Below are 57,671 nucleotides of genomic sequence, written 5' to 3' on the forward strand. Positions count from 1 at the left end.
ATATACTCGAAAATCGAGATGAGGATGAAGCTTTCTATGCCTACATGGATAAAATCCAAACTGAAGGAACTTGGGTGGAGTTTCCAGCACCAAAATCAATTGATGACTTGAAACATTTCCCTGAGTTATTGGAAAAACACCGACAAAGGAAACAAGAACAAGAATAAGTAGGGGCGAAGCATTTGGGCGACAAATTTTGCAACTTACCAAAGATATTCGTAACCAAATGCTTCGCCCCTACATAAACTTCCATCATTTCTCACAAAAATGGCTAAGAATCAGAAACCCGGTTTCTCAGAGAAACCGGGTTTCTAAAATCCTGGCTAAACTACTCGCCAAATCGAAAATTGTCTGAATTAACGCAATGTTTCTTGCTTTTCTGCTTCAGGGGTGGCAATTTCGGTTTCTGTTTCCGAATCAATTGCTGTACGCTTAGAAAATCCCCAAATAAATAACAGCGCAATTACACTAATCATTACCCATTCTGGGGGAATTAAATCAGGGTTATATGCTCTTACCAATAACCGTACCCCTACTATGCCAACGGTGAAATAACCTGCATCTCCTAAATGGACGAATTCATCTAACCAGCGGATGAATAAACCTGCCATGAATCGCAATGTGATGATGCCGATCGTAGCGCCTGTTAATACTAACCAAGTTTCTTTGGAAACTGCGATCGCAGTTGTCACACTATCCAAAGAAAAAGCTAAATCAGTAAAAGCAATCATCGGAACAGCGTGCCAAACCGAAGCAAACTTTGGGCCACGATGTTGGTTTTCTTCATCCTCATTCGAGGTAAAATATTGGAACACTAGCCACAGTAAATAAGCACCGCCCAATACTTCAAACTGCCAGTATTTTGTCACCCAGGTAGCTGTTAAAATTAAAGCCATTCTAAGTACATAAGCTATCAGCAAACCTATATTGAGCGCCTGACGTTGGAGTTTGCTATCTTCGAGTCCTTGGGAAATTGCTGCTAAAGCGATCGCATTATCCGCCGATAACACCGCCTCTAAAAATACCAAAATCACCAAAATGAACAGCGTCTCAATCCCAGCATTAAAAGGAGAGTTAAAAATCTGATCCAGCATTAATTATTTCTCAAATCTGACAGTTTATAATCAACAGCTAATAGTCCACAACCTCCTGGTAAGGAGACTATCTCCATATTAACTAATCTTAACCCAAGGCATAATAAAGTTTTGAGTTTTGAGTTTTGAGCTTTGAATTTTGAATTTTGAGTCGGGAAGAAAGTTTTAAGACTGCCCCCCTGCTCCCTTGGCCCCCCTGCCCCCCTGCTCCCTTGGCCCCGATGTCCCGATTTATTGCAACTTGTTACAAAGTATTCCAAAAAGGGGGCAGTTTGACGGAAATTGGTGAACGAACAACCCTAAGTCAGGAGATGAGCAATATGTCTATATCCGATACCCAAGTGTTCGTAGCCCTTGTTGTAGCGTTGATTCCTGGAATTCTCGCTTTCCGTCTGGCAACAGAACTCTATAAGTAAACAACTCCCGTTTAGGGAATGGGGGTTTTTGGGAAGCTCCAGATGGGAGAACCAGCAAATTGCCTTTCTTGTCTGTTGTGTCTCAAAAACCCTGCCAAGGGTGGAATGTTTATTTCCTATCTCTAAGAAGGAAGTGGCAGTAAGGTATCTAAGTAATTGAATGTGGAGTTCTCAGATCGGCACAAATAGTGTAAACAGTCTGGTACTAGCTGCAATCAACTGCTAGGATATAGCGTGCTGCTAGCTTCCTACCACACTGTAAGATATAAAAGCCGCACTTTTGCTGTGGAATGTCATAATCTCAGTCAGGTATGAACAGTCAGCTTCCCATTGCCTTAGCGACTTAGCTGGTTGTAGTTTAAGAGAAAAGCCCTTCAGGATCATGAACGCAATTCAACCGTCAAAACCACACTTGGAACCTGTACAATCTCCAAAAGTTGTGCGACAAAAAGTGCGACAGTTGCGAACTCGGCAAACTGACGCACTTAGTTTAGAAACAACTGTTAAATTAGCAGTTAATGTATTTATTTCTGGAGTAGCGGTTTCTAGCTTGGTACATTTATTGCCTTATCACCAATCCATACAGACCAAGTTAAAAGAAATTAAGTTTGAAGTTAAAGAAACTGAACAGCGGGTCGATCGCCTGCAAACTGAGTACAATCGTACCACCGATCCGCAACAAGCAAAAAATATTATGCGCCAACAGAGTCACTTAGTTGATCCTGCACGTCGTCAGATTGTTTTGCTTCATAAAGATGATAAAGCTATTCAGGAAATAGATTAGGCGAGAATCTGCCAACAGGAAAAGGGGAGCAATCCGGCGACCCTTCCTGTTTAAGCCTAAAATTGAAAGGGACTGAGTATTTCGTCGATCCAAGCTTGAATTTGCTGTTTTTGGCGACCTTCGGGGAAGAAGGGAAGGGCGCGACGATAGTCGGCGATCGCATAGTTCCAGTCGCCGCGCAGGTGGTGGGTACGTCCCCGTTCTGCCCAAGCGTGCCCTTGGAGTTGTCCTAGTCTTAAGGCGAAGTCGAAGTTTTCTATGGCGCGATCGTACAATTTTAATTCTCTCAAGGTGATCCCCCGATTAATTAAAGCGCGAACGTGAAGGGGGTTGAGATCGATCGCTCGGTCATAATCTGCGATCGCTTTAGTTAATTCTTTTTTGGCAGCATAGTAATTAGCGCGGTTATTGTAAGCAGCTGCTAAGTCGGGATTAATTTCAATAGCTTTGTTATAGTCGGCTAAGGCGGCATCTAGTTCACCGCTCTGATAATAAATAAATCCGCGATTGTTGTAATCGTTGGCGTTATCGGGGTGGCGAGCGAGCAAGCAAGTTATAATCGCGATCGCTTCGCAGTAGTCGCCTTGAAGCATTTTGTTTTGAGCTAATTTCCGCAGACTACTTTCTGGTGCTACCTGAGACGATGCCAAACTCGGTGTGACTGAAGAGTTGCCCCCTCGACTCGGACAATCAATTCGGTTAGGGGAAAAAGCCGTATTTGCCGATGGAACATTCGAGCAGGCTTGTCGTTTAAAACAATCTTGGTTGTCTACAAAATACCTTGTGTTCATCTGACCCCTACAATCGCTTAGGCTAAGTTTGGTTCCACACCTTACAATTTAGAAACTTGTGACTCAAAATCTCTCTATCTCTTGTGTCACTTGTAGATGTGTCTTTAGTCATAAAGACTGTCATTGGCAGTGATTAGTTCACAGAGCAATCAAAACTGTGGTCAATTTGCCAGTTGTCTACTGAGTACAAGCTACAGATTGGACGAGCGGGATTCCTGAAATAGCAGTAGATGCTACAATTTGCCACTCAATTAGGCATCTTTACTACTGTTACTGTATGTAATCAGGAAAGTAGTGATGTTGCCCGGTCGCGGTAAGATGCAAACGGTTAGTATATCTTTGTTGCTGAATGAGAGATTACCATGAGTAGCTAACGAACCGGAGTAATAAGGGAGGGAAACGCAGAGATTCGGAGTACCCAGCTACGCCAGATGAATGCTTGTAGGTGATGACTTAATAGGATCGGGCGTGCGATTCGTTGTCACCGGCGCGACCTGTAAAAGGGTCATCTGTTTCGCAGAGCCAACTCTGCTAAGGGATTCACAGCCCTTACCCTCATGTAAAAGACTCAACAGAGTCCGACCACACCTCAGTACAGTAATGGAAAAGGTGGAATGCAGGTCACAAAAGTAGCCAAAACTGGTAGCCTAAGCTGGTTAGGAGCAAGAGGGAGTTCTCTGATGGTGAACGGACGTGAATTATCGATAAACTGCGCTATACGAAGGATGTCCAAATCAGGCTGATAGGCATAAGTGGGTAGTTTTGATGCTCGGTGATCATCAAAACCTGTGAATAACCAAACTCACCGCAGAATAGATAACACCTAAAAGAGAACAGAACAACAGATGTATCAACAGGGTAAACCCAACAAGGTCTAGGGAAAGGTCGAAAACCCTAGTAGGTCAAAGGTAACGATGACGTAAACCCTTGGAGGGTAGAGGATGGATGAAAAAGCAAATGCTGATTTGTAATGAATCAGATAGAGGTTCAAATTTTGCCTCTGACCGAAAGGAAAGCAGACTTCATCTGGGTCTTATACGAAAGACGAAATGATTAAGAAATCGAATCCAATGACAAGTTAGATACCGCCATGTTTATGACAGTAAACGGACAAAGGAAACAGCTAGAAGATTGGAGCCAAATTAATTGGCGGCAAACTCGAAAAGCTGTGAGAAATCTACGTCAAAGAATCTTTCGTGCCAGACAACTTGGTGACTATCGTAAGCTACGAAGCCTACAAAAGTTAATGCTTAAAAGCGGAGCAAACCTACTGTTAGCAGTCAGACAAATCACTCAAACCAACGACGGTAAAAAGACGGCAGGGATTGACAAAGAGGTTATAAACACCCCTGCACAAAGAGTGGAATTTGTACGTAATTGGAAAGGAACAAAACCCAGTCCCACAAGACGAGTCATGATTCCCAAGCCAAACGGCAAAAAGCGTCCTCTTGGTATCCCAACCATTAAGGATAGAGTCATGCAATCAGTAGTGAAAAACGCACTAGAACCCGAATGGGAAGCACAGTTTGAAGCCAATTCATACGGATTCAGACCGGGCAGAAGTTGTCAAGATGCCATAGAACAAGGGTTTAATCAACTATCAAGATGGCATAACTGGGTTCTAGAAGCTGATATCAAAGGCTTCTTCGACAACATTGCTCATGAAGCCATTCTCGACAGTATTAGTAATTTCCCACAAAGGGAACTAATAAGAGGATGGTTAAAAGCTGGATTCATGTTCCAAGGGAAAATTAACCCGACAGAACAAGGCACACCACAAGGAGGGGTGATATCTCCGCTTCTAGCCAACATAGGACTGCATGGGTTAGAAACATACATAAAATCCACCAATCCGAAACTTGGCGTGGTGAGATACGCTGATGATTTCATAGTTACAGCTAGGGACAAAGGAAGTCTCGAAAAAGCACAAATCCAGATTCAGCAATGGATGAGAGAAAGAGGCTTAGAACTCAGCACTGAGAAGACGCTAATAACGTCAATGGAAGATGGTTTCGACTTCCTTGGCTTCAACCTAAGACACTATAGCGGTAAACTACTAACCAAACCATCCAAAAAGAAAGTATTAGCTTTCTGTAAGCGGATAGGAAAGGAAATCAAACGTCTGAATGGTCAAGAACAAGAGACAGTTATTAGAAAACTGAATCCTATTCTCAGAGGTTTTGCTAACTATTACAAAGGTGGAGTTAGCAAAGAAACTTTCAGCTATATCTCACACCGAGTATGGCAATACCTTTGGCGTTGGGCAAAGCGTAGACACCCCAACAAAAGCAAAAAGTGGGTGAAAAACCGTTACTTTAAGACCATCCAAAATAATCAATGGACGTTCACCTGTGAAAGTGAACGCCGTAGGAAAAAGGCAGAAATCACCCTGTATCCTATCGCAAAAACACCCATTGAAAGGCACATAAAGGTTAAAGGTAGCGCATCACCAGATGACCCGTCCCTAAAAGAGTACTGGGATAAACGTCACCAAAAGAACGGAAAATCATACTGGGAGAAAGGCTCAAAATATTACGAAGTAGCCCTTCTCCAAAATTGGAAATGTCCCATCTGCGGTGAACCATTAATCAATGGGGAAGAGGTCGAAACCCACCACATAGTACCTGTAGCTAAAGGCGGTCTAGACGACACAGACAACCTACAGCACTTACACGCAGCGTGCCACAAACAGGTACATTCAAAACCCAAGTTGAAAGGCTTGAAGTAAGGCTTGAGCCGTGTGTTGGGAAACTGACAAGCACGGTTCTTAGGGGAGGTGCGGGTAGTAATACCCAAACCTTACCCGACAATCAGTGGATAAAACCACGAAATACCGTGACTCATGTCCATTAAAGGATGTGAAACTCTCAAGATGATAGGGGTGCAAGCCCCCTCCACCGGGTAAGGGTGTGACTCCCAATCTAGCCACAGCGACTAGACTCGGAACTCTAGAGACTGAAGCTGGCAGTAGGGCGCAATCAGAGCTTGTTCCGAAAGCACACTGGCGCTAGGGGAGTTCCCAAGATGAAACATAGCCTAGAAAAGCAACTTAAGGTAAAGCCGGACGGAAAAGAATAACCCCCCGGACTTCACTAGAGACAATACCCGCTAGCTTTTGCCCGAAAGACTAGCCTTACCAAGGGTATCTAGTAGTTGAATTGGCTACATCTAAAGGAACGAGACAATCACTTGAGGGAACGAAGAAAAACGAATCTAAGGTCTTGGGAAAGGTCGAACCCCAGGTAGGCGTGACGAGACGCGGAAACCCCTAGATTCGGGTAGGATGCGAAGTAACTTTCGCAAGGCAATCAGAAAACACTTAAAGGAGTAGAGCATGATTAGGCACAGTCTTAGCGCTAGTGAATTCTGGAGAAAGTTACCCTCGAAGCAATTCCGACGTAACCTATTCCGCCTACAAGTGCGAGTGTTCAAAGCTATTCGAGCCAATGACCTGCGTGCGCGACCTGAACTGGTCATCTAGTATGAGGAACCCAGTCCTCTAGGAGATTCACACCTCCTACCCTCACGTAAAAGACTCGTAAGAGTCCGGTCACGGTTCAGTAAGTAATGAAACAACCGGAATGCAGACCACGAAAGTAGCCAAAACTAGCAGCCTAAGCTGGTTAGGAGCAAGAGGGAAATTCTTGAATGGTGAACGAAAGTGAACTGTCCCAAGCTACGTGACCGTTGGAGGAACCAAATAAGGCTGATAGGTTCCTATGAGGGGGCTAAAGATTTCGCAGTTCTTTAACCGTGTGAACAACCAAACCTCATCGCAGTATAGACAGCACCTAACAAGAAAAGAAAACTAGACGATACAACAGGGTAAACCCTACAAGGTCTAGGGAGAAATCCCTAGTAGGTCAAAGGTAACAATGATGAAACCCTTGAAGGGCAAAGGATGGATGAAAAAGCGAATGCTGGTTTGTAATGAATCAGATAGAGGTACCCTTCGGGAAGCCTTCGGCTACAAAATTTGCCTCTGACCGAAAGGAAAGCAGACTTCATCTGGGTCTTATACGAAAGACAAACTGACTAAGAAATCGAATCCGATGACAAGTTAGATACCGCCATGTTTATGACAGTAAACGGACAAAGGAAACAGCTAGAGGATTGGAGCCAAACCAATTGGAGACAAGTCCGAAAAGCTGTGAGAAATCTACGTCAAAGAATCTTTCGTGCCAGACAACTTGGTGACTTTCGTAAGCTACGAAGCCTACAAAAGTTGATGCTTAGAAATTACGCAAACCTACTGTTAGCAGTCAGACAAATCACTCAAACCAATGATGGTAAAAAGACCGCAGGGATTGATAAGGAGGTAATAAACACCCCAGCACAGAGAGTGAAATTTGTACGCAACTGGAAGGAAACAAAGCCCAGTCCCACAAGACGGGTGATGATTCCAAAACCAAACGGCAAAAAGCGTCCTCTTGGTATCCCAACCATTAAGGATAGAGTCATGCAGGCAGTAGTGAAAAACGCACTCTTACCCGAATGGGAGGCCGTGTTTGAAGACAATTCCTATGGCTTCAGACCTGGTAGAAGTTGTCAAGACGCAATAGAGCAATCCTTCTTAAGGTTGCAAAAAGGCAGGGACAACTGGGTTTTAGAAGCTGATATCAAAGGCTTCTTCGACAACATTGCCCATGAAGCCATCCTCAACCAGATTAGTCACTTTCCACAGAAAGAACTGATAAGAGGATGGTTAAAAGCTGGATTCATGTTCCAAGGGAAAATCAACCCAACAGAACAAGGCACGCCACAAGGAGGAGTAATATCTCCGCTCCTAGCCAACATAGGATTGCATGGATTAGAAACATACATAAAATCCACCAACCCGAAACTTGGCGTGGTGAGATATGCTGATGATTTCATAGTCACAGCTAGGGATAAAGGAAGTCTCGAAAAAGCACAAATCCAGATTCAGCAATGGATGAATTCAAGAGGCTTAGAACTCAGTTCCCAGAAGACGGTAATTACGTCAATGTCAGATGGTTTCGACTTCCTTGGCTTTAATCTAAGACACTATAGCGGTAAACTGCTAACCAAACCATCCAAAAAGAAAGTATTAGCTTTCTGTAAACGGATAGGAGAGGAAATCAAACGTCTGAATGGTCAAGAGCAAGAGGTAGTCATTAGAAAACTGAATCCTATTCTCAGGGGTTTTGCTAACTATTACAAAGGGGGAGTTAGCAAAGAAACCTTCAGCTATATCTCATACCGAATATGGCAATACCTTTGGCGTTGGGCGAGGCGTAGACACCCCAAGAAAGGCAAAAAGTGGGTCAAGAATCGTTACTTTAAAACCATCCAAAATAATCGATGGACGTTCGCTTGCGAAAGCGAACGCCGTAGGAAAAGGGTATTACTCACCCTGTATCCTATCGCAAAGACACCCATTGAAAGACACATAAAGGTTAAAGGTAGCGCGTCACCAGATGACCCCTCCCTAAAAGAATATTGGGATAAACGACACCAAAAGAAAGGGAAATCATACTGGGAGAAAGGCTCGAAATATTATGAAGTAGCCCTTCTCCAAAATTGGAAATGTCCCATCTGCGGTGAACCATTAATCAATGGGGAAGAGGTCGAAACCCACCACATAGTACCTGGTGCTAAAGGCGGTCTAGACGACACAGACAACCTACAGCACTTACACGCAGCGTGCCACAAACAGGTACATTCAAAACCCAAGTTGAAAGGCTTGAAGTAAGGCTTGAGCCGTGTGTTGGGAAACTGACAAGCACGGTTCTTAGGGGAGGTGCGGGTAGTAATACCCAAACCTTACCCGACAAAGCTAAGTCACTACAAAAGCTAATTCTGAAGTCCCGCGCCGCAAGATTACTGGCAATCCGTCAAGTAACACAGCTTAATGCAGGAAAGAAAACCCCCGGTATTGACGGCAAAGCGTCCCTGACTCATCAGGAGCGCCTTGACTTAAGCCTAAGACTTAAATCATACGTTAATAACTGGAAGCACGCCCGGTTGAGAGAAATTCCCATACCCAAGAAGGATGGGTCAACCCGGATTCTCAAAGTGCCCACTATGGCAGACAGAGCGTGGCAATGCCTCGTTAAATACGCCCTAGAACCTGCACATGAAGCAACATTCCACGAACGAAGCTACGGATTTAGAACGGGTAGGGCGGCACACGACGCTCAGAAATTCTTATTCCAAAACCTGCGCTCCTCTAGTAATGGAATGAATAAACGAGTCATCGAATTAGACATCGAAAAATGCTTCGACCGAATAAGCCATACCACCATTATGGACAGACTCGTAGCACCCCTGTACAAAACGGCATCTACCGTTGCTTGAAATCAGGAGTAAACAGTGAGTTCCCAGAACAAGGAACCCCTCAAGGCGGAGTAGTTAGCCCACTATTGGCCAATATCGCACTTAACGGCATAGAAGCAATACATCCATCAGTCCGATACGCGGATGACATGGTGTTCATACTTAAACCCAGCGATGACGCACAAAAAATACTTGACAAAATCAGTCAGTTCCTTGCACAAAGAGGAATGAAGGTTAGTGAGAAAAAGACGAAGATAACCGCAGCGACAGATGGATTTGACTTTTTAGGATGGCACTTCAAAGTGCAAAAGAACGGGAAGTTTCGGAGTGGGCCTAGTGAGGAAAACTTCAAAACTTTTCGAGGTAAAGTCAAGGAAATCGTCAACAACTCGAATTATGGGACAAAAGCCAAAGCTGAGAAGCTGGCACCCATTGTCAGAGGTTGGAGAAACTACCACCAGTTCTGTAAGTTAGATGGCTCAAGGTTTAGTTTATGGCGCATCGAAAAAAGAACTTGGAAGGTATTCAACAAAGAAAGGAAGCTTAACCGACACCAAGTTACAAACCTGGTCAATAAAGCCTTCCCGACTGTCCCTTACCACGAAAATAAATTCGTAAATGTCAAAGGGAATAAGTCGCCTTTCGATGGAGATATCACGTACTGGTCAAAACGTAACAGCAATCTATATGACGGTACAACCTCTAAGATGCTGAAAAAGCAAAACCATAAATGTGGATACTGTGGACTTTTCTTTATTGGAGAAGAAAAGGTACATTTACACCACAAAGATGGCAACCATAACAACTGGAAAGACAATAACCTGATGGTTGTACACGAAAGTTGCCACGACTACATCCACATGAGCAAACAAGATTGTCGGGAGCCGGGTGCTGGGAAACCTGCACGCCCGGATCTAACTGAGAGGGGCGAGGGGTAATTCCCTCCCTCGACTCAACCAAGTTCTAAGCGTCGGGGAAGGAACATGGTCAAGTTCGTATGATGCAACACCATAACCCATTACAAGCCAGCAAGCAATGTCGATGCAAACTTAACCCGTAAGGAGCGCAGAAATGCAAAATTATGTGTTTGTTCTTAATGCCGATAGGATGCCATTAGACATGGTGCATCCCGGCAGAGCAAGAGAATTGCAGTCTAAAGGAAAGGCGAAACCAATACGCCAATACCCTTATGTCCTGATCCTGCAAAGTCAGATCGAAAAACCCACTACCAAGCAATACAGCCTCAAAATCGATCCAGGTTCTGAGTGGACAGGTTTTGCTATTCAGTGCGGCGAAGATATAGTATGGAGCATGGAACTCAAGCATCGAGGATTGCAAATCAAGGATGGATTGATCAACAGGGCCCGATTTCGTCGCCATCGCCGCACTCAGTTACGCTATCGCTTTGCCAGATTTGATCGCCGCAAGCCTGAAGGATGGTTAGCGCCCTCACTTAGACATCGAGTTCAAACTGTGGAAACTTGGATTAAGCGATTTATGCGATACTGCCCCATTAGCTGTATCGAACTCGAACAAGTGCGATTCGACCTGCAAAAGATGCAAAACCCTGAAATCTCAGGAGTTGAATATCAACAAGGCACCTTGGCAGGTTACGAAGTTAGACAGTATTTACTCCAGAAATGGGGCAGGAAATGTGCTTACTGTGGGGTACAAAATACGCCCCTGGAAATTGAACATATTCACCCAAAGTCAAAAGGTGGTTCTCAGAGAGTTTCAAACCTGACATTAGCTTGTCATCCTTGCAACCAAGCCAAAAGCGATCGAGATATCAGTGACTTTCTCGCCCACAAACCTAATATCTTGACTCGGATTCAAAGTCAGATGAAGCAACCGCTAAATCATGCTGCGGCGGTTAATTCAACCCGTTTTGCTATTGTCACAATGGTGAAAACTGTATGCGACACCGTGAAATGCTGGACTGGTGGCAGAACTAAGTTTAATCGAGTCCAACAAGGTTTCTTTAAATCCCACAGTATTGATGCTGCCTGTGTTGGTGAATCTGGCGCAAAAATTCAACTCCTGACTCACCAGCCGTTGATTGTGACTTGTAGGGGACATGGGAATCGCCAAGCAAGGCGAGCTAACGCATCGGGGTTTCCCGCTGTTAAAAATGCTAAGGAGGTGTTTCATCATGTAACTGCTGGCGATATTGTCAAGGTTTGTCTCGACAAGGATAGAAAAACCGTGAAAGGGGGAACCTATACCGCAAGGGTAAAAACCCCGACAAAGAAAGGATGTGAAGTGCTGATTAATGGCAACCGTGTCAGCTTCTCATCCATGCAAAATATTGATTTCATTCACCGGAGCGATGGATATGGCTATGGATTCTGAAAAACTACCTTTTACTGGGAATTACTCCAAAATTCCGCTATCTGATGTTACGACAACTGCTTTCCTAAATGCTAAAGCCCCTGATGTGTCAGCTGATGATTATGTGGTTCTGGGATTAGCAACTTGCTTTGTAAAAGCAGATGGCGAAGTACATCAGGTTTCTGTGGTGGAACCTATTCCTTCTGCGGCGCTAGAAGCGTTGCTCAAAGGCATTCCTACTTCTTATCAATTTGCTTATGCGACTACGTTGGGGGCGGTTTTACCCAGTGAGGTACCGCAGTTACCAGCTGATTTTCCTGCTGATGCTCAGTTTTGTGATGATTTTGCTCAAAGGGCGATCGCAGCTGCACGTACCTACAAGAGTCGTCCGGTTGCTCAATCCCATATTCCCCCAGGGACAACCCGCAATGATTTTAATTATTCTGTAGAACGCAAGCGAGTATTAAATTCTCAGCGAATTGTTCGTACAGAAGATAATGTCAAGCAGCACGAATACACACACAAAACCCTGTAACAAATTAACTAACTTTAACCAAGATGTTGAAACTATACGGTGGCGCTTTTAGTCGGGCGACAATTGTTAAATGGTATTTGGAAGAGTTGAGTGTTCCTTATGAGTTCGTTTTGTTGGATATGCAAAATGGGGAACACAAAAAACCTGAGTTTTTAGCGATTAACCCAATAGGAAAAGTTCCGGCAATTGTGGATGGAGATTTTCAACTTTGGGAGTCGGGTGCTATTCTGTTGTATCTGGCCCAAAAGTATGGCAATTTACCTGCTTCCCCAGAGTATAAAGCGACGCTGACTCAGTGGGTGTTGTTCGCTAATGCTACACTGGGGCCGGGGGTGTTTGTGGAGGCAAATCGCGATCGGGAAATGCCTCGCTTAATGACTGCATTAAATTCAATTTTGGAAAAACAACCTTATTTGTTAGGCGAAGAGTTTAGTGTGGCAGATGTGGCAGTGGGATCGATGTTAGCCTACATTCCTATGATGTTAAAGGAAGTCGATCTTAGTCCCTACCCAGATGTTTTAGATTATATGAAACGGGTGACAGAACGCCCTGCTTTTCAAAAGGCAATGCAGCGCTAACTAAGGGAGCAATCTAAAACCTTAAATCTGAAATCTGAAATCTGAAATTGAATGTCCCACGATGAGTAGTCGTGGGCTTCTCTATTGCCTAAATAAAAATAGAGAGATAACGTAGATTTGGAGTGTTTTGCCCCGACACTATACAAATTGCTTTTTTTGACAAACAAATCTTAAAAATATGCCAGAAATCAGACTTAACCTAATTACTAGAGATTGGGTAATCATTGCTACTGAGAGAGCGAAAAGACCCCATGAATTAGTTACTTCAAAACCCCTCAAAACAGCAGTGCCATCCTATAGCCCCAGTTGTCCATTTTGTGCGGGAAATGAGGAGCGAACACCGATTGAATGTGGTCGAATTAGTGATGCTAATGGTTGGAAAGTGCGCTCTGTTCCTAATAAGTTTCCTGCCTTAGCAACTGAAGGTGAACCTACAATGCACCTCCAAGGAATTTATCATTCTATGGAAGCTGTAGGGGTTCACGAAGTAGTAATTGAACATCCTCGTCATGATTTAACTACTGCTTTACTACCTGTGTCAGATGTAGCTAATATTATTTTCCTGTATCGCCAACGTTATCAAGAAATTAGGAAAGATAAGAGAGTCAGGTCAATTATTATTTTCAAAAATCATGGTGAAAGAGCAGGTACTTCTTTAGAACATCCCCATTCCCAAATTGCTGCTACTCCCGTTGTCCCCTCACAAATTCGGATTCGCATTGAAGAGGCGATTCGATTTTTTGATGATACCGGAGAATGTTTGTTTTGCCGAACTTTGAGAGAGGAATTAGCAGCAAACAAAAGAATCGTTTTCCAAAGTGAATATTTTGTTGCTTTTATTCCTTATGCAGCGCTTTCTCCTTTTCATATTTGGATTTTTCCCCTGCGTCATAGTTCGTCTTTTGATGAAATTACCGATCCAGAGCTTTGGGATCTTGCCTTGACTTTAAAAACTGTTTTAGCCAAATTATACTATGGTTTAAATAATCCTGATTATAATTATTCTATTCGTTCTCTTCCTACTGATTCATTTGCGAAAGATTACTTTCACTGGTATATTGCTGTTGTGCCTCGGTTGGGAATTACTGCTGGTTTTGAATTAGGAAGTGGGATGTATATTAACCCGGCTTTACCGGAAGAAAGTGCCAAATATTTATCAGACTTAGAACTTCCTCAGTAAGGGTTGATCGCCAGTTTTGGGGTTATTTAATAGATAAAACTGCCTGACTTTTAACTAATTGTTTAAAATCGCCAAATGGCAGGGGGCGACTAAATAAGTAACCTTGCATTTCATCACATCCGTTTTGGCGGAGGAATTGCAGTTCTCCTTCAGTTTCCACTCCTTCAGCAATTACTTTTAAACCTAGTTGATGAGCCATGTCAATGATAGCTTTAGTAATGGCTTGCTTTTTGCTATTTTGCTCAACAGCACGCACAAAGCACTGATCGATTTTTAAAATATCAAATGGTAGTTGTTGTAAATAGTTTAGTGAAGAGTATCTGGTGCCAAAATCATCGATCGCAATTTTGATCCCCAAGGATTTCAATAATTTTAATTTATTAACTGCTAAGGTAACATCAGCAATTAACAAACTTTCCGTTAATTCAAATTCTATAAATTTTGGATCAATACCAGCGTTTAATGTGATTTCAAGTAATTGTTGGGGTAACTCTTGTTGATTGAACTGATAACCTGATAAATTCACTGCTACCCGGATAAATCCTAACCCTTCTTGATGCAGAGCTTTTGTATGTTTACAAGCTGTTTTTAACACCCAATCACTAATTGGTTTAATCAAACCTGTTTCTTCAGCTATCGGAATAAATTTAGCTGGGGAAATAAATCCTTTAGCTGGCTGATACCAACGCAAAAGAGCTTCAGCACCGACAATTTTACCTGTGCGTAAATCTACTTTAGGCTGATAGTAAAGTTGTAGTTCTCGACGCTCTATAGCATAACGCAAATCAACTTCTAGTTCTATTTCGTTGCCACAATCTATACTCAATAATTCCCGATAAAATTCATGGCGATTTCCTCCTAAATTTTGGGCATAATTCATAGCTTTTTTGCTATTATTGATTAATTCCTCTAATTTATGACCATCATAATTTAAAATTGCTATGCCGATGCTGGCGGTGACAAAAATTTCCCGATGATTAATCAAGAAAGATTCGTTGAATAATTGGAGAATTTGTTGAGCAGCGTCGGTAACTTCTCTTTTAGTTTTCAGTGGGTTGAGGACGATCGCAAATTCATCATTATTTAACTTCGCCAAAAGTTCGCGATCGCCTAAATGACTGATTAATCTTTTTTCTAGTAAGTTCACCAGAGATTCATTTTCTTGATAACCCAATATGTTGCTGAGTTTTTGTAACCGATCTAAACGCAAACAACACACCGGAACAATACTTTCATTACTGGTTGTTTCATTCAGAGCATTAATAATTTGCTCAAACTTTTTTTCTAATAATTTTAAACTGGATACTTGACTTAATTGTTGTAATTGTTCTTGAGCAACCTGAATTTGTGCAGTGTAACGAATTGCCGTTGCTTTTTCAGTTTCATATCTTTGTAAAGCAATTTCAATAGTAGTGCGGACATCTTGTGGCTTAAAAGGTTTAACTAAATAACCATAAGGTTCTGTATGTTTGGCTTTTTCTAAAGTATCATTATCAGCATAAGCGGTCATGTAAACTATAGGAATTTGCAGTTGAGTATGAATTGTATGTGCTGCTGTTATGCCGTCAATATCTCCTGGTAACATGATATCCATGAGTACTAAGTCTGGATGATTGGCGATCGCTTCTTGAATAGCTTCTTCACCTGTACTAACTACACCTACTACCTCATAACCTTGCTGTTTGAGATTTCTGGAAATATTTTCGGCTGCAATTAGCTCGTCTTCAACTATAAGGATTTTAATGTTTGTTTTCATAATTCTTCTATTTTCCTTTTCAAAGTTTAACATGATTTTTGCTTAAGTAAATAGGCATTTTAAATCCTGGGTTTATAGGGAAGCTGCTGAAATGTTAATTTGAAAAAAGTCCCCGATTGAAAATCAAATTCTAAATTAGCTTTCAATTGCTTGGCGAGAATTTGGACTAGTTTTAAACCTAAAGAAGCCGGATTTTGCCAGTCCACAGTAGCGGGAATACCAATGCCATTATCTGCGACAATTAAATTTAATTGCTGATTCTCAGATTGAAAGAGTTGCACTTTTACTTCTCCAGATTTACCATTTGGGAATGCGTGTTTATAAGTATTTGTAATTAATTCATTGATAATTAAACCGCAAGGAATAGCTGTCTCTAAATTTAATGATAATGGTTGGGTTTCCACAATTAAATTAATAGGTTTACTATTACTATTAAACGATGTACAAAGATTACCAATTAACCGCCGAATATATTTCTCTAAATTCACCTTTCCTAAATCTTCAGATTGATATAGTTGCTCATGAATTAATGCCATTGTGTAGATACGATTTTGGCTATCATCAAAAATCTCTATGAGCTTTGGATCGTTAATAGTATGAGCTTGTAAATGTAAGAGGCTAGCAATTACATGAAGGTTATTTTTGACGCGATGGTGAATTTCTTTGAGTAAAATTTCTTTTTCTTCCAGCGCTAGGTGAACTTTTTGTTCTGCTTCTTTACGCCGAGTAATGTCACGCACAATTATTAATACTTCATCTTTACCACAGGGGGAAATTCGCACTTCTTCATAACAAATTTTGTTATATTTTAGGAGTTGATGTTCGTAAATTTGGACTTCTTTGGTAGTCAGTGCTTGTTCTATTTGTTCTAACTGTTTTTGCAGTATATCTGGTGTCAGTAATTCGTCAAGGTGGCTGGCAATCGGTACATAATTTTTAATTGAAGGATCTTTGGGAGGAATGAAGTTTAGGCAAGTTCCATCTCTTTTTACCCGCAACAATAAATCGGGAATTGCATCAATAATTGCCAGATTTGTCGCTTCACTTTGCGATAATACTGCTTCTGTAATTTTTCGCTTAGTAATGTCTGTAACCATACTCAATGCACCAATATATTCTCCTGTTTGATTCTGAATTGGGGAGCAAGAAACGATCGCCCATAAATCCGAGCCATCTTTACGCCGAAATTTAAAATCCTGCTGTTCTCTAATACCTTGGCGGCAAAGTTTTATTCTTTCTTTTGCTATAAGTTGGCTTTCTTTCTCCATGAATTTAAAAATAGATTTTCCGAGCATTTCTTCTATGGTATAGCCCAACATTGTGGCTATTTTACTATTGACAAAAGTAGTTTTATTCTGACGATCGAATTGCCAAATTCCTTCAGTAGCAGTTTCCACAATCCGACGATATTGTTCTTCACTGGCGCGTAAAGCTTCTTCTGTAAGTTTGTGAGTGCTAATGTTACGAACGATCGCCAAAATTTGGTCATTTTTCCCAGGAACTAGGCGAGCTTCTTCCCAACCTCTTTCGCTGTTGGCAAAAGTTAATTTATACTCAATTGTGACAGGAGTTTGTGTTTGTCTGGCTTGGGCGATCGCATTTTTATATTGAGCAAAAACATCTGGTGGTAAGATTTCAAATAAATGTGAGCCTAAAAAGCTTTGATTTGGTAAATCTAGACTTACGTTTGCCGCCCTATTCTGATAACTTGTAATACTATAACTTTTATCTATGTGAAATATTCCATCAGGAATAGCTTGTAAAATAGCTGCCATTTCTTCTACTACTAAAGCCGATTGTTGTTCTCTTCGTTTTATTTTTCCGGGCAAAAAACGGAGCTTCCAGGATTGGATAGCGACTGGTAAAGCGAAAAATTTAGATTGATATAATAAATAAATTAGCAAAATAAATATTACATAATAGCTCAAGAAAATTGAGTTAGTTAGAACTAATTCTAACCCCCTTATGCTAAACTCTTTGCTGAAAAATTTTCCGATATCAGCCATTGTAGTTAGTTTCCTTTAGTTGATTATTGTCAATTCTTAATTTCAGCAAGCAATAAACAATAAATTTGGCAATCTTGCAACTTGATATATTTACATCTGGGAATTTTAGGCATTTCTCACTTCCAACTTAACCAGGTATAAGTAGGCCATTACCGCAAATTTTTGACCCTGATTCTTTTTGATTTAAAACCAAATTATCAGCAAGTATTCAATCATTTACAGTTGTTCAATTTAGCTTGATAATCATTAATTATTGCCCGGACTGAGCAATACATAACTAATAATATAAAACAACTTATTCAATTTGTATAGGTAAACCTATTGAAATTTAATATAATTTTTAAAGTTATCATAATTTTAATATAACTTCAATAAAAACCGATGTTATTACTCATACTATATTATAGTTTAATTGCCATATTAAACTAAATTTTGAGTTTTTCAGTACTTTTACTTAATAATTTAGGTGGAAAATCTAAAAATAAGTGAATACTAGGGCATTTACTGAGAAAGTTTACTCAAGAGTTTTACTGCGATCGCTCAAGTCTTTTTAATTATATGTAATCAAAGGGAAAGAATGTTGCCAGACTTTCCCCCTGATATTGAGAAGTGGTGTACTTAACAAAAAAACAAAAAGCGATCGATCACGTTGTATATTCAGCGTTAATCTTCACATAATCGTAACTCAGGTCACAGCCCCAAGCTTTGCCAGAGCCATTCCCGTTACCAATGCTGACAGAAATTAACACTGTGTCATCTTGTAAAAAAGTACCCGAAGCTGCTTTTTTGAGATACTCATTAGCCGCAGAACGATCGAAGGGTAAAGGCTGACCATTTTCCATCAACAGGAAATCACCCAGACTAATTTGCAAATCTTTTTGATCGAAATGCACGCCTGCACGACCAGCCGCAGCAGCAATTCTACCCCAATTTGGGTCACGACCGAAGATAGCAGATTTTACCAAAGAGGAGCCAGCGATCGTTCTGGCAATTTGACGCGCCGCGCGATCGTCCGCTGCGCCAGAAACTACCACTTCAACTAAGCAGGTAGCACCTTCGCCATCCCGCGCCATTGCCTTAGCCAAATGTTGACAAACTGCGGTTAACATTGCTTCCAACTTCTCTGCTTCCGGGCTCATTTCCGTAATTGCCGGAGTGCGGGATTGACCGTTTGCCAAAGCAATTAAACTGTCATTGGTGCTAGTATCGCCATCCACTGTAATTTGGTTAAAAGTTTTGTCAGCGGCGCGAGAGAGCATTTCTTGCCACAGAGAAGGAGAAACAGCGGCATCGCAAGTGACAAAAGATAACATTGTCGCCATGTTAGGATGAATCATCCCTGCACCTTTGGCAATTCCCCCAATTCGCACGGGACGACCATCGATCGTAGTTTCCAAAGCAATACTTTTCGGCACAGTATCGGTAGTCATAATTGCCCTAGCTGCCGTGTCTCCCCCAGTCTCGGAAAGGGAAGCAGTTAATTGGGGAATAGCAGCTTTTAAGATGTCCATTTTAATTCTTTGACCGATTACCCCTGTAGAGGCAAGTAAGATCGAATCTGCCGGAATATTTAAAGCTTCTCCCAAGACTTTAGCGCATTCTTGGGCATCAGCCATGCCTTGATCGCCTGTAGCGGCGTTAGCTTGTCCAGAGTTGCAGAGAATCGCTCTAGCACTGGGTTTAGTTTGCAATATTTGCCGACAATAGTCCACTGGTGCAGCGCGGACAACAGAGGTGGTGAAGACTCCAGCTGCGATCGCCTCCTCATCCGACACAATTAAAGCTAAATCCGGCAATCCCGAAGCCTTCAATCCCGCCGTAATTCCCGCCGCCCGATACCCTCTCGGTGCTGTAATGCTACCATCAATCACCTGCCAATCTGACATTTTTTCTTCTCCAAACAGCTTTTGCTTGTTTGAAAGGCGATTATATCAGGATTGGTCTTATGTCATTGGTTATTTGTCATTTGTCATTGGTTATTTGTCATTTGTCATTTGTCATTGGTTATTTGTCATTTGTCATTTGTGGTGAGGAAGGTCTAAGCCAACGGTAGTCTCGCTGAATGTTGAGAGATGCTTGTAAGTAAGTAGATGTAAATAAAGTGAAAACTCTCGTCAGGCATCCTGCCTACCCCACAGTAGGGGCAATTCATGAATTGCCCCTACTGTGGGGTAGGCTCTCCTAGCCAGCCCCATCCGAATCTAACTATTATCACTTTATTTATTTGCACCTACTTATTGCTGGGGTTGCCACTGCGGAAAAAGAAAGACAGAAAACTCACTACCATAGGACTTACGCTCCCAACCCGGTTTTTTAAAGTAATTCCGAAATTTTCAGCGTCAAATTAGTAACGAAAAACCGGGTTTCTTGGCTTATGGTGCGTAAGTCCTATACCAATAACCAATAACCAATGACCAATAACCAATGACCAATGACCAATGACCAATGACCAATGACCAAAAAAAAAGGGGAGCCGCTTGGATAACGACTCTCCCGATCATCAGGGTGCATCTACTTACATCAATATACCATTCTGGGTATGGGGGGTGACACCCCCTTTTTAAGTTTTTTATGAAATTTGGCGGGTTTTTCGTAAAGAAGTTATCAAGATTGCAACTTCTTGGTTAGGAGTTGGTTGGTGAGTTGGGGGTCGGCGCGACCGTTCGTTTCTTTCATCATTTGTCCGACGAAGAAGCCGAGTAGTTTGGTTTTGCCTTTGCGGTATTGTTCCAACTCTTTGGGATTGGCGGCTATGATTTTGTCGATTAGGGATTCTAAAACGGCAGGATCGGAGATTAATCCTTTATTTTTGACCATTTCCTTGACTGAGCCGCCTTTGGTGAGCAGTTCTGGCAGGATTTCTTTGGCAATCTTGCCGCTGATGGTTTTATCTTCGATTAAGGAGATGAGTTCAGCCAGAGTCTCTGGTTTCAGGGCAATTTCGGAAATACTGAGTTTTTCGTTGTTCAGGTAAGCCGTAATATCACCCATTACCCAGTTTGCTGCTTGTTTGGGGCTAGCACCATTAGCGACAACGGCTTCAAAATATTCGGCTACGGCGCGATCGTCCGTGAGTACCCTCGCGTCGTAAGGGGAAAGTCCCAGTTCGCTTTCGTAACGGTGGCGCTTGGCGGCTGGTAATTCGGGTAATTCTTCTTTCCAGTGTTGTTTTTGTTCGGCTGAAACTTCCAAAGGTGCAAGATCGGGTTCGGGGAAGTAGCGATAGTCGCTGGAACCTTCTTTTTTTCGCATACTAACGGTTCTTTGACTTCCTTCTTCCCAAAGGCGTGTTTCTTGAACGATTTTTTCTCCGGCTTCGAGTGCAGCTGTTTGCCGTTCTATTTCGTAATCGATCGCCCTTTGAATCGCACTAAAGGAGTTCATATTTTTAATTTCTACTTTAGTGCCAAATTCTTTTTGTCCCACTGGACGCACGGAAACGTTAACATCACAACGCAGGGAACCTTCTTGCATATTCCCATCGCTGACTCCCAGGTAACGCATGATTCGCCGCAGTTCTTGAGCATATTCCGCTGCTTCAGGTCCCGATCGCATATCTGGTTCGGAGACAATTTCTAACAAAGGAACGCCTGTGCGGTTGAAGTCAACTAAGGAATAGGTAGAACCGGAAAGGCGATCGCTACCTGCGTGGACTAACTTACCTGCATCTTCTTCCATGTGCAGACGAGTAATACCAATCTTCTTCCTTGTTGCGTTACCTTCTTCATCTACTAACTCAATTTCTAGCCAACCATGTTCACAAATTGGCAAGTCATATTGAGATATTTGATAATTCTTTGGTAAGTCAGGATAGAAGTATTGCTTGCGATCGAACTTGCTATAAGGCGCAATTTCCGCATTCAGGGCTAAACCTGCTTTTACGGCATATTCCAGCACCTTTTGATTGAGTACTGGTAATACTCCTGGCATCCCCATACAAATAGGACAAACATTTTCGTTTGGTGCTGCACCAAACTTGGTAGAGCAATTACAGAAAATTTTGGTAGCAGTACTCAGTTGACAATGGGTTTCTAAACCAATGATGGCTTCGTACTTAGTTTTAGCTGGAGCAGCTGTAGTCATAATTGAATAAATTGCAGCTTTCTTGAGAATAGGCTTCTATTTTAACCTCTGCGTCCTCCCATGATAATCGGTTTTCCGCAAATTTTTCGCCCTATTTCCATCAGCAAATTTTAGAGCCAACTGAGTAACTGCTGCAATTATTTTTACAAAAATTCCCCAATTCTATAGAGCAGGTTTCTGTGAAACAAGAATCCCCCGTCACAGCGTAGCGTTCGACTGATCTCACGCCGAAGTCTTGACGGCGGGAGTGTCAAGTTCCCATATATTTACTAAAAATATCGGCAATATATTGATCTGTCACTATTTCCTTCTCCATTTCCGAACTAAACTGAGAGCGAATTGCCGCCAATTCTCCTGCATCCAACCAAAAACCTGCACAATTAGGACATTCATCCACTAAAACCTGTTTTTTAATGCTGTAATAATGCCGCATCATCGGGATATGTGAACACTTAGGACAATACCTTCTGAGATTAGGATTAACTTCCACTTCTGGACTTTTTTTAATATTTAGTAGACTTTCTCCCTGTACCTCTTGAATGTTGTCAACTTTTGGCAATTCAAAGCGATCGAACCAAATACCCCCACAACCACCTTCACAAGCATCAACAAGGATATTTCCAGCTAATTTCTGACTTAACTCGTTGCCACAAGCAGGACATTTCATATATTTACTCTCCCAACTAACTTTTTAATTTTATCCTTTCTGCTAAAAAGTAAAACAATGCAATTCCTGCTAAGTCAGCGATTAGGTCTAAAAAGCTAGAAGCCTGTTTGGGTGAAAGTGTTTGCAGTATTTCATCTAACATACAACAGAGCGCTATGATTAACGGCCCTTGGGGAAAAAGTATCCCAAATACCATTACATATCGTTTATTTAAAGCTAGATGACTAAAAAAGGCAGCTAGCCCCAGTAATAGAAACTCTATGAATGTATCGGCAAAAGGTATCCTCAACATTAGAGGTTGCAGACTTTTTAAATAGGCAGAAGTTGAAATAAAAATTAAAAATCCTAGATATAAGCTACAAGCAAAAATCCAAATTTTGTTTGACGATCTCATCTTGGAAAAGTTCATAGTTGCTGAGCCTGCTATAAAAGTTGACAAAAACTACAAAGGTAACTCAGCTAAATGAGAAATTAGCTGAGTTTTATTAGCTCTCTACTACTTGTGGCTTGGGCTGTGAGCTTGGGCCAGACGGTGGAAATCCTAGTTTTCACGACCAGAAACTGAGAACTGGAATCCCTGATAAATCAAGCATGACAAATTAATCAGATTTTCTTATCACCATAAGAAAAAGAGAGCCAGTTTATTAAACACGACTTCTAGCGATCTACCTAATTAGGCAGATAGTAAACATCACCCTATGGTCTTAATAGGCTATCGGTAATCGAGCGGGACTTTTGGGAAGGGAACAGGGAACAGGAAACAAATTTGTCCCAGTTTAGGTTGATAGCCTCTTAAATATTTTCTAATTTATCTATTCTAGATAAGATATCAAAATCCGTAAATATTTGATTGATTTACGACTTAGGTAAATTCAAGGGAGATGGGTGGACAAGGGGACTCTTGGGAAGTTGATTAACTCAAATCTTTCTCCTTAACTTAAAACTCTCTCAACCGAAGCTAAGAAGTTTTCGGGTCCCCCATCCCCCCAGATGCGGATTTATAATCCTTCTCGTAACTGTTGACGAGCAGTTTCTAAGGCTTCTTTTAATTTCGTAGCATCTCGTCCACCAGCTTGAGCTAGATTTGGTCTGCCACCGCCACCGCCACCGCAAATTTTGGCGATTTGTCCGATAAATTTGCCTGCTTGTAAGCCTTTTTTGTTGATTTTTGGGCTAAAAGCTGCTACAAAATTCACTTTTTGTGGTTCTGGACTGGAAGCTAAAATTACTGCGGCTTCGCCTAATTTTTGCTGTAGTCTTTCGGCAGCGGTTTTTAATGATTCAGCATCAACGTTTGGAAGTTCAGCTACTAGGATTTGGTATTCGCCAACTGTTTCGGCTTCCGATAGTAATTGATCGGATTTGGTAATTGCTAACTCAGCTTTTAAGGTTTCTAATTCTTTTTGAGTTGCTTTTAGTTCGTTTTGTAAGTTGGTGATGCGATCGGGAATTTCTTCGGGTTTTGCTTTAAAGCGATCGCTCAATTCCTTGACTACCTTATCCCGCAGATTCAAGTATTCTAAAATAGCTGGGCCTGCGACTGCTTCAATGCGTCTAATTCCGGCAGCGACACCTGTTTCTGAGATAATTTTAAACACGCCAATTTCGGCGGTATTATTCACATGAGTTCCGCCGCAAAGTTCCATCGAAACGCCAAAATCCAACACTCTGACTTCTTCACCATATTTTTCGCCAAACATGGCGATCGCACCTTTAGCTTTTGCTTCTGCTAAGGGCAGAACTTCCACAACTCCGGCGTGTGCTTCGGCAATCCATGTGTTAACTTGTTCTTCAACTTGTTGGATTTCTTCTAGAGTCAAAGCACGGGGACAATTAAAGTCGAAACGTAAGCGATCGAATGCTACCAAAGAACCAGCTTGCGAAACCGAATCATCGACAATTTTCTTCAATGCTGCTTGTAATAAATGGGTAGCGCTGTGATTAGCTTGCACGCGACGACGACAAGATCGATCGATTTGCGCGTTGACGCTATCTCCTACTCGTAAATTACCTCTTTCGATGCGTCCAAAATGCACGAAGAAATCCGATTCTTTTTTAACATCGTGAATGGTAACGATCGATCCATAGCCGCTAATTGTACCGCGATCGCCAATTTGTCCGCCAGATTCGGCATAAAATGGAGTGCGATCCAAAACTATTTGGATTTCAGTTCCCGCTTCTGCTTCTTCTACAGCTTCGCCATTAATTAAAATTGCTTCTATTTTGGCATTGGCTACCGCTTCGGTGTAACCTAAAAACTGTGTAGCGTGGATATTTTGGGCTAATTTATCCAGCGAACCTTGTACAGTTAAATCAATAGTTTCGTGGGCAGATTGCGATCGCGTTGTTTGTTCCTTCATCGCCGCTTCATAGCCCGCCAAATCTACCGTTAATCCCTGTTCTTCGGCAATTTCTTGGGTTAGTTCTAAGGGAAAACCGTAAGTATCATAAAGGGTGAAAGCATCATTTCCAGGAATTTCTGTTTTTCCGGCTTGCTTAACTCGTTCGATCGTTTCTTCCAGCAGTTTTTCGCCCCTTGCCAAAGTCTTCAAAAAGCGAGTTTCTTCTCTTTGTAATTCAGCTTTAATTGTAGTTTCTCTTTGGCGGACATTGGGGTAAGCTGATTCGGAAAGTGCGATCGCAGTTTCCGCAACTTTCGGCGTAAATTCTGACGAAATCCCAATCAATCTACCATGACGCACTACCCGACGAATTAACCGCCGCAACACATAACCGCGCCCGATATTTGATGCCCGAATTTCATCAGCAATCATGTGAACAACTGAACGGACGTGATCGCCAATTACTTTTAAAGAAACCTTGGTTTTTTCATCAGCTTTGGCGTAATCAATTCCTGCTATTTCCGCCGCAGTTTTGATAATCGGAAAAATCAAATCTGTTTCGTAATTATTGGGAACTCCTTGGAGGATTTGCGCCATCCGTTCCAATCCCATTCCGGTGTCAATATTCTTGTTTTGTAGAGGAGTTAAATTACCCTCAGCATCCTGGTTATATTGCATGAAAACCAGGTTATAAAATTCAATAAACCGAGAATCATCGTTTAGATCGATCTCGTCATCGCCCCGTTCGGGATGAAAATCGTAATATAATTCTGAACAAGGGCCACAAGGTCCAGTTGGGCCAGAATTCCAAAAGTTATCATCTGCACCCATGCGTTTAATTCGCTTTTCTGGTACGCCTATTTGATCTCGCCAAATTGCCAAAGCTTCGTCATCTTCCTCGAAGACGCTAACAGCAATGCGTTCTTTGGGTAAACCAAAAATTTTTGTAGAGAGTTCCCAGGCATAAGCGATCGCAATTTCTTTAAAATAATCCCCAAAGCTAAAATTACCCAGCATCTCAAAAAAAGTATGATGCCTTGCGGTACGTCCGACATTTTCAATATCGTTAGTCCGAATACACTTTTGCGATGTAGTGGCGCGAGGAAATTCGGGAGTTCTCTGTCCCAAAAAAATCGGTTTAAACGGTAACATCCCAGCAATAGTTAACAAAACTGTGGGATCTTCGGGTACTAAGGAAGCGCTAGGCAAAATTTGATGTCCTTTTTGGGCAAAGAAGTCGAGGAATTTTTGCCGAATTTCGCTACCGCTAAGATATGGGAGAGATGCAGGCATGAGTCTGTCTAATGTACTTGGTGATAGGGGGACTAAGGATGACAGGCAAGATGCCTGTCCTACGGGACTGGGGACTGGGAACTGGGAAAGTTTGACCAAGATTATTTGATTTACAGGATGAACGGGATTAGTCAATCTGTAAATCCTCTCAATCCTGAAATCTTGTAAATCTCGATCGAGTTTTGAGTTGTTTCCCCATGCTACCCAGTTCTCAATCTCCAAACCCCCATTTTAACTATATTTTGGGTTTTATTTCCGGCACTCATCCCAAGGACAGGAGAAACAAGGGGAAAACGTAGGGTGCGTTAACGAAGCGTGTAACGCACCATTATTTTAGTCCCGTAGGACAGGCATCTTGCCTGTCATCCCGTAGGACAGGCATCTTGCCTGTCATCCTTAATTGTTAACGCTATTTACTAAAAACTAAGTAGTGTAAAGACAAATAAAATTAAGTAAACAAGTTCTCACCGTTAAAGTTATCTATGCTAATTTAAAGATGGACACCGAAAGGAACAATAAACCAACAAAAAACGAGTGGTTCGGTCGCGGTGTCTCCTGACAGGAACCAGATTGCAGTTAATCAAGGCATAGCTTAAAGAAGTGGCAAAACGCTCTGTTGTAGAGCAGTGCCAAACCCGGATCAGGAAAGACCAATCTATGCGAAGGCCGTGGTAGTCCAACTGCAATTATCAATTGTCCACCTTAGTTGTTTATCCTTTATCATCGTCCTACTTTTTGACGATTAACACTTGAAAATTTTGCTCATTTTTTCCGAACGTGCCTAGTCCCATTGACTAGGCATTGTTGTGTTTAGGGGTAGGGGTGACGGCGGAATTTAGAGCCACTATCATTATTTATAAACATCTCCACAGCCCCAATTGTGTAAATTTCAATTTCCGCAGATTCAAGATCAACTAGAAAAACAATTCTGATATTACCAATACGCAATCTATAAAATCCTTCCCAATCTCCCTTCATTTTTTTTATGTCAAGTTCAGTAAAGGGAATCATTCCCTGTTCCTCAACAAAAATCTGGAGTCGATCGAGTTTTTCCCTAATTCTAGCAGCATCTTCACTATCTGCTTTTTCTAAGAACTTAATCGCGTTCTTACGAAATTTTATGACCATGTTTGATCCAATCCGTCATATCAACTAACTCTTCATCTTCATAGTCTGATGGTGAACCAAACATTTCATTAAGTTCTTCTTGTTCTTCATCACTTATATATGGTATTAAAGCTTGACAGAGTAAAAGCCTTTCTTCTCGCAAAACTTCCCGGACACTCTCTTTAATTAAAGCTTTAAGTTCCTCAATTTCCATTTCTACTCCCTATTTGTTAAATTTGCTTGGGTTTTTCCAAATATATTAACGCTCACACCAATCTTATCAAATAAGAAACCTGGCTTCTAGAGCAAAATCAACATTGACATAATAACCTAAGTTCTATTTTAGAATTAGCGATCGCTATAGCCCAGCCATTTTTAAATAGAATTAGCGAGAATTAGCGATCGCTCTAGTGGCGCTAACCTGAAAGATGCTAACTTGAGTAAAACGGTCATCAAGGAAGCTCGATTTGGAAGGAAAAGGAAAATAGTTCTGCAAGGTATATATGGTTATAAACTATATAAAAAGCAAAACATACTAAATTATTATAAAAGTTTTTCTATCATTAGACATAGATAAAGTTAAGAATTATACCTGTTCTTTCGATAGAAGTTTAGAAGCAAAGTATTAGTTATTCTGCTTAATAGGGAAACGCAAGGCAATATTCTAGTAGGTTAATAATGGCAGAGTAATAAATTAGAATTTCCACCTAATCATCTACCCAAAGTGATAAGTAACTAAGGTTATGAAAGAAAAACGGAGGAATATTAAGTAAGGACATAATTCCTCTGAACCATTCTGAAGCATAGACAAGTAGCTTGATTAGGTCTAATCGATTCTGGATCAAATTGAACTGATTTAAAAGACAGCATTTTTATAGACCAAGAATTCGCACAGATTTAGGAAATCACAGGAACCTTTTCTATGAAAGCTTTGGATTTGACTAAAGTTGTTTGGGCTAGTGTTTTTGCCTTGAATTTAGTTACTCTTCCCCTAAGTTTACCTAGTTCTGCCCAAACTGGCGGAACTGGTACGAGTGGTACGAGTGGTACGACTGGTACGGGAACTGGAACTGGTACCGGACTGGGTACTGGTTCGGGATTGGGTACTGGGACGAATGGTACCGGAACTGGTTCGGGATTGGGTACTGGGACGAGTGGTACCGGAACTGGTTCGGGATTGGGAACTGGGACGAGTGGTACCGGAACTGGTTCGGGATTGGGAACTGGGACGAGTGGTACCGGAACTGGTTCGGGATTGGGAACTGGGACGAGTGGTACCGGAACTGGTTCGGGATTGGGAACTGGGACGAGTGGTACCGGAACTGGTTCGGGATTGGGAACTGGGACGAGTGGTACCGGAACTGGTTCGGGATTGGGTACTGGGACGAGTGGTACCGGAACTGGTTCGGGATTGGGTACTGGGACGAGTGGTACCGGAACTGGGACGAGTGGTACCGGAACTGGTTCGGGATTAGGAACTGGGACGAATGGTACCGGAACTGGTTCGGGATTGGGAACTGGGACGAATGGTACCGGAACTGGTTCGGGATTAGGAACTGGGACGAATGGTACCGGAACTGGTTCGGGATTAGGAACTGGGACGAATGGTACCGGAACTGGTTCGGGATTGGGAACTGGGACGAGTGGTACCGGAACTGGTTCGGGATTGGGAACTGGGACGAGTGGTACCGGAACTGGTTCGGGATTGGGAACTGGGACGAGTGGTACCGGAACTGGTTCGGGATTGGGAACTGGCACGAGTGGTACCGGAACTGGAGTTGATGCGACTAGCGGTGGTACTGATACGACTGGTTCGGGATTGGGAACTGGCACGAGTGGTACCGGAACTGGAGTTGATGCGACTAGCGGTACTGGGACGACTGGTTCGGGAACTGGAACTGATACGACTTACGGTACTAGTACGAATGGGACGACTGGGACGACTTCAGGTGCGGTTGGTTCCCAGCAAGTTAACGCTGCCCAAAGCGATCGCAAATTCCATTCCAACTGGGGCGCATTAGGTTTGCTTGGTTTAGCTGGTTTAGCTGGTTTATTCCGCAAACCTAAAGAGACTGTGCGTTACCGCGAACCCAACCCAGTAAGTACCACTAAGGACAGATATTAGTTTTGCCCAGTTTTTGATTTGGCAAATTGACGATCGGGAAAACGAACATTTGTACATTTTTTCTTAGGAGATGAACGACAATGAATTCAATTAAGAAGTTGGCTGGTTTTTTAGGAGTTGTGGGAATTAGTTCTTTACTTACTCTTCCCGGACTTGCAGAAGTAAATCTCAACCAATCTGCTAAGAACTCTTTGTTACTGGCACAAAATTCTCCCGGACAATCTACTTCTAATCCCACTAACAATCGAGGTTCTAGTGGTTCAACTGGTGTAAATGCTGTTGACGATCCTTGTGTTAGACAAGGTACAAGAGGCGATGGGGGAAGTCTTTCTAGTAGTGCTAACTCCAGAAATTCTTCTACTAATGCTAATCGGAGAACTTCCTCTAATAGCGATAATGCTAGAAATTCTTCAAGAAGTTCCTCTAATAGCACTAATGCTAGAAATTCTTCGGGAAGTACATCTTATCCTTCAGGAGACGATCAAAGCTTAACAGCCCAAAACCAGAGATGTCTAGAGCAAGAAAATGACAATTCTTCTAGTGATAGTGATTCTACTACCACTCCTGGAATGAGAAACACACCAGGCGGTTCTACTATTAGCCCTGGAACCAGAAATACACCAGGCAGTTCTACTACTACTCCAGGTTCTGGAATTTAACAATAATCTGGTTTAAAAGCAATTTCCTTAAAGACTTTAGTCCTCGATCGTACTAGATTGAGCGACTAAAGTCTTTAATTGTTTTGAGGTTTTTCAGTTTAATGGTAGAAACATAATAGTTCCTCAGCAATGCAACAATAATGCTTACCTCAACCATTGAACTTTTAGAAACGGCGCACAGAAATGCTTATGCGATCGGTGCTTTCAATATTTATAACCTGGAAGGGGTAAAAGCGGTAATTAATGCGGCTGAAGCTTTGCAAAGTCCAGCGATGTTGCAACTTCATCCCAGCGCTTTAAGTTATGGTAAATCGCCTTTGGTGGCGCTTTGTTTGGAAGCAGCTAAGTCTTCTTCCGTACCAATTTCCGTTCACTTAGATCACAGCACTTCGGAAAAAGATATTCAAGCTGCTTTGGCAGCGGGAATCAAATCTATTATGGCTGATGGTTCTCCTCTTGATTATGAGAAAAATTTAGCTTTTACTCGTGAAATGACTAAATTATCTCATGAAAATGGGGCGGTTGTGGAAGCAGAAATTGGCAGAATTAGCGGTACGGAAGATGGTTTAACTGTGGCGGAATACGAGGCAAAAATGACCGATCCGCAACAGGCAGCGGAGTTTGTTAAAGCCACAAAAGTTGATACTTTAGCTGTAACTATTGGCAATGTTCACGGTAAATATAGAAGTGAACCTAAGTTAGATTTTAATCGATTGGCGGCGATTCGGAGGTTAGTTGATATACCTTTGGTTTTGCATGGCGCTTCGGGTTTACCTGAATCTATGATTAGCAAGTCTATTCAATTGGGAGTTTGCAAGTTTAATGTGAATACGGAAGTGCGGGAGGCTTATTTAGAGGTATTAAAATCCACTAATTCTTTATCTTCTCCTGATTTATTAGATGTGATGGAAAAGTCGATCGCAGCTATGCAATCAGTGGTAGCAGATAAGTTACAGCTTTTTGGTTCTTGTGGCAAGGCTTGGTTACACCACGTTTCGCCTAATGGAATGTTAGCTTTTAAGTGATTGTAATACGGTTTGAGCAGCATTATAACCCGCTGCACCAATAACAGAACCAGCAGGATGACAACCTGCACTGGCAGAATAAAGCCCGGATATTGGTGTAGTATAAGGGAGGCGATCGCTAAATCCAAAAGAGTTATCGACGTGGTGAATATGTCCCCTGTTAATGCCAAAATGCTGCTCAATTTTTTGGGGATGTAAGGGAAAGACTTCTTGCACTAATTCTGTTGTTCCGGGGGCGAAGCGATCGCAAATTGACAACAAATGATTTACATAGCGAGTTTCTTCTTTTTCCCAAGTCGTTCCTGTTAGTTGATATGGCACCCATTGCACAAACAATGCTGAATTATGTCGTCCTTCTTCATCTTGTAAAGATGGGTCAATAGTTGTGTGAATATACCATTCAATTGTGGGAAAATGGGGTAAGATTCCGGCTTGCACTTCAGCAAATGTGGTGGTTAGCGATCGCATTACTTCCGATTCATCTGGTAATAAGTGAATTGTGGTGTTAAACTGCCCTTTGTTTTCGGGTAAACAAGTGAATTTCGGCAAGTCTTTTAAACACATATTTACTTTAAAAGTTGTGCCGTTTTTCCGGTAGCTATCTAAACGTTGATTGTACTCATTCGGGAGTTTCTCTACACCTACTAATTGTTGCATTCGGAAAGGATCGGCATTGACAATAATTGTATTAGCATAAACTTCTCTACCATCAGCTAAAACTACGCCTTTTACTTGATTATTTTCTACTAAAATTTGGCTGACGCCCTTTCCAGTTTCGATTTTTGCCCCTGCTTTAATTGCTTCATTAGCAAAAGTTTGGGTGACTGTTCCCATTCCCCCTTTTACTACCATCCAAGTTCCGTCACTTCCCGGTAATCTACACATATTATGAATTAAAAAATTCATCCCTGTTCCGGGTGTATTCCAAGTTCCACAAAGTCCCGAAAAGCCATCGGTGACGGCGTACATTGCTTTGACTAAATCACTTTTGAAGTTGAAGCGATCGAGATATTCCCCCACTGATTTTCGACACAAATCAATAAATATTTGCCGCAGTTGTGGACGGACATATTTTTCGGCTGTTTCTTCAATTGAAAGTGGCGGTTTTAGCCAAGTTGGGGCGATGTCTTCTCTGATTTGGGAAATCTCTTTTTGTAATGCTTCGTTCGCTTTCCAGTCTGCTTCGGAAAAGAAGTCAATAAACTGTTGTTTCATAGCTTCTTGATTTGAACCAAACAGCAAATATCTATTATCGGTTGTGGGTAAAAAGTAATGGGGATCGCGGCGAATTGTTGGTAAGTTTATGTTGAGTTTTTGTAGTAGTTCTGGTGGCATTAAACCGAGTAAGTATGCGCCTGTTGATGTTCCTAAGTTTGGGGCGGTTTTGAAGGGTTTTTCGGTTCGACAAGCGCCGCCTATTACTGGTTTTTCTTCTAATACTAGAATGTTAAATCCTTGGCGTGCTAGGATTAATGCTGATACTAATCCGTTATGTCCTGCACCGATAATTAATATATCAACTTTTCTTTTTGTTTGGTTCATAAACATTCTCTTATTATAACAATTAAAGAATTTCTATGTACGTTGTTGCGCTTGGGCGCTAAACTATGGCGCCCAAGCGCAACAACGTACCTTTTTTAAATACAGTTTAATCGGCATTGCTGCAAAAATCTTGTGGGAATTTCTGGACGATCGCCAAAGTGCAAGTGAATGTATGAAGCATGAATGCTATACAAGTTCCATCCTTCTTCATTTACTAATTTAGCAGAAAAGCCTTTGATTTTAAACAAGGGTTTTGTTGGAGTTTTGGATAAGCTGGAACGATGAAATTCATGTCCCCAAACTGTTGCGCCTGTAGGTAATATTGGGCTATCCTGCAATGCTGTTGCTTGGCGATATCCTAATGTTAAACGGCTACCCATTTCTGCTTTTGTTGGTAAAATTCCTAACATTGGGTAACTGTTTCCTGAAAAATCTATTATTTCCTCGCATAAGTACATTAAACCCCCGCATTCTGCATAAGTGGGAGTTCCTGTTAAAATGGCTTTTTTAACTGCTTCTCTAATAGGGAAATTCTGAGTTAATTCTTGGGCAAAAACTTCGGGAAAACCGCCACCAAAATAAAATCCTTGCACATTTTTGGGCAAAGTAGTATCATTAATAGGACTCCAAAATACTAATTCCGCACCTAATTTTTCCAGTAAATCTAGGTTGTCTTGATAATAGAAATTGAATGCTTTATCTTGTGCGATCGCAATTCTAACTAGCGATGGCGATGACAGGCAAGATGCCTGTCCTACAGGGGACTGGGTTTTTAATTTTACTTCTGGACTTTTCAGCATTGGTAAGAGTTTTTCCCAGTCAAAACAAGTTTCTCCTAAATGGGCTAATTTAGCAATTACAGCATCCATTTGGGGAAGTTCGGCGGTGGGTATTAAACCTAAATGTCGATCGGGAATTGCAATATCATCTTCTCGGCGCAAAACTCCTAAAATTGGCAAATTCAAAGGTAACAAAGCATCTTTTAAAAGTTCTAAATGTCGATCGCTTCCCACCCGATTTAATATTAAACCAGCTATCTTAATTCTAGGATCGAAAGTGCTGTAACCTTGTGCGATCGCAGCAACAGAACCCGACAACCGACTACAATCAATTACTAATAATACAGCTAAATCCAACAACCGAGCAATATGTGCAGTACTGGCAAAAAAGTTCTCTTCTTCCCCAGTCCCCAGTCCCCAGTCCCCAGTCCCCTTCTTCACCCCATCAAACAACCCCATCACCCCTTCAACTAAAGCAAATTCTACTCCTTGAATATGACGGGAAAAACATTCTTTTACGTAAGTTTCCGAAGTGAGTACCGGATCTAAATTGCGGCAGGGTTTTCCGGTAACATAATGATGAAACATTGGGTCAATATAATCAGGCCCAACCTTAAAAGATTGTACTGCTAAATGGCGATGTTTTAAAGTAGCAAGCAGGGCAAGTGTTACAGTTGTTTTACCTACCCCGCTGCGTTCTCCGGCAATTATTAGACTCATTTTTGGTAATTGGTAGTTGGTAGTTGGTAGTGGGAATTTGCCATTTAATATCTTACAAATTTGTTAGTTTCTTCCTCAACCAACTACCCACTACCCACTACCCACTACCGATTCACTAGCTTGAGAATTTGCGCCGTGACTGCCATACTTTCTTCGTATAACATATCACGACTCCAGCGTTGTAACTGCTGACCTAATAAGCTTTCAGCTTGTTGATCGAACATTGGTGTTACTTGTTCAATGCGACAATTTTGTGCGCCACCGCCTGATTCCATCCGCATACAACCTGCGATTTGCGAACATAAAATTGTACAGCAGTCAGCTTGGGGATTAGTTGACATTAAACGTAAACCAATTAAATCACCAGGAATTTCTCCAGCGGCGATCGGAATTGCGGCTAATTCTACTTCGATTTGGCGTTGATCTGCACCGACAAATTTAATCTTTGTAATGTCATATTCGCCACCTTGATTTTCATAAGCAACTGGATGCCATTGTAACCGAGAAGCAAACCAACCTAAAAACATTAAAGCTTGTGCTGGATTGCCTTTTTCATAATCAATTGTCACCAGATCGATTTCCTTGACATAAGGACGACGTTCTGGGGGATCGAATGCTTCTGCGGTTAACTCTTGCCAATTAAATAAACGCCGCCAATTTAAGTCAGCAACATTCAATCCCGACTCAATCAAATCTTGCACAACTAACAAATCTTCTTCGGTAGCATTGAAGTGAGAAGAGTCAAGAATAATGCAATTGCTAGACTCAGCAATGCGTTTAAATAAATCGTGATTGGGATCTGGTGTTGCTTTCCACCACACGAATTTGGGCAAATCTGCGATCGCCAATTCGGGAATCATCCCACCAATCCGATCTAACGCCGTTTGTGTCCCTCTCAGCGTAATATATTCGCAGCAAATTAACGTCGAACTAGTGCGTTTTTGTACCGGACAATATGCCGAAACTTGCGCGTTTACGCCTTCATCTTCGCCCACAGTTGGACATAGCGCAATGATCCGACAAGGGTTCACAGAAGCGATCGCATCAGCAAAACCTGCCCCAGAAGTATCTAACGCATACTTCGTAGTTTTTACACCGTTACCATCAGCTGTTATCCCATCAACTTTTTTGGCAATTTCTTCTTTTAATTTCGCCAAAGTTTCTGGGTTAGACTTTCCGGTTACTTCCAATCCCAAAGCTTTTTGGGCAACTTCTAAAGCTGCTTGAGTCCGAGGCCCTTCAATCCCATCAATCGGCCCCATATAATATCCTAAAACCGCTAACAGTTGTTGGGTTTCCTCCGGTTCATAAATTACTAAACTAAAAGTTGCTGCCCTAGTTGCAGAGGCAAAAGAACCTTCGTCGCCAGCATTATAACTTTGCCAAATTTGACTTAGTTCAGTTTCAATATCGGCGACAGACACATCTTTCGGTGCTTGTAATGAAACTAATGGTGCAGATGAGGTAGTCATAGTTGATTAGGTAATTGGTAGTTGGTAGTTGGTAATTGGTCATTAGTTATTAGTCATTGGTCATTGGTTATTGGTCAATTGCTTGTACTTATTCATCACAAATGACGAATCACACATGACCAATGACTTATTAGGGTCTTCGCCAACGTTTACCATCGCGGTTAATTAGCAATTCTGCTTCTGCTGGTTCCCATGTTCCTGCTTCATACTGGGGAATTAATGCCGGATCGGTAGGTGTTTCCCATGCTGTAAGTGCGGGAGTAACTACTCGCCAAGCTTCTTCTACTTCATCGGCGCGAGTAAACAAAGTTTGGTCGCCCATCATGCAGTCTAGCAATAAGCGATCGTAAGCGTCACCGCTGGTTTTACCAAAAGCTGTGCCATAACCAAAGTCCATTTCTACTGTCCGAGTTCGCACTTCTAAACCAGGCATTTTCACTTCAAAACGCAGCGCAATTCCTTCGTTTGGTTGAATTCGCATGATCAGAACATTGTTATTAGTTTGATGGGCTGCCGACTGAAATAACAAATAGGGCACTTCCCGAAAATGAATGGCTATTTCTGATACTTTTTTCGGCATCCGTTTGCCAGTTCTTAAATAGAAAGGTACGCCTTGCCAACGCCAATTATCAATCATCAATTTCATCGCTACATAAGTTGGCGTGGTGGAATTAGGATCGACTCCATGTTCCTCACGATATCCCGGCACTTTTTGCCCTTTCATCCAACCCGCAGAATATTGCGCCCGAACTGCTGATTGGGTTAAATCATGGACATCTGCCAAGCGAGTAGCTTGCAAAACTTTTACCTTTTCTGTCCGCACAGAATCAGATTCCAAAGAGTTAGGCGGTTCCATTGCAGTTAAGCAAAATACTTGCATTAAATGGTTCTGCACCATGTCACGCAATGCGCCCGAAGTTTCGTAATAACCTGCGCGGTCTTCTACGCCTACGGTTTCTGCTACAGTAATTTGGACGTGATCGACAAATTGACGATTCCACAAAGGTTCAAAAATCGCATTGGCAAACCGGAATACCAACAAGTTTTGCACCGTTTCTTTGCCTAAATAGTGGTCAATCCGGTAAACTTGTTGTTCTTTGCAATATTGAGTGACAACTCGGTTCAGCGCCCTAGCACTTCCTAAATCTCGACCAAAAGGTTTTTCAATCACCACGCGGGTTTTTGTCGCATCAGCAGTCATTCCCGCATTACCCAACTGTTTAATTGCTTCCCCATACAATTTGGGTGCAACTGATAGGTAAAATACCCTATTTCCTCTGGTACCTCTTTTACTATCTAACTCGGTTAAAAATGCCTTGAGTTTTTGATAGCTTTCTGGGTTGTCAATATCACCGGAACAGTAGAACAAACCTTGAGCAAATTCTTGCCACAGTTCTTCGCTACCCACGCCTTCGGAAAATTCGTCTAATCCTTTCCGCATTTGTTCGCGGAAATAATCATGACTCCAGTCGCGTCGCGCCACACCTACGATCGTCGTTTCTGGTGGTAGTCTCCTCTCTCGTCTTAAATGATAAATTGCCGGAATCAATTTACGTTGAGTCAAGTCGCCAGATGCACCGAAGATTACCAGAATTTGTGGTTCGGGCATCTTTTCTTGCTGTAAGCCTACACGCAGGGGATTGGGTAAAAGTGTAACCATTTTGTTCTTTCTACCTTATATATAGTGTCAATTTTCGATTACGACTTAATTTGTAACCGTATTTCTTCTAACTGTTGCGTTAATTCCTTGACTTGAGCAGTTAAAGAATTAATGATTCCTTCATATTCAGCTTTCAGTTCGGCTCTCACTTCGGCTCTCATTTTCTCCCTTTCATAAGCTAAACGACGTTCCCAATCAATATCTCGCTGTCTGAGTTCGGCTTTGAGTTGTCTGTTTTCTTCCCGCAACCTTTCTAATTCAGCCGCTACTTCAGCTGAACGCTTTTCCCTCTCGATATTCTGTCGCCGAATTTGTTCTCTGAGTCGCTGATTCTCAAAGCGCAACTGCTCTACTTCCGAAAGATTACCCGAAGTACTTCGCTTTGTCTTCGCTGATGAAAGTTTTTCGTCAACTAACCTCTGTACTACTGCACCTGTAGGAATACCATTTGGCGCTAACTCCACTGCCTGTTGCCAAATTTCTATCTGTAACTCTGGTGGAAGTTGGGTCAAGGGACGAACTTGATTTTCCTTTCTCGGCAAAATGTCTCCAATTGGAGACAAATTTTCCATCACCTGAGCAGCACTAATGAAACGATAGGCTGTGGGTCGTGCCATTCCCCACCTATCTCGGCAATAAGCCTCGAAAGTTTTGTGAGTTTCCCGGTGCAGTTTCTTTTCCCGAATTTCTTCCAAAGCTTTGCCGACTTCGTAAAAGGTGTGAAGTCCCCGTTCGATGACAGTTTCTAGTTCGCCAAGCCTCGCTTTTTCAGAAGCATCAAGTTGGGAGTTTAGCTTGCTGTTGTCTGAAATCGTGTTGGTACTTAACATGGCAGTAGTCTCCAATTTGGCAACACAACAGTGGTAATTGAGGTAAAGCTGCTCCCCCTGTGTAGACAGTAGAGACGTTGTATACAACGTCTCTACTACTTTAAGGAGGATGTGCAGCAACGATAGCCTTAATTTACACTGGCTCCAGTTGTTTTACCTTGGTTTCTAAAGAATCCATTAATGATTGGAAGGGTTGGACAAATTTCTCAATCCCTTCGGTGAGAAGTTCATCCATGACTTGATTGATATCAATGTCAATGTCTGGATCTTTTAGATTTTCGATCAGGGTGTAGGCTTCTTCAACTTTAGATTCTACGCGATTGGCAACATCACAGTGATCGGCACAAGCTTCAATTGTGTTCGGTGGTAAGGTGTTAACTGTATCGGGACCGATCAGTTCATCAACGTACATGACATCGCTGTAATTGGGGTCTTTGGTGCTAGTAGAAGCCCACAATAAACGTTGTACTTTAGCACCTTTTGCGGCTAGTGCTTTCCAGCGATCGCTCTCGATAATCTCTTTATACTTTTGGTAAGCAATCTTGGCATTGGCGATCGCCACTTTCCCTTTCACAGTCCGTAATTTTGCTTCGACGTTAATGCTTTCCACACCCGCCTTTAACTTGTTATCAATCCGACTGTCAATGTTAGAATCAATCCGACTGAGAAAGAAGCTAGCAACCGAAGCAATCTTGCTAATATCTTTACCTTCAGCGGCGCGTTTTTCCAATCCAGAAATGTAAGCCCAAGCAGTATTTACGTAACTATCTACTGAGAATAATAGCGTCACATTCACATTAATCCCATCGGCAATTACTTGCTCAACTGCGGGTAATCCGGCGCTAGTTCCCGGAATTTTGATCATCACGTTTTCCCGACCGATTTCTTGATAGTAACGACGGGCTTCGTTAATGGTAGCTTGGGTATCGTGAGCAATGGTTGGTGGTACTTCAATGCTGATGTAACCATCTAATCCATTTGATTGTTCGTAAACTGGACGAAAGATATCGCAAGCGTGACGAATGTCATCAAAAATTAGAGATTCGTAAATCTTGTAAGTTGGTAAACCTTCGCGGATGCCTTTTTCGATATCGGCATCGTAAATTTTGTTGCCTGCGATCGCTTTTTCAAAAATCGCCGGATTAGAAGTAATCCCTTTAATCCCTCGCTCTTCAATCATTCGTTTGAGTTCACCGGACTCTATCAAATCGCGAGTCAAATTATCCATCCAGATACTTTGCCCGTATTCTTGAATTTCTAAGATATGATTGGTTGCCATGTTCTTCCTTATTTTACTACTATCTACTTGCGAACTGGTTGGTGTAGATTAAATTTTTTATGAACTGGCGACGGCTTTTTCTTTGCTTTCTCTAACACCTTCAGTAATAAAAGATTCCACCAAAGCGACATCTTCTTTACTGCCAATAATTAGCGGCACACGCTCATGCAATTTTTTGGGTACTACATCCATAATTTCCTGCATTCCAGTACTAGCACGACCACCAGCTTGTTGAGCTAAATAAGCTAAAGGTGCAGCTTCATAAAGTAACCGCAATTTACCATCTGGTTTCTTCTGCGTGCCGGGATATAAAAATACTCCTCCCTGGAACAAAATGCGGTGGAAATCTCCTACTAATGCGCCACCATAACGGGCAGTATAACCTTCATGACGATGCACATAACGGATGTAATTCCGAATCGATTCTTCCCACTGCCAAAAGTTACCTTCATTCACACTATAAATCGGCCCATGTTGAGGAATTTGAATGTTTTCGTTAGAGAGAATAAACTCACCTAAACTAGGGTCTAGTGTAAAAGAATGAACACCTCTGCCGATCGAATAAACCAGCATTGTGCTAGGCCCATAAAGTATATAACCTGCGGCAATTTGTTTGTGTCCATTTTGTAACAAATCTAAGGCAGAACCATCTTCATCATTGCCTTCTTGTTGGCGAATTGAAAAGATAGAACCGACATTAATATTGATGTCTATGTTGGAAGAACCATCGATCGGATCGTAGAGCAAAGTATAACGTCCAATTGGGCAATTTTCTGGGATGTAATAGGGTTTTTCCATTTCCTCGGAAGCCAAGCGACAAACTAATCCGCTTTGCTTAAACACCGAGATAAAAACATCATTGGCGTAAATGTCCATCTTTTTGACAGACTCTCCCTGTACATTTACTTCCCCTGTAAATCCCAGGACATTTTCCATTAAACCTGCTCTACTCATCCGGCGAGCAATTAATTTTCCCGCCAAAGCAATCCGATTCATCAAAGCACTTAAGTCTTGTGCGTCTGCTGAGAAACTTTGTAATTGCTGCAACACATGACGGGACAGCGTGGTACAATCCCGGTCTAGGGCAGGTTCCTGAGCTAGAGGCTGAGTAGCTTCCGACATTAATCTTCCTCCTCTCTATAAAAGCCGCTTTTTGAGTGGGGCAGTTGTTCAGATATTGCTCCTGCGATTCATGCCCAAGCGTCTCCTATTAATAATCTTAAAGACGCTTTTTTCAGAGAGCCTCTAACTTTAGATGAACTACAGAAATGCTATTTCCAGATAAAGCATAAACACTTATTAGGCAATAGGTCTTAGGTATTATTTTCTAAACAAAAAGGTCTACCCAAAGTTAGGTAAACCTAACCCAGATCCCCGACTTCTTCAAGAAGTCGGGGATCTATGTGTCTTACTTATTCGATCGAAATAGATTGCGGCCCACTACTTCTACCGTTGTTACCGTCAGTGGTGCTAGAACTAGGGGTGGTAACACCTGTTTGTTGATCTAACCAGCTTTTCACGGGGTCATCATTTAAGCTGAGGCGAAGAATACCTGAGACAAATCCACCCACGAAGGAAACTGGGTTTTGGATTAGTTCTTTAAAAACGGGGGTTAGTTCGTCAAGAAACATAAGCTATATACTGGCGCAGTTGTGATTCCTTTGGGATTGTAGCGCGTAAACTGGGGACTGGGGATTGGGATTGTTGATAAATCAAGGATAGATTTCTTGTATAATTTCTGCGGTTACTATATCTACAGCACGCTTAACTGGGAGACTTAACTCTAAACCAAAGTCTAAATTTTCTGCTTCTATTAAATAGACAGTTACTTCGTTGGGAAAGTCTTGTTTAAAGATTTTGCGTCCGGCTGCGATCGCATGATGCCAGCGAAAGTCATGTAAAGTATAACTAGCTTCTGGCAACTCTTCTAAAACTTCTCCTGGCACTTTATAAACCGCTCCCGGTTCCGAACCACTGTTACTAGCATCAATAATAATTAAAGATGTGCTACCTCTTGCTTGAAACATCACATCTATTCCACCCGTACCGCAGTCAAAAACTCGCACATTATCTCTGGGATTTTCTGCTAAGTGACGTTGCAAGCGTTGAGCAACTATTACACCTACACCATCATCGCATCGATTTAAATTACCACAACCAATAATTGTTAGCATAAAATTATTTTCAAGTTAGCCATCGACAGATCGATCGCGATTCTCTCTTTCCAAAATGCGATCGCAAACCATATTAAGAAAGTACGTTGTTGCGCTTTAGCGCTATAGTTTAGCGCTAAAGCGCAACAACGTACCTAGATTCTTTTTAGAATTAAGCAGTTCTAAATCTTGCTAATTCCTCCCCTGTTTTGGCATCATGAGCATGAACAGTACAAACTAAGCAAGAGTCGAACGATCGCGCAACATGACCAACTTCGATCGGATCGGTAGGATCGGCAATAGGTGTACCAACTAAAGCTGCTTCAATCGGCCCTTTTTTACCTTCACCGTCGCGAGGGCCAACATTCCAAGTGGTAGGCGCAATAATCTGGTAATTTTTAATCTTACCTCCCTCTACTTCTACCCAGTGACACAGAGAACCTCTGGCAGCTTCCGTTGCACCCCAGCCCCGACCATCTCTCTGGGTTGGTTTAATATAGAAAGGTTCGTTTAAGCGGAACTCTCGCAAACAGCGTTCTGCTTGGCGATACAGTTTGACGATTTCATGTACTCTCGCTAGTTGCCGGAGATGGATACTAGCACCACCCATTTTCTTGAAACAATCAAGAATCAACCCGTCGTAGTGTTGCCAATCTTCACCATGTTTGCCACCCGCTACCAGTTGTCTTGCTAATGCGCCTGCTTCCAAACGTCCGAAATCAGCGTGAAGGACTGCACTAGACCAAGTATAGGCGTTATCAAAGTCGTGGGTGTTTTTTTCTGTTGGTTTCGTGGTGCGATCGAACGGATGCACATCTCCAGTCCCTTCATCATACCAAGCATGAGTGGTATTCTCACGGGCAAAGGTGTGATCCATCAAAGAGTGAGTATCGCTAAAGCTGTCATACACTCCACTCTTCATAATCACCGCTGCATTTCTGCCCTCAATCGTCGGTTTTTGATACTTATCTTCGTGTGGTAAATATCCCCAAGTGACGTATTTTCCTACACCAACGCCGTATTTATCCAACCCAATATCTAAACCCATGCGCCAGTAAAAACCTAAATCCGAGTTAGCGTGTTTCGGGTCTTCCTCCAACCATGCCATAAAATCATCATAAGTTTGAATTTGTTCGTAGCGTTCCAACGAACAACCCAACCAGGCAGGTTCTAACCAATTGGTGCGAAAATATTCCAAGATTGACCAAGCGCGAGTGATATCAGTTAAGGTAGGGGCGCACATTACACCACCCGGCACCATATAACTAGAGTGAGGCCATTGTCCGCCTAATAAAGCATAAATTTCTACTGGTTTGGCAGAGATTGTTACTCCTAGTTCGTAGGATTTACCTGTGTAGGGGGCGAATCTGTAACAAGCTTCTTCGTAGAATGAACTATGTTGGTATTTTTTGTTGGTTAGATCGATCGCAAACAACCCATAAAAATAGCGGGGAATACTTTGGATTGTTTCTGCTAATTGTCCTAAGTTTCTGGCTAAAATAGCATTGCGCGGAACTTCTGTACCCCAAGCGGTATCCAATGCCCAAGAAGCACAGGTGAGGTGAGAACCTCCACAGATTCCGCAAGCACGCGGGGTTACAATTAATCCAGCTTGGGGGTCTTTGCCTCGTAAAATGATTTCAAAGCCTCGAAATAGTTCGGCATGAGTCCAAGCGTTGGTGACGTATCCATCTTGTATTTCCACTCGTACATCTAAGTCGCCTTCTACTCTTCCGACTGGCGAAATGTCTAAGGTTTGAACTGGCATTCTTTATTGTCTCCTCTCTGAAAGTTTTACTTTTTTGTCATTGGTCATTTTTTTGTACGCAGATGAATGCAGATGAACGCAGATGTTCATGATGGTTTTTTGTTGGACACAAATGACAAATGACAAATGACAAATGACAAATGACCAATGACCAATGACAAATGACAAATGACAAATAACCAATGACTAAACTGTGAAAATGTCTTCTTCTGCCCAGTCGGGTGTTGCATCTTTTGCTACTACTGTGAGTAGGGCATAATCTTTTTTGTTGACTCCTGTTGGCAGTTCTTTGGGTACGCCCATCACCGTTTGGGTTTTGAAGACTGTGCCTGGTTTAAGATCGTGGAAGGGAAACTCTGGTTCTGTGCAACCTAAACAAGGCATTCCAGCACGAGTTTTGGAGGAGACTCGGTTCCATAATATCCGGTTGCAGGAGGAGTGTGTCATCGGTCCCCGGCAACCTAAGTCGTAGAACAGGCAACCTTTGCGTTGTCCAAACTCACTGGTTGAGGCTTTGTAGGCAAAGTGGACGTTGCGGGTACAGCCTGTTTGGGTGAAGCTTTTGAAGAAGGTTTGCGGACGGTTTAGTTCGTCTAAGGTGATGTCTGCGATCCTTCCGGTGGCGATCGCTACTAGAATTTGAGTAATCCAGTCTGGATGTGCAGGACAACCTGGAATATTTATCACTGGCAGTCCGGCTTTAGAAACATAATCTTTGCCTAAAAAACCGCCTTCTTTGCGTTTGAGAAATTGTAACCCTGTAGAGTCGCTGGGGTTAGGTGCCATCGCTGGGATACCTCCCCAAGTCGCACAGTCTCCCACCGCAACTACAAAACTCGCTGCTTTTGATAAGTCGGCAAGCCAATCTTTCATCGGACGGTGAGCAAATCGATTCCAGGTTCCTGTACCATTGGGAGCATTGATTACCGATCCCTCAAATACTAGGATATCCAAAGAAATCTTTCCTTCTACGCAATCCCATAGCAATTTTTGCAGGTTGTCTCCTAGTTCGACTCCTAACGAAGGATGCCACAAAATGTTAATCCCAAAGTCGGTTACTAAGTCGCAAGCACTGGGTTCTTCTGCATTTAAAAATGACATTGTGTTGCCAGAACAGGCACCACCTTGAAGCCAAAGGACATTGACCATACGCCACCTTAGATTCTCAGTTGTTGTAATTTTTCACAGGAATTTAGGTGGCTTTCTTCACTATCTGCCACCCCAATTGTAATTGTGTAATTCTTCTTATCATCAAACGAATTTCTTAGGTTGTCTGCTTAATTTAAGGAATATTTCATATTTCTAAAAGTGAGAATGTATTGATATTTTGACAATAAAAAAATTGTTAATTAACAAAAGTTAAGAAAGATTAAATTGAGTCAAGCGATCGCACTATTTATAAAGTATTTGCCAAAACTGAAAAATTTTAGTACGTTTAAGATTACGTCGATCGAGTTAGCGCACAGAACTTAATTAAGAATTTCTGTCGTTAATCAAGATCAATTTTAGTCGATCAAGAGATTGAGGGGAAAGTTTTGTGACACCAAGCATGACTGAGGTGGCAGTTAAGGCTGCGATAACCGCTATTGAATCTGAATCAGCAACTTTAGAAGAAAAAATCGAAATGCTGATCGAATTAGGGATGGAATTGCAAAAAAAGCCTAAAGAAATTCAGGATCTTTGGAATGCTGTGTCACTCTATTCTCATGCTTTGGAATTATGCAAGGAACAGTTTCCATTTCTGAAAGCAAGGGTGCTCACAGGGATGGGAACGGCTTTGCGATCGATCCCCAACGAAGACGCGGATTTGTTACAACAAGCTAGGGAATGTTATCAATCTGCACTCCCTTTGTTGCAAGAATATGCTTCCCCAGAAGAAGTAGCAGAAACGGAAATGAATCTGGGTTTAGTTTTACAAGCTTTGGTTCCTTTTCATCAAGCTAGATTGGTGGATAGCATTCAGTTATATCAGCGGGCTTTAAGGGTATTTAAGGGCGATAGTTATCCCCAAGAATTTGCGATTTTGCATAATAATATTGCGATCGCTTACCTTTCTATGCCAATGTCTTCGGAAGGGGAAGATATGCGACAAGCTTTAGCTGTACAATCTTTTCAACAAGCTTTGGAATGGATTTCTTTAATCGACCATCCGAACGAGTATGCAATGCTACAAAATAATTTGGGCAATGCTTTACAGTATTTACCAAGTGCTCATGCAGTAGATAATAATTGGCGGGCAATTAGAGCTTATGATGAAGCTTTGAAAGTTCGTAATCAACGGGATACGCCGATCGAATATGCGAATACTTTAGCGAATAAAGCTAACGCTTTAAGCAATCTTCCTGATGATTCAGAACATCCTGAAGCTGGTAATGATAATAACTTGTTGCAAGCAAGGGGATATTATCAGGAAGCTGCGGCTATTTTTCGCCAATATGGAAGGTTTGAACAGGCGGAAATGGTGGAACAGGCGATTAGTGATTTATAGGTTTTAAGGGTTGAGTTACTATTTTTAGGAGAAGGCAATGAATGAGTTAATAAACGATCCATTGGTACAGGATTTTATCTCTAGCTTTTTTGCGGGAGAGGTTAACTTGGAGACAGGGTTAGTTTGGTTGGGGATTGCGATCGCTTTTTCAATTCTTGGAGGTGCGATCGGTGGCGTATTATTAGCAGGAAAAGATCTCGGTTATCGACTTTCAGCGATGATTGGGGGATTATTTGGGCCAGCAGCAATTATTCCTGCTACTGTACTTGGGTTAATTGTACTGGCAATTAATTAATTTTAAACCGCAAAGAACGCAAAGGACGCAAAGAAAGGAGAAAAAGTTATGTTAGAAGTGGGTTGGTTTTCTACGAAGTTACTTTTTAAAGGGAAGTTATTACGAAATCCTGGTTATTTTGCTAGACAAACGGCACTTGGAGTGATGATTGGCTTTTTGTTACTAGTAGGACTTGATAAACTGGGTAGTGAATTATGGTTATCAATTCCAGTATCGGGTTTTTTGACTGGGGTATTTATGCCGTTTTTACTGAAAGATGTAAAAATGCAGTAATAATACTAAATCCGGGTTAACTATCCCTTTTATAATGAACCGCTCCAGACACAGAGGACGCAGAGAGAAGAGGGAGAAAATACAGGGGTTACTAACCCGAATTTAGTAAAATTTGGCATTTTCATCGAAATTAACCGATCGCAAATCACTACCAATTTCCATAATTATGGTTCAAGCGCCAAATCAAGTAGAAACAAGTTCGACGCTGGAAGAACTGGTACGAGAAATCGATCGCTATGAGTCGATCGCTAGTCAATGGGATGAGTCGCAACGGGTAATAGTGATGGGATTGAAAAGGGCGATCGAAGCTTTACATCGCGAAGCTTTGATCCGCCTGATTCGCAATGTTAAACAAGATTCTTTATCTGCTTTGCGGCGTGCGGCTGAAGATGAGGTAGTATACGGGTTATTGCGTTATTATGACTTGGTAAAATCGCCTCAACCGCCTTTGGAAGAAAGAGTTAAACTGGCTTTGGCGGAAGTTCGACCAGGATTGCAAAGCCATAATGGAGATGTGGAACTGGTGGCGATCGATCTACCTACCGTTAAAGTTAGATTAACAGGAACTTGTAGTAATTGTCCGGCTTCCACTCTTACTTTATCCGATAGTGTAGAACAAGCGATTAAGCGTTACTGTCCAGAGATTACCCAAGTAATAGCTGTAGAAACAACTAATTTTTCGCCTAATCAAAATTTATCTCAAAGTGTAGATTCTGATTGGATAGAGGTAACGTCACTCGCTGAAGTTCCTACCCAAGGAGTTTTGGCGATGAAATTGTTCGGTAAATCGCTAATATTATCTAAAGTTGGTTCTCAAGTTGTTTGTTATGAAAATGCTTGCAGTCATTTTGGTGAACCGTTAGATTCTGGGAATGTTAGCTATGGAATTTTAACTTGTCCTAGTCATAAGTTTCGCTATCTTTTGGAAACTGGGGAATGTTTGACTTCTCCAGAAGTGTCTTTGCAATCTTATCTGGTACAGGTACAAGATGGACGAGTGTTTGTTGAAATAAGGCGATAGCGATCGCTATTTTTTGTTAAGTAGGTGCAAATAAATAAAGTGAGAATAGTTATCTAAGGATGGGGCGGGCAGGATGCCCACCCCACAAGAAAAATGAAACAACCCTGGGGCCTTGAATGTTTAACCCCCTTGACATTTTGCTCTCAAAATGAGAGAGTGACAATATAGCTAAGAATTTAAATAATCTTGATGAACTTATGATTGTGCGAAAAAGTTTTCTTACCTATCTCAATCAAAATGCACCTAATTTCAATTCGCAATCTCCGTAATGATGCAGCTAAGTATCCTGATGTCAGGACGCAGATTGACAAATGGTACGAGATTGTAAAAAATGCAGAATGGCAAAATTTAGAAGATGTGCGTAAGGTTTATCGAGATGCTGAAGCAGTAGGAAACTTTACTGTATTTAACATTAAAGGCAACGATTACCGTCTGATTGTTGGGATTGATTATCAAACGCAGAAGGTTTATTACAAATATTTTTTAACCCATAGCGAATACGACAAAGATGGATGGAAAAATGACCCTTACTTTTGATCGAAGTGCTTATCAAGCCTTGCTAGCTGAAGTTGCTCCACAGGCAATTGAGACAGAAGCAGAATACGAACGTTTGTTGAAAGTTGTAGAACAGTTAATTTTTGCCAAAAATCGTACACCGGAGGAGCTAGCTTTACTCGATTTATTAGTAACGCTGATTGAAGTATACGAAACTAAAAACTATCCATTCGAGAAATCTACTCCATCTGAAATGCTGCAATATGTCATGGAAACGAGCGGCACTCGGCAAGCAGATTTAGTTGGAATAATTGGTTCGAGTGGGGTAGTATCTGAAGTTGTTAATGGCAAACGTTCGATTAGCAAGGCACAAGCTAAAGCTCTTGGCGAATATTTCAAAGTTTCGCCTAACTTATTTATTTAATTTTGCATAGCGATCGCTATTTTGTGTTAAGTATTTGCTCTCTATCAAAATGTGATTGACAAACTCGCAGATATAACTTAGCATCGAATTAAGTGCTAATTCGATGCTAAAAAATGATAAACCTTTCAAAAGATATACATTCTCTCACCGACTTTAAACGAAATACGACTGAATTTTTGCAGCGGATTAAGCAAACAAAACATCCTTTGGTTCTCACTGTAAATGGAAAAGCTGAGTTAGTTGTTCAAGATGCAGAATCTTATCAGCAACTTTTAGAAGCTGCTGAATTAGTAGAGACTTTAAAGGGAATTAAATTAGGCTTAGAACAAATGCAAGAAGGAAAAGGTAAAAAAGCCGAAGAGTTTTTTAATGAACTGTTTGATAAGTTAGACAGTTCACGATGAATCAAAAATACAAAGTTGAATAAACTATGTCAACATCAACTGTAATTGATATCGCTACACTAATAACTCGATCGCCTGACACCTGTGGCAACCGTCCTCGCATTGCTGGAACTAGAATAACGGTAGGCCGAATTGCTACTTTGTGGAAACAAGGAGTAACACCAGAAGAAATGGTAGATAATTGGCCTTATTTAAATCTAGCGCAGGTTTATGCAGCTTTGGCTTATTATCACGCTAACAAAGCAGAAATAGAAGCTATTTTGACAGCAGATGAAACCCAATACGATCGCTATTTAAGGGAATAGGGTTATGGTGCAAGTGTAATGGCACAAATTCGCGCTAATATCCAGAAGAAACTCCAAAAATTTGAAACATGATAAAATTTACTAATCGCAAATATTTTTTATAGTGTAAGTTAGAGGATAAAGATCGTTACACAGGAGCAACTACCCTGCCTACCGCAGCACAGACTTTAACTTGCTTTATTCTCTGCCAGAGGCTAACCAATTTTTATCGACCTATCTTCATGGTACGTCTAGATAGGCGCATAAATAAAATATACATTTTGGCTGGCGATGAAACAGAAATCGAGATCGATAGTAATGGGAATTGGGAGTACCTATGACACAACCAAACTTTGAACAAATGAGTCGGAAAGAACTTCGTACCTATATACTTGAACATCGAGATGACGAAGAAAGCCTTTCATGCTTACATGGATAGGCTAGCTAATGCGCCAGTTTTAGCCAGTGGAACGCTTGAGGATTTACAAGATCCGAATCTGTTTGGTGAAATCCTGGAAAGAGTTGAAAAAATTAAGAGGGAAAATAGAACAGCTGATGGTTAAGCGATCGCATTTTCACCACATCTAAAAAAAGCATATCGTCTTTCCATCCACACCCACCCGGAAATCAATTTCATGGGTAATAGCGAAAATCGGTTAAAACCGACTGCAACACCAAAAGTTTATCAATAATTCTTCAGTCCATGTTTTTAATTTTCTCCCTTGATCTTACGTCGAAAAACTTCTTCCATTTGTTGTTGACCTTTGCGAAACTCCCAAACGTTTCTCAACAAAAGTTTGTATCTCCGCAGACATCATTGAAAAACCTCCTATGCTGCTGTTACTTTTCGACTAGAAAAAACGATTCCCCCATCTTCCCGTTTTCTATTTCAAGCCTAGTTTTTTCCGAAACTCTTCATCGTATTCCGCTTGTTGCCAATTCTTAGCAGATTTAACTTGTTCGGCAGTTAGATTTTTTGCACCTCTGAAATTAGTACATCCGTACCGAATGTCAGAATCTAAACATTTGAGGTCTGCACCGCTGAGGTCTGCACTGCTGAGGTCTGCACTGCTGAGGTCTGCACTGCTGAGGTCTGCACGCTTTAGGTCTGCATTGCTGAGGTCTGCACGCTTTAGGTCTGCACTGCTGAGGTCTGCACGCTTTAGGTCTGCATTGCTGAGGTCTGCATCAGGACCAATCAAGTACATATTTTTACCAGACGGAGCGAAATCTTTAGGAAATTTAGTTTCCTTATCGTAAATAGAATTTGTGAGGTCGGCATCATTGAGCTTGGCATCACGGAGGTTGGCATCACGGAGGTTGGCACCACGGAGGTTGGCGGAGTAGAGGTTGGCACTGCCGAGGTCGGCACTGCTGAGGTTGGTATCACTAAGGTTAGCAATGCTGAGGTCGGCACCACCAAGGTTGGTACTGCTGAGTTCGGCACCGCCGAGGTCGGCACCGCTGAGGTTGGCACCACGGAGGTTGGCGGAGTAGAGGTAGGCACTACGGAGGTCGGCATCACGGAGGTAGGCACTGCTGAGGTCGGCACCACGGAGGTAGGCACTGCTGAGGTCGGCATCACGGAGGTAGGCACTGCTGAGGTCGGCACCACGGAGGTAGGCACCCTTGAGCTTGGTCTTATCTAGGTTGACACCGAGTTTTACCAGACCGTTCAAGTGCTTGAATTCTTCCCGGACTATCTTTCTGTTCTTGATGCTCCCTGAGAGTTGCTAAAAGTCCATATTTCTCAATCTCTCTCATGGTAAAGAATCCCAGGAAGAGCAGTAAAGCGGGGACAAAAATCCAACCAAGTCCAAAACCAACTCCAAAAAACTTAATGCGATTATTTCGTCTTTGTCTCAAACTTTTATCAATAAACTCTTTCGCCAAATCCGATAACCTAAGATTTCCACCTTCCTGCTTCTCAAACACCTTCGCCTCAGTCAAAACTTTCCCCCCAAGCAAATAATCTTTCACCCTCTCCTTATCTCGCCACCTCTTAGCCGCATCTTCAATTTCCCGTTTTTGAATCAACTTTTTCTGATTGTCAATAATCAACTGACGCAACAAACCCCATTCCCGAATCAAAGCTTCATGTACAACCTCAACCGTTTCTTCCCCAGTCGCCTCATTGCGTCCCGTCACCACCAAACGCTTATCAGCTAACTGCTTCACCAAATCCCAGTTATCATCTCCTACCTCAGCACGGGTAGCCTGCTGTCGGGTGTCGTCTGTACCTTCCCCCACACGCACCAACTGGATAAAGATTTGCTGTATCTGTTTCCCGTCAATCTTCTGAGTCAGTTCCTCATATACTGATTGTGCATAAACAGCCAGCGCCTTCTCCACACCTTTGATATCGTCGTAAGCATCGTGGGTGAGCCGATTGTTTTTCTGTTTTCCCCACAACTGCTCTAAAGCAAACTCCAGCAAAGGCAGATTTCCCGGTTCCCGCTTCACCGCATCCAGAATTCGCTCAGTCAGCCCCTCCTCCAGTTTTACGCCTATTTCCTCTGCTGGACACTCAATTGCTTCCCGCATCTCCTCCCGGTTCATTGCGCCCAGCAATTGCGGCTTATGCTGCTGTAACGCTGCTCCAAAAGTCGGGTAGTTCAGTAGGTAACTCAAAAAATCAGCCCTTAGCGTCAACACTACCGTCAAATCGTTCGGCGCAGACTGAATAGCTGCCAGCAACGCATCCACAAACGGCAGTTGCTCGGTATCATTGCGCGGGTTATAAAGTTCTTCAAACTGGTCAATTACTAACAGCAACCGTTTGCCGGGATAGCGTACCAAAATGCTTGTCACCACCTGCGGTAACGTCAACTCCCGTTTCAAGTCAGTTACCAGTTCCGCTGCTCTACCAGGTTGCTGAATTTCGTCTAATTCTGGTTTCAGCAATCGCACCAGCGCCGAAGCAAGTCCAAAAAAAGGTTGATTCTGAGGGCGAAAAGACTCAATCAGCAAATTTCCCTTTTGTCTCAACTTGGGAATCAGTCCCGCAAATACAACCGAAGATTTGCCGCTACCAGAAGCACCAATAACAGCGACTAACGGCTGTCGATATACAACTTCAACTAAACTATCGACAAACTTCTGCCGCCCAAAGAAAAACTTTTCATCCTGCTCCCGAAATGCCGACAAACCGCGATAGGGACAATCGTCGGCGCTAATTACTTTTTTTCAATAGCACCTTGAAACAGCCGTCTGATAGGCTCTTTAACTCTCTGCAAAGCTTTTACTGTATCTAACTGCACTTCGTAGGTGATAACCCCAGGCAGAAGATTCAATGCCAATTTTGCTTTCCCTTCTACAGGGGTTTTTGGTTCGTTGAGCTTGTCTCGAATCTGGCGCAACAACTCCAGCAACTCAGCCGGATAGTTGGCATTGGGATTATTCTCAATCAGTTCTACCTCCTGCACCACAACGTCAATGGCCTTCTGCGCCTCGACTTCTTCGACTGCACAAGTGCGTGCTTCTAGCGCCAGCACGTCCCAATACTCAGCCTCATGCTGGCGAAGTTCTGGTAAAACTTCTTCCCGAATTCTTTGCTCTATAGCGTTTTTGGCAAAAATTTCGTCCGTCATGGCAAGACGCTTCTCCACCTTGCCAAGAGTCTCGTATCGCAATTCTATGGCTTTTTCTAAATCAGCTAATCTGCGGCTTGGGGGCATTTAAGCATAACTCCTATGAAATTCAATTGTTTTATTACCCTATCGATCACTTTATCCAGTGGTTATATCCGTAAGTTTTCCGGTTTGTCAAGGTGCTGAATATTTGTAAACGGGGGCTTGCGTAGATATTAAGTATAATTTTCTTGCGAAAGATTGCAAAAACTGCGATCGCAATTTTCTTACTTAGACAAGTGCGAGCGTGCTATCATGGTCGCCCCCCAATCAAATTCATCGCCCAAATCTCATCTAAACTATATTCCTCCAGCCATTTTTCTAAATCTAAAGAGTCAGCCCAAGTCATCGTTGTTAACCCATCTTCAGCATCACAAACCAGCACTTCTTTAGGGTGCAAAAATCTGATTAGTCTATCTGAATGGGTTGCTACAATTAGTTGAGTTCTTTTGGCAGCTTCTCGCATTAAGTCGGCAAGTAATTTCAATAACTCTGGATGCAAACTTACTTCCGGCTCATCAATCAGAGTAACAGAAGTTAAATCTCGACTTTGTAGCAGAGTAACTAACCAAAGAAATCGCAAAGTTCCTTCAGAAAGTTGATCCATATAAAGAGGTTGAGAAAAATTTTTATCCTTCCAAGTCATTGCCAAAGTTCCTGCTGCTACTGGTGGAAAGCTCAACCTTTCAAAATCAGGAAAAGCCGCAGCAAGTGTATCTTCTACTATTTCAAATCTATCCGGGTCTGTTTCGCGCAAATAATAAAGGCAGGAAACTAAATCTTCTCCATTAACTCCGGGTAATTTTGCTGGACGCATTGCTTGAGGTAAACGCACAGGACTTCTGGGAGCAACATTCAATTCCCAGGCTCTATAAAAACTACATGAAGCTAATTTCTTTCGCAAAACTTCCGGTTCTTTGTACATTTTGGGAACCTGAGAAAGGGAAGTTTCTAAAGGATTATGTTCCCAATTAGGGCGCAATATTCTTTCATATTCTGGATCGTAATATCTAATATCTAAACCACGAGAATCGATATATTTAAAAGGTGCAGTTGTAGATGGATTTCGCTGTTGAGTTAAAGTTTCTACAGCGATTTCATAAAACTGACCTTTACTAGCAAGTTCGAGACAGTAATTCAAGGGGTTTTGGTTTTCTACAGGCATTGACAGAGATATTGTCATACTATCTGCCTTATCTCTTGTCAACATTTGATTAAGACCGCTAAATTCGGAAATTTTTGACTGTAATTGACCATTTGCAGAAGCTGCCAATAGTGAAAATATCTCTAAAAAAGAAGTTTTACCTACACCATTAGCACCAATTATTACTGTCAAAGGTCGCATCTCAATTTCAACTGAAAATAAGCGACGGAAACCTTCAATACTTATGCTTTCAAAGGAATTCATATTATTTATTTCCCATGTTTTTTCCGAGAAATTTATCCTAAAATTGCGATCGCAGATAGTAGCTTGATAGTAAGTGTTATTCTCAGGTCATAATTATAAGCTGATGCACTTTTAGTCTTCCGTTTTTTTATGATAACTCCAGAAGCAGTTCCCTCTCCCCTTCTCTCACCTCAAGGTGCAAAAGTGATTATTGGTGGTTTGGGAGATTCTATCATCCCGACTCCGATCGCACCTACTCCGAATACTTTATTCGGCCCCAGAGGTATTTGTTTAGTTGATAATGGTTCTTTTTGGGTGGCGGATACGGGACATCATCGTTTGTTAGGATGGCGATCGCATCCGCAATCAGATAATCAACCAGCAGATTGGATAATCGGACAACGTGACTTTTTTAGCGAAGGCAAAAATGCTAACGGTAATCCTACTGCTTCTACCTTAAGTGTTCCGACGGGAATTTGTATTTGTGGAGAAGGTTTAGCTGTTGCTGATGCTTGGAATCATCGCGTTTTGATTTGGAAAAAAATCCCAAAAGATAGTAATGTTCCTGCGGATATTGTGTTAGGACAAGCTGATTTTTCGCAAGGGGAACCAAATCGGGGATTTATGGATACGGCGTGCGATCGCTTGCATTGGTGTTATGGGGTTTTCTATCATCAAGATAAGTTATTTGTTGCTGATACCGGAAATCGTCGAGTTTTGATTTGGAATCAGTTACCAGAGTCAAACGGACAACCTGCGGATTTAGTTTTGGGACAACCTGATTTTACCTCTCGCAATGAGAATGGCGGCGGAACACCGACAGCGGCGAGTATGCGTTGGTGTCACAGTATTGCGATTTGGCAAGGTAATTTAGTAGTAGCGGATGCTGGGAATAATCGGATAATGTTGTGGGATGGCATTCCCAAGGAAAATAATACTCCCTGTGTGGCAGTGTTGGGACAGTCTAATTTTGAGCAAGTAGAACTCAACCAAGGAGTTTACCTTCCAAGTGCGGCAAGTTTAAATATGCCTTATGGGGTGACGGTAGCGAAAGATTGGTTATTAGTTGCTGATACTGCTAATTCTCGCTTATTAGGTTGGCAGTTTTCGGGAGATTTAAAATCGCTTCAAGGTAAACCTGCAAATGCTTTGATTGGACAATCTGATTTTCAAAGCAAAGGGGAAAATCGAGTTTATGGTTTACCGTTGCGAGATAGCTTTTGTTGGTGTTATGCAGTAGAGGTTTGTGGGGATACAGTTGCGATCGCTGATTCAGGTAACAATCGAGTTATGCTGTGGAAGTTAAATAATCCTTAATTGGTGTTTACTAAGAAAGGTTGAAATTTTGGTCAATCTGACTTGCGATCGCTTAAATATAAGTATGGTAAAAAAAACGATTGCAGTAAACAGTAAAGCTGAATGTACATCTGCGTTCATCCGCGTTCATCTGTGGTTAAAATCCAAAATTTAGTAACCTCTAGTTTTAGAGATTTTTTTGAACCGCGAAGACGCGGTAGCGCAGCGATTCGCGATAGCGAATTAGGACACGAAGGAAGAAGAAGAAAGAAAAGATTAAGATTCTAATTTTAACAAAATGATAACCAATATTAACTTAAAAATAGCTGAAGAAATTCGAGTACGTGGTACAGTCCAAGGAGTAGGATTTCGCCCGACAGTTTATCGCCTTGCTAAACTTTGTGATTTGCGAGGTGAAGTTTGTAATGATGGGGAAGGCGTACTGATTAAAGTTGTTGGAACTGCGGAAGCTGTAGAAACTTTTGTCGATCGACTTCAAGAAGAATGTCCGCCTTTAGCAAAAATTGAAGCGATCGCACGTTTACCCCTATCCTACCCACCAAACTATACAGATTTTACCATTACTCAAAGTATTAGTAATAAAGTCAAAACCAGCATTACTCCCGATGCTGCAACTTGTCCTCAATGTAAAGCAGAAATCTTCGATCCTTTTAGCCGTTGGTATCGCTATCCCTTCACTAATTGTACTCATTGCGGCCCTCGTTTAAGCATTGTTCGCGCTATTCCTTACGATCGCCGCAACACCAGCATGGCAAATTTTACCATGTGTTCGGAATGCGCGAAAGAATATGCAGATGTCACAAATCGCCGCTTTCACGCCCAACCTGTCGCCTGTCATTTTTGTGGCCCAAAAGCTTGGTTAGAACGAGCAGATGGTAAACCCATTGTATCAGATATGTTCTCCATGTTGGACGATGTGGACGCAGTTTGTACTCTATTACAACGAGGAGAAATTGTTGCGATTAAAGGTATTGGTGGAATTCATCTCGCTTGTGATGCCACCAATGAAACCGCAGTGCAAAAACTTAGAGAACGCAAGCATCGCTATCACAAACCCTTTGCTTTGATGGCAAAGAATTTAGAAATTATCGAGAAGTATTGCGTTATTAATGAGTTGGAAAGGGAACTGTTAGAAAGTGCTGCTGCTCCCATTGTACTATTACAATTAAAAGAACACAACACAGAAATTTTAAAACCTATTGCTGCTTCGGTTGCGCCTAATATTAAATCTCTCGGTTTCATGTTGCCTTACACACCGTTGCATCATCTGATATTGCGGCGAATGGAACGTCCGATCGTACTCACCAGCGGCAACCTTTCCGATGAACCACAATGTATTAGTAATGAAGTAGCAAAGGAGAAGTTGAGTAAAATCGCTGATTATTTTTTGCTGCACGATCGAGATATTGTCAATCGGGTTGATGATTCGGTAGTCAAAGTAGTAGGAAATCGCCCCCAAATCTTACGTCGTGCGCGTGGGTACGCACCCGCACCAATCCGCTTGCCATCAGGATTTGAACAAGCTCCTCCTATTTTAGCAATGGGGAGCGAATTGAAGAATACTTTTTGTTTGTTGCGAGAGGGAGAGGCGATTTTATCGCAGCATTTGGGAGACTTAGAAAATGTGGCGGCGCTGACAGCTTATCGGGAAACATTGGAATTGTATTTGCATTTGTTTGAACATAAACCAGAAGCGATCGCACTAGACCTCCATCCCGAATATCTCTCGACCAAAATAGGTAAAGAATTAGGAATTAATCCCGTCTATTCTATTCAACATCATCACGCTCATGTTGCAGCTTGCATGGCAGAAAATGGGGTAACTTTAGAGACTAAACCGATTTTGGGAATTGCCTTAGATGGTTTAGGTTATGGTGAAGATGGCACGCTTTGGGGGGGTGAGTTTCTCTTAGCAGACTATCGCAGCTATGAAAGATTGGCAAGCTTCAAACCAATTGCTATGTTAGGAGGAGAACAAGCAATTTACCAACCTTGGCGGAATACTTACGCTCACCTGATGGCAGGATTTGATTGGGAGGAATTGGACGTAAAATATAGAGAGTTAGAAATTGTGGAATTTTTAGACAAACAACCGCGATCGCTCTTAAATCAAATGTTAGCAAAAGGAATCAATTCTCCTTTAGCTTCTTCCGCAGGACGCTTGTTTGATGCGGTAGCTGCTGCTTTGGGAATTTGTTGCGATCGTGCGAGTTATGAAGGACAAGGCGCAATCGAATTAGAAGCTTTAGTTACTGATATTGATGGGGAAATAGGATATCCTTTTGAAATCATCTCTGCGCCGATTTCCTATTTAGAACCTCGGACAATGTGGCAAGCATTATTAACAGATTTACAACAAGGAGTTTCCCAAAGTGCGATCGC

Annotated in this window: 50 protein-coding genes and 1 pseudogene (2 of these 51 only partly in view); 26 read left to right on the forward strand and 25 right to left on the reverse strand. The window is 42.0% G+C overall.

The window, feature by feature from the left end; genetic code table 11:
* A protein-coding gene (locus ACE1CI_RS09120; RefSeq protein WP_413268380.1) for a DUF6887 family protein crosses the window boundary here: on the forward strand, positions 1 to 167 show its 3' portion. 46 nt of this gene lie to the left of the window's left edge; the window shows 167 of its 213 coding nt (coding positions 47–213); the start codon falls outside the window, past its left edge; it ends in the stop codon at positions 165 to 167.
* Between the two features lie 189 nt (positions 168 to 356).
* Here ACE1CI_RS09120 and ACE1CI_RS09125 read toward each other — a convergent pair whose 3' ends face one another.
* Positions 357 to 1,094: a TerC family protein gene (locus ACE1CI_RS09125; RefSeq protein ID WP_413268381.1), complete on the reverse strand. Its 738-nt coding sequence runs from the start codon at positions 1,092 to 1,094 to the stop codon at positions 357 to 359.
* A gap of 320 nt (positions 1,095 to 1,414) precedes the next feature.
* On the opposite strand from ACE1CI_RS09125, the gene psaM reads away from it, so the two are divergent.
* Together psaM and ACE1CI_RS09135 are read left to right on the forward strand one after the other, a co-directional pair.
* A complete protein-coding gene (psaM, locus tag ACE1CI_RS09130; RefSeq protein ID WP_073596774.1) occupies positions 1,415 to 1,510 on the forward strand; it encodes a photosystem I reaction center subunit XII in 96 nt (31 codons plus the stop codon).
* Positions 1,511 to 1,892: 382 nt separating this feature from the next.
* A complete protein-coding gene (locus ACE1CI_RS09135) occupies positions 1,893 to 2,294 on the forward strand; it encodes a slr1601 family putative cell division protein (protein WP_413268382.1) in 402 nt (133 codons plus the stop codon).
* A 56-nt stretch (positions 2,295 to 2,350) separates the two neighbouring features.
* Here ACE1CI_RS09135 and ACE1CI_RS09140 read toward each other — a convergent pair whose 3' ends face one another.
* Entirely contained in the window at positions 2,351 to 3,085 is a 735-nt protein-coding gene (locus tag ACE1CI_RS09140; protein ID WP_413268383.1) for a tetratricopeptide repeat protein, read from the reverse strand.
* A gap of 1,090 nt (positions 3,086 to 4,175) precedes the next feature.
* Between ACE1CI_RS09140 and ltrA (ACE1CI_RS09145) the strand changes: the two genes are divergently transcribed.
* The 7 genes and pseudogenes from ltrA (ACE1CI_RS09145) (at position 4,176) to galT (ending at position 14,006) form a co-directional block, all read left to right on the forward strand.
* Positions 4,176 to 5,813: a group II intron reverse transcriptase/maturase gene (gene ltrA, locus ACE1CI_RS09145; protein ID WP_496615352.1), complete on the forward strand. Its 1,638-nt coding sequence runs from the start codon at positions 4,176 to 4,178 to the stop codon at positions 5,811 to 5,813.
* A gap of 1,344 nt (positions 5,814 to 7,157) precedes the next feature.
* Complete coding sequence (ltrA, locus tag ACE1CI_RS09150; RefSeq protein WP_496615353.1) at positions 7,158 to 8,798, forward strand: group II intron reverse transcriptase/maturase; 1,641 nt, start codon at positions 7,158 to 7,160, stop codon at positions 8,796 to 8,798.
* 80 nt (positions 8,799 to 8,878) lie between these two features.
* Positions 8,879 to 10,320, forward strand: a pseudogene (locus tag ACE1CI_RS09155) (group II intron reverse transcriptase); the annotation flags it as partial.
* Between the two features lie 133 nt (positions 10,321 to 10,453).
* Entirely contained in the window at positions 10,454 to 11,734 is a 1,281-nt protein-coding gene (gene iscB, locus ACE1CI_RS09160; protein WP_413262976.1) for an RNA-guided endonuclease IscB, read from the forward strand.
* The gene (locus ACE1CI_RS09165; RefSeq protein ID WP_413262977.1) at positions 11,724 to 12,248 is read left to right on the forward strand and encodes a hypothetical protein; all 525 of its coding nucleotides are present in this window, start codon (positions 11,724 to 11,726) and stop codon (positions 12,246 to 12,248) included. Before iscB ends, ACE1CI_RS09165 begins: the two co-directional genes overlap by 11 nt.
* A gap of 23 nt (positions 12,249 to 12,271) precedes the next feature.
* Complete coding sequence (locus ACE1CI_RS09170) at positions 12,272 to 12,826, forward strand: glutathione S-transferase family protein (protein ID WP_413262975.1); 555 nt, start codon at positions 12,272 to 12,274, stop codon at positions 12,824 to 12,826.
* A gap of 178 nt (positions 12,827 to 13,004) precedes the next feature.
* Positions 13,005 to 14,006: a galactose-1-phosphate uridylyltransferase gene (gene galT / locus ACE1CI_RS09175; RefSeq protein WP_413262974.1), complete on the forward strand. Its 1,002-nt coding sequence runs from the start codon at positions 13,005 to 13,007 to the stop codon at positions 14,004 to 14,006.
* A gap of 22 nt (positions 14,007 to 14,028) precedes the next feature.
* On the opposite strand, the gene ACE1CI_RS09180 is transcribed toward galT, so the two are convergent.
* The 8 genes from ACE1CI_RS09180 to ACE1CI_RS09215 form a co-directional block, all read right to left on the reverse strand.
* The gene (locus ACE1CI_RS09180) at positions 14,029 to 15,762 is read right to left on the reverse strand and encodes a putative bifunctional diguanylate cyclase/phosphodiesterase (RefSeq protein ID WP_413262973.1); all 1,734 of its coding nucleotides are present in this window, start codon (positions 15,760 to 15,762) and stop codon (positions 14,029 to 14,031) included.
* Positions 15,763 to 15,821: 59 nt separating this feature from the next.
* Positions 15,822 to 17,768: a PAS domain S-box protein gene (locus ACE1CI_RS09185; protein ID WP_413262972.1), complete on the reverse strand. Its 1,947-nt coding sequence runs from the start codon at positions 17,766 to 17,768 to the stop codon at positions 15,822 to 15,824.
* A gap of 644 nt (positions 17,769 to 18,412) precedes the next feature.
* Complete coding sequence (argJ, locus tag ACE1CI_RS09190; protein WP_413262971.1) at positions 18,413 to 19,654, reverse strand: bifunctional ornithine acetyltransferase/N-acetylglutamate synthase; 1,242 nt, start codon at positions 19,652 to 19,654, stop codon at positions 18,413 to 18,415.
* A 718-nt stretch (positions 19,655 to 20,372) separates the two neighbouring features.
* Entirely contained in the window at positions 20,373 to 21,851 is a 1,479-nt protein-coding gene (gene gatB / locus ACE1CI_RS09195; RefSeq protein ID WP_413262970.1) for an Asp-tRNA(Asn)/Glu-tRNA(Gln) amidotransferase subunit GatB, read from the reverse strand.
* 250 nt (positions 21,852 to 22,101) lie between these two features.
* Positions 22,102 to 22,518: a zf-TFIIB domain-containing protein gene (locus ACE1CI_RS09200; protein WP_413262969.1), complete on the reverse strand. Its 417-nt coding sequence runs from the start codon at positions 22,516 to 22,518 to the stop codon at positions 22,102 to 22,104.
* A 998-nt stretch (positions 22,519 to 23,516) separates the two neighbouring features.
* Positions 23,517 to 26,153: an alanine--tRNA ligase gene (gene alaS, locus ACE1CI_RS09205; protein ID WP_413262967.1), complete on the reverse strand. Its 2,637-nt coding sequence runs from the start codon at positions 26,151 to 26,153 to the stop codon at positions 23,517 to 23,519.
* A gap of 810 nt (positions 26,154 to 26,963) precedes the next feature.
* Positions 26,964 to 27,281, reverse strand: a complete 318-nt coding sequence (locus tag ACE1CI_RS09210; protein WP_413262966.1) for a type II toxin-antitoxin system RelE family toxin — start codon at positions 27,279 to 27,281, stop codon at positions 26,964 to 26,966.
* Positions 27,262 to 27,474 carry a hypothetical protein gene (locus ACE1CI_RS09215; protein ID WP_413262965.1) on the reverse strand — a complete coding sequence of 71 codons (213 nt, stop codon included), beginning with the start codon at positions 27,472 to 27,474 and terminating at the stop codon, positions 27,262 to 27,264. The genes ACE1CI_RS09210 and ACE1CI_RS09215 overlap by 20 nt, the downstream gene beginning before the upstream one ends.
* A 708-nt stretch (positions 27,475 to 28,182) precedes the next feature.
* Here ACE1CI_RS09215 and ACE1CI_RS09220 point away from each other — a divergent pair.
* The 3 genes from ACE1CI_RS09220 (at position 28,183) to ACE1CI_RS09230 (ending at position 31,069) form a co-directional block, all read left to right on the forward strand.
* On the forward strand, positions 28,183 to 29,385 hold the full coding sequence (locus ACE1CI_RS09220) for a WGxxGxxG-CTERM domain-containing protein (RefSeq protein ID WP_496615354.1): 1,203 nt from the start codon (positions 28,183 to 28,185) through the stop codon (positions 29,383 to 29,385).
* An 80-nt stretch (positions 29,386 to 29,465) separates the two neighbouring features.
* Entirely contained in the window at positions 29,466 to 30,044 is a 579-nt protein-coding gene (locus ACE1CI_RS09225; protein WP_413265802.1) for a hypothetical protein, read from the forward strand.
* 140 nt (positions 30,045 to 30,184) lie between these two features.
* The gene (locus ACE1CI_RS09230) at positions 30,185 to 31,069 is read left to right on the forward strand and encodes a class II fructose-bisphosphate aldolase (RefSeq protein WP_413265803.1); all 885 of its coding nucleotides are present in this window, start codon (positions 30,185 to 30,187) and stop codon (positions 31,067 to 31,069) included.
* Here ACE1CI_RS09230 and ACE1CI_RS09235 read toward each other — a convergent pair.
* From ACE1CI_RS09235 to ACE1CI_RS09285, 11 genes are all read right to left on the reverse strand, one after another.
* Positions 31,055 to 32,611: a phytoene desaturase family protein gene (locus ACE1CI_RS09235; RefSeq protein WP_413265804.1), complete on the reverse strand. Its 1,557-nt coding sequence runs from the start codon at positions 32,609 to 32,611 to the stop codon at positions 31,055 to 31,057. The genes ACE1CI_RS09230 and ACE1CI_RS09235 overlap by 15 nt on opposite strands.
* Before the next feature lie 95 nt (positions 32,612 to 32,706).
* Entirely contained in the window at positions 32,707 to 34,110 is a 1,404-nt protein-coding gene (locus ACE1CI_RS09240) for a cobyrinic acid a,c-diamide synthase CobB (protein WP_413266180.1), read from the reverse strand.
* A 104-nt stretch (positions 34,111 to 34,214) separates the two neighbouring features.
* Entirely contained in the window at positions 34,215 to 35,582 is a 1,368-nt protein-coding gene (gene opcA, locus ACE1CI_RS09245) for a glucose-6-phosphate dehydrogenase assembly protein OpcA (protein ID WP_413266181.1), read from the reverse strand.
* A gap of 130 nt (positions 35,583 to 35,712) precedes the next feature.
* On the reverse strand, positions 35,713 to 37,242 hold the full coding sequence (gene zwf, locus ACE1CI_RS09250) for a glucose-6-phosphate dehydrogenase (protein WP_413266182.1): 1,530 nt from the start codon (positions 37,240 to 37,242) through the stop codon (positions 35,713 to 35,715).
* 38 nt (positions 37,243 to 37,280) lie between these two features.
* Positions 37,281 to 38,072 (reverse strand): hypothetical protein, encoded by a 792-nt coding sequence (locus ACE1CI_RS09255; protein ID WP_413266183.1) that lies wholly within the window; start codon positions 38,070 to 38,072, stop codon positions 37,281 to 37,283.
* A gap of 133 nt (positions 38,073 to 38,205) precedes the next feature.
* A complete protein-coding gene (gene tal, locus ACE1CI_RS09260; protein ID WP_413266184.1) occupies positions 38,206 to 39,351 on the reverse strand; it encodes a transaldolase in 1,146 nt (381 codons plus the stop codon).
* A gap of 57 nt (positions 39,352 to 39,408) precedes the next feature.
* Entirely contained in the window at positions 39,409 to 40,473 is a 1,065-nt protein-coding gene (gene fbp / locus ACE1CI_RS09265; protein WP_413266185.1) for a class 1 fructose-bisphosphatase, read from the reverse strand.
* Between the two features lie 290 nt (positions 40,474 to 40,763).
* Complete coding sequence (locus ACE1CI_RS09270) at positions 40,764 to 40,982, reverse strand: ssl0294 family protein (RefSeq protein ID WP_413266186.1); 219 nt, start codon at positions 40,980 to 40,982, stop codon at positions 40,764 to 40,766.
* 81 nt (positions 40,983 to 41,063) lie between these two features.
* Positions 41,064 to 41,525 carry a hydrogenase maturation protease gene (locus tag ACE1CI_RS09275; protein ID WP_413266187.1) on the reverse strand — a complete coding sequence of 154 codons (462 nt, stop codon included), beginning with the start codon at positions 41,523 to 41,525 and terminating at the stop codon, positions 41,064 to 41,066.
* Between the two features lie 151 nt (positions 41,526 to 41,676).
* On the reverse strand, positions 41,677 to 43,272 hold the full coding sequence (locus ACE1CI_RS09280; RefSeq protein WP_413266188.1) for a nickel-dependent hydrogenase large subunit: 1,596 nt from the start codon (positions 43,270 to 43,272) through the stop codon (positions 41,677 to 41,679).
* A 186-nt stretch (positions 43,273 to 43,458) separates the two neighbouring features.
* A complete protein-coding gene (locus ACE1CI_RS09285) occupies positions 43,459 to 44,421 on the reverse strand; it encodes an NADH-quinone oxidoreductase subunit B family protein (protein ID WP_413266189.1) in 963 nt (320 codons plus the stop codon).
* Positions 44,422 to 44,809: 388 nt separating this feature from the next.
* On the opposite strand from ACE1CI_RS09285, the gene ACE1CI_RS09290 reads away from it, so the two are divergent.
* The 11 genes from ACE1CI_RS09290 (at position 44,810) to ACE1CI_RS09340 (ending at position 49,519) form a co-directional block, all read left to right on the forward strand.
* On the forward strand, positions 44,810 to 45,760 hold the full coding sequence (locus ACE1CI_RS09290) for a tetratricopeptide repeat protein (protein WP_413266190.1): 951 nt from the start codon (positions 44,810 to 44,812) through the stop codon (positions 45,758 to 45,760).
* Positions 45,761 to 45,797: 37 nt separating this feature from the next.
* Complete coding sequence (locus tag ACE1CI_RS09295) at positions 45,798 to 46,055, forward strand: asr0689 family protein (RefSeq protein ID WP_413266191.1); 258 nt, start codon at positions 45,798 to 45,800, stop codon at positions 46,053 to 46,055.
* A gap of 48 nt (positions 46,056 to 46,103) precedes the next feature.
* Positions 46,104 to 46,328, forward strand: coding sequence for a hypothetical protein (locus ACE1CI_RS09300; RefSeq protein ID WP_413266192.1), 225 nt, complete (start codon positions 46,104 to 46,106; stop codon positions 46,326 to 46,328).
* A 166-nt stretch (positions 46,329 to 46,494) separates the two neighbouring features.
* A complete protein-coding gene (locus ACE1CI_RS09305) occupies positions 46,495 to 47,349 on the forward strand; it encodes a NifU family protein (protein WP_459564108.1) in 855 nt (284 codons plus the stop codon).
* Positions 47,350 to 47,586: 237 nt separating this feature from the next.
* A complete protein-coding gene (locus ACE1CI_RS09310; RefSeq protein WP_249067607.1) occupies positions 47,587 to 47,886 on the forward strand; it encodes a type II toxin-antitoxin system HigB family toxin in 300 nt (99 codons plus the stop codon).
* Positions 47,870 to 48,268, forward strand: a complete 399-nt coding sequence (locus tag ACE1CI_RS09315; RefSeq protein WP_413266194.1) for a helix-turn-helix domain-containing protein — start codon at positions 47,870 to 47,872, stop codon at positions 48,266 to 48,268. The genes ACE1CI_RS09310 and ACE1CI_RS09315 overlap by 17 nt, the downstream gene beginning before the upstream one ends.
* A gap of 113 nt (positions 48,269 to 48,381) precedes the next feature.
* Positions 48,382 to 48,672: a type II toxin-antitoxin system Phd/YefM family antitoxin gene (locus tag ACE1CI_RS09320; protein ID WP_413266195.1), complete on the forward strand. Its 291-nt coding sequence runs from the start codon at positions 48,382 to 48,384 to the stop codon at positions 48,670 to 48,672.
* Positions 48,673 to 48,698: 26 nt separating this feature from the next.
* Positions 48,699 to 48,977, forward strand: a complete 279-nt coding sequence (locus ACE1CI_RS09325) for a DUF433 domain-containing protein (protein WP_413266196.1) — start codon at positions 48,699 to 48,701, stop codon at positions 48,975 to 48,977.
* A 146-nt stretch (positions 48,978 to 49,123) separates the two neighbouring features.
* Entirely contained in the window at positions 49,124 to 49,297 is a 174-nt protein-coding gene (locus ACE1CI_RS09330) for a DUF6888 family protein (protein ID WP_413266213.1), read from the forward strand.
* A gap of 20 nt (positions 49,298 to 49,317) precedes the next feature.
* A complete protein-coding gene (locus tag ACE1CI_RS09335) occupies positions 49,318 to 49,395 on the forward strand; it encodes a DUF6887 family protein (protein ID WP_496615604.1) in 78 nt (25 codons plus the stop codon).
* Positions 49,361 to 49,519 carry a hypothetical protein gene (locus tag ACE1CI_RS09340; protein WP_496615356.1) on the forward strand — a complete coding sequence of 53 codons (159 nt, stop codon included), beginning with the start codon at positions 49,361 to 49,363 and terminating at the stop codon, positions 49,517 to 49,519. Before ACE1CI_RS09335 ends, ACE1CI_RS09340 begins: the two co-directional genes overlap by 35 nt.
* A 321-nt stretch (positions 49,520 to 49,840) precedes the next feature.
* Here ACE1CI_RS09340 and ACE1CI_RS09345 read toward each other — a convergent pair whose 3' ends face one another.
* The 4 genes from ACE1CI_RS09345 to ACE1CI_RS09360 form a co-directional block, all read right to left on the reverse strand.
* A complete protein-coding gene (locus ACE1CI_RS09345) occupies positions 49,841 to 50,635 on the reverse strand; it encodes a pentapeptide repeat-containing protein (protein WP_496615357.1) in 795 nt (264 codons plus the stop codon).
* Positions 50,598 to 52,103: an nSTAND1 domain-containing NTPase gene (locus ACE1CI_RS09350; protein ID WP_496615358.1), complete on the reverse strand. Its 1,506-nt coding sequence runs from the start codon at positions 52,101 to 52,103 to the stop codon at positions 50,598 to 50,600. The genes ACE1CI_RS09345 and ACE1CI_RS09350 overlap by 38 nt, the downstream gene beginning before the upstream one ends.
* 29 nt (positions 52,104 to 52,132) lie before the next feature.
* Positions 52,133 to 52,633 (reverse strand): hypothetical protein, encoded by a 501-nt coding sequence (locus ACE1CI_RS09355; RefSeq protein WP_413266199.1) that lies wholly within the window; start codon positions 52,631 to 52,633, stop codon positions 52,133 to 52,135.
* A gap of 205 nt (positions 52,634 to 52,838) precedes the next feature.
* The gene (locus ACE1CI_RS09360; protein WP_413266200.1) at positions 52,839 to 53,993 is read right to left on the reverse strand and encodes an AAA family ATPase; all 1,155 of its coding nucleotides are present in this window, start codon (positions 53,991 to 53,993) and stop codon (positions 52,839 to 52,841) included.
* 129 nt (positions 53,994 to 54,122) lie between these two features.
* On the opposite strand from ACE1CI_RS09360, the gene ACE1CI_RS09365 reads away from it, so the two are divergent.
* Together ACE1CI_RS09365 and hypF are read left to right on the forward strand one after the other, a co-directional pair.
* Positions 54,123 to 55,289: an NHL repeat-containing protein gene (locus ACE1CI_RS09365; protein ID WP_413266201.1), complete on the forward strand. Its 1,167-nt coding sequence runs from the start codon at positions 54,123 to 54,125 to the stop codon at positions 55,287 to 55,289.
* Between the two features lie 277 nt (positions 55,290 to 55,566).
* On the forward strand, positions 55,567 to 57,671 hold the 5' portion of the coding sequence (gene hypF / locus ACE1CI_RS09370; RefSeq protein ID WP_413266202.1) for a carbamoyltransferase HypF. Its footprint extends 247 nt past the window's final position; 2,105 of the gene's 2,352 nt are visible here — the first part of the coding sequence; its start codon is at positions 55,567 to 55,569; its stop codon lies beyond the right edge, outside the window.

It is taken from the genome of Floridaenema flaviceps BLCC-F50, assembly GCF_041929275.2.
GTDB lineage: Bacteria > Cyanobacteriota > Cyanobacteriia > Cyanobacteriales > Aerosakkonemataceae > Floridanema > Floridanema flaviceps.

What these genes read in the sequence shown, in the direction of transcription:
- ACE1CI_RS09125 (WP_413268381.1), bottom strand. Translation starts at nt 1,094, where the DNA reads ATGCTGGATCAGATTTTTAACTCTCCTTTTAATGCTGGGATTGAGACG.
- psaM (WP_073596774.1), top strand. Translation starts at nt 1,415, where the DNA reads ATGTCTATATCCGATACCCAAGTGTTCGTAGCCCTTGTTGTAGCGTTG.
- ACE1CI_RS09135 (WP_413268382.1), top strand. Translation starts at nt 1,893, where the DNA reads ATGAACGCAATTCAACCGTCAAAACCACACTTGGAACCTGTACAATCT.
- ACE1CI_RS09140 (WP_413268383.1), bottom strand. Translation starts at nt 3,085, where the DNA reads ATGAACACAAGGTATTTTGTAGACAACCAAGATTGTTTTAAACGACAA.
- ltrA (WP_496615352.1), top strand. Translation starts at nt 4,176, where the DNA reads ATGTTTATGACAGTAAACGGACAAAGGAAACAGCTAGAAGATTGGAGC.
- ltrA (WP_496615353.1), top strand. Translation starts at nt 7,158, where the DNA reads ATGTTTATGACAGTAAACGGACAAAGGAAACAGCTAGAGGATTGGAGC.
- iscB (WP_413262976.1), top strand. Translation starts at nt 10,454, where the DNA reads ATGCAAAATTATGTGTTTGTTCTTAATGCCGATAGGATGCCATTAGAC.
- ACE1CI_RS09165 (WP_413262977.1), top strand. Translation starts at nt 11,724, where the DNA reads ATGGATTCTGAAAAACTACCTTTTACTGGGAATTACTCCAAAATTCCG.
- ACE1CI_RS09170 (WP_413262975.1), top strand. Translation starts at nt 12,272, where the DNA reads ATGTTGAAACTATACGGTGGCGCTTTTAGTCGGGCGACAATTGTTAAA.
- galT (WP_413262974.1), top strand. Translation starts at nt 13,005, where the DNA reads ATGCCAGAAATCAGACTTAACCTAATTACTAGAGATTGGGTAATCATT.
- ACE1CI_RS09180 (WP_413262973.1), bottom strand. Translation starts at nt 15,762, where the DNA reads ATGAAAACAAACATTAAAATCCTTATAGTTGAAGACGAGCTAATTGCA.
- ACE1CI_RS09185 (WP_413262972.1), bottom strand. Translation starts at nt 17,768, where the DNA reads ATGGCTGATATCGGAAAATTTTTCAGCAAAGAGTTTAGCATAAGGGGG.
- argJ (WP_413262971.1), bottom strand. Translation starts at nt 19,654, where the DNA reads ATGTCAGATTGGCAGGTGATTGATGGTAGCATTACAGCACCGAGAGGG.
- gatB (WP_413262970.1), bottom strand. Translation starts at nt 21,851, where the DNA reads ATGACTACAGCTGCTCCAGCTAAAACTAAGTACGAAGCCATCATTGGT.
- ACE1CI_RS09200 (WP_413262969.1), bottom strand. Translation starts at nt 22,518, where the DNA reads ATGAAATGTCCTGCTTGTGGCAACGAGTTAAGTCAGAAATTAGCTGGA.
- alaS (WP_413262967.1), bottom strand. Translation starts at nt 26,153, where the DNA reads ATGCCTGCATCTCTCCCATATCTTAGCGGTAGCGAAATTCGGCAAAAA.
- ACE1CI_RS09210 (WP_413262966.1), bottom strand. Translation starts at nt 27,281, where the DNA reads ATGGTCATAAAATTTCGTAAGAACGCGATTAAGTTCTTAGAAAAAGCA.
- ACE1CI_RS09215 (WP_413262965.1), bottom strand. Translation starts at nt 27,474, where the DNA reads ATGGAAATTGAGGAACTTAAAGCTTTAATTAAAGAGAGTGTCCGGGAA.
- ACE1CI_RS09220 (WP_496615354.1), top strand. Translation starts at nt 28,183, where the DNA reads ATGAAAGCTTTGGATTTGACTAAAGTTGTTTGGGCTAGTGTTTTTGCC.
- ACE1CI_RS09225 (WP_413265802.1), top strand. Translation starts at nt 29,466, where the DNA reads ATGAATTCAATTAAGAAGTTGGCTGGTTTTTTAGGAGTTGTGGGAATT.
- ACE1CI_RS09230 (WP_413265803.1), top strand. Translation starts at nt 30,185, where the DNA reads ATGCTTACCTCAACCATTGAACTTTTAGAAACGGCGCACAGAAATGCT.
- ACE1CI_RS09235 (WP_413265804.1), bottom strand. Translation starts at nt 32,611, where the DNA reads ATGAACCAAACAAAAAGAAAAGTTGATATATTAATTATCGGTGCAGGA.
- ACE1CI_RS09240 (WP_413266180.1), bottom strand. Translation starts at nt 34,110, where the DNA reads ATGAGTCTAATAATTGCCGGAGAACGCAGCGGGGTAGGTAAAACAACT.
- opcA (WP_413266181.1), bottom strand. Translation starts at nt 35,582, where the DNA reads ATGACTACCTCATCTGCACCATTAGTTTCATTACAAGCACCGAAAGAT.
- zwf (WP_413266182.1), bottom strand. Translation starts at nt 37,242, where the DNA reads ATGGTTACACTTTTACCCAATCCCCTGCGTGTAGGCTTACAGCAAGAA.
- ACE1CI_RS09255 (WP_413266183.1), bottom strand. Translation starts at nt 38,072, where the DNA reads ATGTTAAGTACCAACACGATTTCAGACAACAGCAAGCTAAACTCCCAA.
- tal (WP_413266184.1), bottom strand. Translation starts at nt 39,351, where the DNA reads ATGGCAACCAATCATATCTTAGAAATTCAAGAATACGGGCAAAGTATC.
- fbp (WP_413266185.1), bottom strand. Translation starts at nt 40,473, where the DNA reads ATGTCGGAAGCTACTCAGCCTCTAGCTCAGGAACCTGCCCTAGACCGG.
- ACE1CI_RS09270 (WP_413266186.1), bottom strand. Translation starts at nt 40,982, where the DNA reads ATGTTTCTTGACGAACTAACCCCCGTTTTTAAAGAACTAATCCAAAAC.
- ACE1CI_RS09275 (WP_413266187.1), bottom strand. Translation starts at nt 41,525, where the DNA reads ATGCTAACAATTATTGGTTGTGGTAATTTAAATCGATGCGATGATGGT.
- ACE1CI_RS09280 (WP_413266188.1), bottom strand. Translation starts at nt 43,272, where the DNA reads ATGCCAGTTCAAACCTTAGACATTTCGCCAGTCGGAAGAGTAGAAGGC.
- ACE1CI_RS09285 (WP_413266189.1), bottom strand. Translation starts at nt 44,421, where the DNA reads ATGGTCAATGTCCTTTGGCTTCAAGGTGGTGCCTGTTCTGGCAACACA.
- ACE1CI_RS09295 (WP_413266191.1), top strand. Translation starts at nt 45,798, where the DNA reads ATGAATGAGTTAATAAACGATCCATTGGTACAGGATTTTATCTCTAGC.
- ACE1CI_RS09300 (WP_413266192.1), top strand. Translation starts at nt 46,104, where the DNA reads ATGTTAGAAGTGGGTTGGTTTTCTACGAAGTTACTTTTTAAAGGGAAG.
- ACE1CI_RS09305 (WP_459564108.1), top strand. Translation starts at nt 46,495, where the DNA reads ATGGTTCAAGCGCCAAATCAAGTAGAAACAAGTTCGACGCTGGAAGAA.
- ACE1CI_RS09310 (WP_249067607.1), top strand. Translation starts at nt 47,587, where the DNA reads ATGCACCTAATTTCAATTCGCAATCTCCGTAATGATGCAGCTAAGTAT.
- ACE1CI_RS09315 (WP_413266194.1), top strand. Translation starts at nt 47,870, where the DNA reads ATGACCCTTACTTTTGATCGAAGTGCTTATCAAGCCTTGCTAGCTGAA.
- ACE1CI_RS09320 (WP_413266195.1), top strand. Translation starts at nt 48,382, where the DNA reads ATGATAAACCTTTCAAAAGATATACATTCTCTCACCGACTTTAAACGA.
- ACE1CI_RS09325 (WP_413266196.1), top strand. Translation starts at nt 48,699, where the DNA reads ATGTCAACATCAACTGTAATTGATATCGCTACACTAATAACTCGATCG.
- ACE1CI_RS09335 (WP_496615604.1), top strand. Translation starts at nt 49,318, where the DNA reads ATGAGTCGGAAAGAACTTCGTACCTATATACTTGAACATCGAGATGAC.
- ACE1CI_RS09340 (WP_496615356.1), top strand. Translation starts at nt 49,361, where the DNA reads ATGACGAAGAAAGCCTTTCATGCTTACATGGATAGGCTAGCTAATGCG.
- ACE1CI_RS09355 (WP_413266199.1), bottom strand. Translation starts at nt 52,633, where the DNA reads ATGCCCCCAAGCCGCAGATTAGCTGATTTAGAAAAAGCCATAGAATTG.
- ACE1CI_RS09360 (WP_413266200.1), bottom strand. Translation starts at nt 53,993, where the DNA reads ATGAATTCCTTTGAAAGCATAAGTATTGAAGGTTTCCGTCGCTTATTT.
- ACE1CI_RS09365 (WP_413266201.1), top strand. Translation starts at nt 54,123, where the DNA reads ATGATAACTCCAGAAGCAGTTCCCTCTCCCCTTCTCTCACCTCAAGGT.